Here is a 55,541-nt window from a genome sequence, read left to right as displayed (position 1 = left end):
GAGAGTTCAAACTCTCAAGCTTCGACGAATACTTCATTCACAGGTTCGTGTGGAACCGAAATATTCATCGGGTTTCGCTTCGATGAAGCGAATTGCACCTTGAAAACTGGATACCGAAACGAAATTGCGTTTTAGAATATTCCTTTAAGCTGATCTTGTGTAAACAAGTGAAATAAAGGTAGCTGCCTTGAATTTCATTCACACGTAAGTGTTGAACCGAAATTCAAAGCAAATCGTATTTACGATGTAAATACTAGGTTAAGCTACAAAGAGCACACGGAGGATGCCTAGGCGCCAGGAGCCGACGAAGGACGTGGCGAACAACGATAAGGCCTCGGGGAGCTGTAAGCAAGCTTTGATCCGGGGATGTCCGAATGGGGAAACCCGGCTGTCTTCATCGACAGTCACTTTCTGCTGAATACATAGGCAGAATAGAGGCAGACCAGGGGAACTGAAACATCTAAGTACCCTGAGGAAGAGAAAACAATAGTGATTCCGTCAGTAGCGGCGAGCGAACGCGGATTAGCCCAAACCAAGGAGCTTGCTCCTTGGGGTTGTGGGACGTCTCACATGGAGTTACAAAGGAACCGGTTAGATGAAGAGGTCTGGAAAGGCCCGCCAGAGAAGGTAAAAGCCCTGTAGTTCAAAACTTGTTCTCTCCGAGACGGATCCCGAGTAGTGCGGGGCACGTGAAACCCCGTATGAATCCGGCAGGACCATCTGCCAAGGCTAAATACTCCCTGGCGACCGATAGTGAAGCAGTACCGTGAGGGAAAGGTGAAAAGCACCCCGGAAGGGGAGTGAAATAGATCCTGAAACCGTGTGCTTACAAGAAGTCAGAGCCCGATCTATGGGTGATGGCGTGCCTTTTGTAGAATGAACCGGCGAGTTACGTTCCCGTGCAAGGTTAAGGTGAAGAGCTGAAGCCGCAGCGAAAGCGAGTCTGAATAGGGCGAATGAGTACGTGGACGTAGACCCGAAACCGGGTGATCTACCCCTGTCCAGGGTGAAGGTGCGGTAACACGCACTGGAGGCCCGAACCCACGCATGTTGAAAAATGCGGGGATGAGGTGGGGGTAGCGGAGAAATTCCAATCGAACCCGGAGATAGCTGGTTCTCCCCGAAATAGCTTTAGGGCTAGCCTCGGAAAAAAGAATCGTGGAGGTAGAGCACTGATTGGGTGCGGGGCCCGCAAGGGTTACCAAGCTCAGTCAAACTCCGAATGCCATAGATTTAGTTCCGGGAGTCAGACAGTGAGTGCTAAGATCCATTGTCGAAAGGGAAACAGCCCAGACCATCAGCTAAGGTCCCCAAGTGTGTGTTAAGTGGGAAAGGATGTGGAGTTGCACAGACAACCAGGATGTTGGCTTAGAAGCAGCCACCATTGAAAGAGTGCGTAATAGCTCACTGGTCGAGTGACTCTGCGCCGAAAATGTAACGGGGCTAAACACACCACCGAAGCTATGGCTTGATGCTTGCATCAGGGGTAGGGGAGCGTTGAATGCGGGTTGAAGGTGTACCGTAAGGAGCGCTGGACTGCATTCAAGTGAGAATGCCGGTATGAGTAACGAAAAGATCTGTGAGAATCAGATCCGCCGAAAGCCTAAGGGTTCCTGAGGAAGGTTCGTCCGCTCAGGGTAAGTCGGGACCTAAGGCGAGGCCGATAGGCGTAGTCGAAGGACAACAGGTCGAAATTCCTGTACCACCGTAATCCGTTATGAGCGATGGGGTGACGCAGTAGGGTAGTGACGCGGACGGATGGATGTCCGTCTAAGCAGTGAGGCTGATGTGTAGGCAAATCCGCACATCGTTAAGGCTGGGCTGTGATGGGGAGCGAAAATTGTAGTAGCGAAGGTCATGATCTCAGACTGCCAAGAAAAGCCTCTAGCCAGGAGAAGGTGCCCGTACCGCAAACCGACACAGGTAGGCGAGAAGAGAATTCTAAGGCGCGCGGAAGAACTCTCGTTAAGGAACTCGGCAAAATGACCCCGTAACTTCGGGAGAAGGGGTGCCTCGGTAGGGTGAATAGCCCGAGGGGGCCGCAGTGAAAAGGCCCAAGCGACTGTTTAGCAAAAACACAGGTCTGTGCGAAGCCGCAAGGCGAAGTATACGGGCTGACGCCTGCCCGGTGCTGGAAGGTTAAGGGGAGTGGTAAGCCCTTCGGGGCGAAGCTATGAACCGAAGCCCCAGTAAACGGCGGCCGTAACTATAACGGTCCTAAGGTAGCGAAATTCCTTGTCAGGTAAATTCTGACCCGCACGAATGGCGTAACGACTTGGGCGCTGTCTCAACGAGAGATCCGGTGAAATTTTAATACCTGTGAAGATGCAGGTTACCCGCGACAAGACGGAAAGACCCCATGGAGCTTTACTGCAGCTTGATATTGAATTTGGGTACGATCTGTACAGGATAGGTGGGAGCCGTTGAGCCTTGAGCGCCAGCTTGAGGGGAGGCATCCTTGGGATACCACCCTGATCGTATCTAGGTTCTAACTTGGTACCGTAATCCGGTGCGAGGACAGTGTCAGGTGGGCAGTTTGACTGGGGCGGTCGCCTCCTAAAGAGTAACGGAGGCGCCCCAAGGTTCCCTCAGAATGGTTGGAAATCATTCGAAGAGTGCAAAGGCAGAAGGGAGCTTGACTGCGAGACCTACAAGTCGAGCAGGGACGAAAGTCGGGCTTAGTGATCCGGTGGTACCGCATGGAAGGGCCATCGCTCAACGGATAAAAGCTACCCTGGGGATAACAGGCTTATCTCCCCCAAGAGTCCACATCGACGGGGAGGTTTGGCACCTCGATGTCGGCTCATCGCATCCTGGGGCTGAAGTAGGTCCCAAGGGTTGGGCTGTTCGCCCATTAAAGCGGTACGCGAGCTGGGTTCAGAACGTCGTGAGACAGTTCGGTCCCTATCTGTCGTGGGCGTAGGAAATTTGAGAGGAGCTGTCCTTAGTACGAGAGGACCGGGATGGACGTACCGCTGGTGTACCAGTTGTTCCGCCAGGAGCACCGCTGGGTAGCTATGTACGGAAGGGATAAGCGCTGAAAGCATCTAAGCGTGAAGCCCCCCTCAAGATGAGATTTCCCAATTAGTAAGACCCCTTGAAGACGACGAGGTAGATAGGTTGGGGGTGGAAGTGCAGTAATGCATGGAGCTGACCAATACTAATCGGTCGAGGGCTTATCCTAAGATAAAGCGTAATGAGTTTCGGATCCAGTTTTCAGGGTGTAACCTTGAACGTATGTACAAGTGACATACAACAAGCGCATAGCTATTCATTCATACGATAAGTGATGAAGCGAATAACCTTACGGAAGAATTTGCATAGCAAATTCATGTTTGGTGGCGATAGCGGAGGGGTTCCACACGTACCCATCCCGAACACGACCGTTAAGCCCTCCAGCGCCGATGGTACTTGGACCGCAGGGTCCTGGGAGAGTAGGACGTCGCCAAGCAGAGCTTTATGATTATTATTCCCTGATAGCTCAGTTGGTAGAGCACTCGACTGTTAATCGAGTTGTCACAGGTTCGAGTCCTGTTCGGGGAGCCATATGGAGAGGTGTCCGAGTTGGCCGAAGGAGCACGATTGGAAATCGTGTAGGCGCCAAAAGCGTCTCGAGGGTTCGAATCCCTCTCTCTCCGCCATAATTATTTTATTGTATGGCCCGTTGGTCAAGGGGTTAAGACACCTCCCTTTCACGGAGGTAACAGGGGTTCGAATCCCCTACGGGTCATAAGTAATATGGAGGCTTAGCTCAGCTGGGAGAGCATCTGCCTTACAAGCAGAGGGTCGGGGGTTCGAACCCCTCAGCCTCCACCATTTATTTAAATAGAAGTCCCTTATATTATCGCGGGGTGGAGCAGTTCGGTAGCTCGTCGGGCTCATAACCCGAAGGTCGCAGGTTCAAATCCTGCCCCCGCAACCAATTAACTTTGAATGTAAACTGCTATGGAACTGTGGTGTAGAGGCCTAACATGCCTGCCTGTCACGCAGGAGATCGCGGGTTCGAATCCCGTCAGTTCCGCCATTTTTACAAAGTTATGTTACCCTGTTGGGAGCCATTAGCTCAGTTGGTAGAGCACCTGACTTTTAATCAGGGTGTCGAAGGTTCGAGTCCTTCATGGCTCACCATTCATGCACTTATATGTCATGGATATAATGATATTGCGGACGTGGCTCAGCGGTAGAGCATCGCCTTGCCAAGGCGAGGGTCGCGGGTTCGATTCCCGTCGTCCGCTCCATATTTGCGCCCTTAGCTCAGCTGGATAGAGCGTTTGACTACGAATCAAAAGGCCGGGAGTTCGAATCTCTCAGGGCGCGCCATTAACTTCATAAGCCGGTGTGGCGGAATTGGCAGACGCGCGCGACTCAAAATCGTGAGGGAAACCGTGGAGGTTCGAGTCCTCTCACCGGCATGTATTTCGGGATGTAGCTCAGCTTGGTAGAGCACCTGGTTTGGGACCAGGGGGTCGCATGTTCAAATCGTGTCATCCCGATTCAAAAGGAAAGTCGCTGGAAGCAGCGGCTTTTTTGTTATATTAATTATCTTTTTGTATAAATCAGTAATCACCAGGTCACACTAACACAAAAAGTGGGACGGAAGGGATTACTGTGAAGCGATTAAGTTGGAAAAAGCAGATGAAACGGCGCTGGAAACAGTGGAGAAGAACAGTGTGGGCTTGTAGCATTTTGGGTGCGGCTTGTTTGCTGGCAGGGTTGGGTATTCTGTTATCGAATTATATGCAGGCTATGTTGTCACAGCCACTCGCTACTACCGTCATGGCAGAGGAGGGCATGGAGGAGGCTTCACATCTGGGTCCAACTGAAGATCACTCCTCACATATGCAACTATTACAAAGTATTCGTGCTTCCGGTATAAGCAGGAAGACCCGTCTGTTAACCACCTACGTATGTGGTACGGAAACACTTTCCTTGGGAACGCTAAGTTCACAGCAGCTAGAGACCTTACTGAAGCAACATCCCGATTGGAAGGGACGACTTAATACCAAAGGAGAGGTGTGGCTGGAACGCAGGGTGGAAGACTTGTCAGAGTCATGCAAAGAGCGTGGATACATGGGTTTGAGCACTGACGGCCAGCTTACATTGTATGAAGGACTGCCTAAAAGAGAAAAAGTTATCCGCACTTTTTTTCAATTGGATGTGGGTTCCATGGAGACGGCCTTGCCAGAAGGGGTGTATAAACAACTTCAGCAGGGAATCCGTGTACAGGATATAAATGAGTATAACAGTGTAATTTCCACTTTTAGTGACTTTGCCGTGGAGCGAACACAAAGGGTATTAAAACAGCACTATTGATTACAACTGCGAGACGTTAGGCTTTGCCCATGAGGTGAGGCTTGAAGCGTCTCTTTTTATGTTTTTACTCATGTTTAAATTTTTTCCTCTATTAGATACAAAGTTTTGTTATAATGAAAAGAACGACACATATGTTCGCTTTATATGGTATTTGGCTTTTGAGTATATTCAGGATAACGTTGACTATTGGTTAGTTACGCCATGATTGAGCGATAGAGGAGAGATTTTTTTGCGTTTTCTAGGAATTGATCCGGGTATTGCTATTGTGGGCTTCGGGTTTGTAGACAAGATTGGCAGTAAAGTGGTGCCTGTACAGTATGGCTGCATCCAGACGGAGGCTCATACACCGGAAGAAGAAAGGCTGCTTCATGTGTATGAAGGCATGTTGCAATTAATAGATAAATATAAGCCTGATGCAGTAGCACTGGAGAAGCTCTTTTTTAATCGCAACGTTACAACCGCTATGTCTGTAAGTCAGGCACGTGGGGTGCTGGTGCTGGCTGCAAAACAACGTAATTTGCCTATAGGTGAATACACGCCGATGCAGGTAAAGCAGGCTATTGTAGGGTATGGTAAGGCTGAGAAGAAACAGGTACAAGAAATGGTTAGAATGTTTCTAAAGCTTCAAACTGTGCCGAAACCGGACGATGTAGCGGATGCTTTGGCGGTGGCTATTTGTCATGCGCACTCCTATGGACTAAATTCAAAATTAAATGAGGTATTGCGAAAATGATAGATTTCTTGCGTGGTTCTGTGGCCCATTTGGAAAATGAATATGTCGTTTTAGATGTACAGGGTGTAGGGTACCGGGTATTTTGTCCGAATCCTTACGCGTTCGCCAAAACTGAAGGTCCAGTGGTTGTTTATATTCACCATCATGTAAGGGAAGATGCTATTTTACTGTTCGGTTTTGCGACCCGTGAGGAGCAGCAGCTATTCCGTAAACTGATTGATGTATCTGGTATTGGACCGCGTGTTGCGCTTGGTATTTTAGGAGGCGGTACGCCTGCTCATGTGGTAACGGCGATTTATCAGGAGAATATCACATTTCTCACCAAGTTACCGGGGATCGGTAAAAAGACGGCACAACGTATGATTCTGGATTTGAAAGACAAGCTGGACGGTATTGGCTCGTTGGGGATGGCAACCGGATTGTTTGCTGAGCCTGTCGTAGAAGAAGGCGAAGGTTCATATTGGGGCGAGGCCCGTGAGGCGCTCAAGGCCCTCGGTTATACTGATACTGAGTTGGATAAGGTATGGAGCAGAATGAAGAAAGATGCAAAACCTGATGAATCTGCCGATATTTTGATGAAGCGGGCTTTGCAACTGTTGTTTGCCGGATAGGACGCGGATGTCCGTTAACAAGTGTCTGGTGAAAAGAGGAGCGATGGAATATGGATGACCGGATTATTTCCGCCAATTTGATGATGGAAGACCAGACGGCGGAGCTAAGCCTTCGCCCCCGTTATCTAAATGAATATATCGGGCAAAATCAGGTTAAGGAAAATCTGAAAGTATATATTGAAGCGGCCAAAATGCGTAAAGAAGCGTTGGACCATGTACTGTTGTACGGACCGCCTGGGTTGGGTAAAACAACTCTTGCTAACATTATTGCCAATGAGTTGGGGGTTAATCTGCGTACGACTTCAGGTCCTGCAATTGAAAGACCGGGAGATTTGGCAGCATTGCTGACCAATCTTCAAGAGGGTGATGTTTTGTTCATTGATGAGATTCATCGCCTTCATCGTACGGTGGAAGAAGTCATGTATCCGGCGATGGAGGATTTTGCGCTGGATATTATGATTGGTAAAGGCCCGAGTGCACGCTCAGTCCGTCTGGATTTGCCACCCTTTACACTTATAGGGGCCACTACGCGCGCTGGGCTGCTCTCTGCGCCATTGCGTGACCGGTTTGGTGTTATTAGTCGATTAGAGTTTTATACGACAGACGAGCTGGCTTACATTGTGTCTAGGAACGCGGATATTATGGAGATTGAAATTGTCGGGGATGCGGCGGAGGAAATCGCATTGCGTTCACGGGGGACACCGCGTATTGCCAACCGACTATTAAAAAGGGTGCGTGATTTTGCCCAGGTTGCCGGAGACGGAATTATCCATTCTGAGTTGGCTGCAGAGGCACTAAAGAGACTTCAAATAGATCCTCTCGGGCTGGATGAAATTGATCATAAAATGCTTAAGGCCATGATTCATTCATTCCGGGGCGGACCTGTAGGATTGGACACAATTGCTGCAACCATTGGTGAAGAGAGTCAGACTATTGAGGACGTGTATGAACCCTATTTGTTACAAATTGGTCTTTTACAAAGAACACCTCGGGGACGAACAGTGACTCCGGCGGCATATGCCCACCTTGGAATCCCCATGCCAACGGATCCACGGTGATTAGGAAACATGATGCACTTTTAAAAAAAATCATTGCATGGTTACATGCAAGTATGGTGAATACGATATCGGCTGACGGATGACTGAGGAAATGAGAGTATAAGTAAGATTTTGGCGGGTTTACATTTTGGCTTATTCCGCCGATGTATTTAAAGGGACAGACAAGGATCGAGAGCCCGATAAATTACGCAAATATAAGTGCTAGGCAGCTAGATTGGGGGAGCCAGAAATGAGTGGAAAAGCATTTAACCGAGAAAGTATTTTCGGTGCATGGATGGGCCGGGCCAAACGAGCAGCAGCGATTATGGTATTAGCTACAGTGTGCATACCTTGGTCTTCGGGCGTTCACGCTGCCGCCGCCCAAGAGGATATTCGTGTAGTGATTTTTGCGGATCTAGGTAGCAAATATAAAGCGACAGTCCCCGCTGTAACCTTGAAATCATCAGGAGGTCTGAGTGTTGGACAGAACAGTGGAGGCAGCTTTCAAACTTGGATGGGACTGCCAGACAGTACAGCTCGTTTTAGTGTAGACAGCTATCGGGTGAAGGTACTTGAAGGAAATGAAGCAGCGGCGATAAAAGCGGCGCAAGCCCTGCAAAAGACTAATGATAAACCTACGGTTTTTATCGGTTCAAAAAATGGTAGCTCTGTGTATCAAGTGTACGCGGGAATATATGCTAGTGAACAGTCTGCGCAGGCTGCTGTACAGCGGATTTCCTCGGCAACCGGAGCGCAGGCCGAGGTGAAGGGAAACAAGCATTGGTCCACTGGAAGCTACGGAAGCGAGCAGGAAGCTAATCTCGTTCGAACGACAATTGCTGCGGCGGGCTTTGATGCTTTTACTGTGATTCAATCAAGAGGTCAGTATGCTGTGTGGGTTGGAGAAGAAAGTAATGACAGCAAGCTGTTGGCTTTGAAAACTGAGTTGGAGAGCAAGCAACCGAGACTCACGCTGTCTAAAGTTAATGCTACTCAAACCGGCCTCATTATAAGACAGGAAGCAGGAGTCACGACTGGCTCGCAGGTGATGTCTCATTACAAACTAAGTGGTTCTGATAATAGCAAGGTAATTGTCAGCGGTGGTAATGATGGAATACAAGTGATGGAAAGATCACAGCGTATATATCGCGGCGAGATGGAGATTGGCATGACGTCAGGTCAGCTGGCGCTTGTGAACGAAGTTCCTTTGGAGCAGTATTTGTATTCCGTGGTAGGAGCAGAGGTCTATTCCTCATGGCCAGATGAAGCGCTCAAGGCTCAAGCGGTAGCGGCTCGTAGCTACGCGCTTGCCCAAGGCAATCGGTTTCAGATCGGCAATGTGGTAGACGGCACGTTAAGCCAGGCTTACAACGGTAAGAGCTCGGAACATGCCAATGTCAATGAGGCTGTAGATGCAACAGCTGGTGAAGTCATTAAAAGTGGCGGCAAAGTGGTCGAAGCTGTATTTTCATCTAATGCGGGCGGTGTGACAGCAGATGCTTCTGAGGTGTGGAACAGTGGTGGCGAAGCCTTTGCCAGCGTAGACAGCTCAGGGGATACTTCGGCGCAAAAAGGAGCACAGGAATGGTATCATGTACTTCTCTCCAGTGGCAAGACAGGGTATATTCGTGAGGATAATGCTAAGGAACTGGAGGGTGTCACAGAAGCGGGGTTAGACAAAATCACCGTCACTGCGGAAAATACAAATGTGCGTCCTATTCCCCAAATTCAATCGACGGTTACACCAATAGCCAAGGCGCAGCCGGGTGAAGAGATCATTGTATTAGAAAAGGTGCCTCAGTCCGGAGACTATGCATGGGTGAGGGGGCCCTTTACGTCAGCTCAGCTTGCTAAATCCCTGCAAGGGAAAGTAACGGGTACAGTGCCTTCCTCTATTAATCACCTCGATGTCACCAAACGTGGTCCATCAGGGCGAGTGTTGGAGGTTGAAGCGAACGGATCCCCTTTGAAAGTGAAGTATCCGGATATGTTTCGCTCAGCAATGGGCGGACTCCCGAGCACACTGTTTGATATTGCGAGTACCGGAAGTTATACTGTATTAGGCGCTGATGGGGCTACTTCTCATGTAAGTGGTACACAAGGCACTCAAATCCTGTCCGCATCTGGCAGCAGTACTTCAAGTGGTAACGGGGTGATCGTCATGAATGAAGATCGTCATGCACGAGTCATTGACAAAACACAAAGCTTTATTTTTACAGGTAAAGGAAATGGTCATGGTTTGGGCTTATCCCAATGGGGTGCCAATGGTTTGGCCGAGCAGGGGTATGATTACAAGAAAATTTTGCAACACTATTATAAAAATGTGGATATAGTTAAGGACTGACCAATATATGAACGTAAACGACTACGATTTTGAACTGCCTGAAACATTAATTGCACAGACGCCTTTGCTTGATCGGAGCGCTTCCAGATTACTGACATTAAACAAAAATAACGGTGAAGTGGGCCATCATACGTTTTCGGATATTGTGCAGTATCTCCAACCAGGGGATACGTTGGTATTAAACGATACGAGAGTGATTCCTGCACGCTTGTTTGGCATCAAGGAAGACACGGGAGCTAAGGCTGAGGTTTTGTTGCTTAAGCAACTGCAAGGGGACCGATGGGAAGCATTGGTGAAACCTGGTAAAAAGCTGAAAAAGGGTGCTGTTATCGTTTTCGGTGATGAGCTGAAAGCAGTAATTGAGGAAGAAGGAGATATGGGCGGCAGGGTACTGTCATTTTCATATGACGGTATTTTCCAGGAGATATTGGACCGCTTGGGCCAAATGCCGCTTCCGCCGTATATCAAGGAACAACTGGATGACCGCGAGCGTTATCAGACCGTTTATGCTCGGCATGAAGGTTCGGCTGCGGCTCCAACGGCAGGGCTGCACTTTACAGAAGAATTGCTGGACCAGATTAAAAAGAAGGGCGTTACCGTTGCCTTTATCACACTTCATGTTGGCTTAGGGACGTTCAGACCGATGTCTGTGGATACGATTGAAGAGCATGTAATGCATGAAGAATACTATTCATTGTCACAGGAAACAGCCGATGTGCTCAATGAAACCAAGGCGCGCGGTGGAAGAGTCGTGGCGGTGGGGACGACCAGTTGCCGGACGCTGGAGACGGTGGGTAATAAATTTGGTGATGGAGTATTAGAGGCCAGTAGTGGCTGGACACAGATTTTTATTTATCCAGGCTATGAATTCCGTGTGGTGGATGCGATGATTACGAATTTTCATTTGCCCAAATCCACCTTGGTTATGCTGGTCAGCGCACTGGCGGGCAGGGAGAATATTATGCATGCTTACCAGGAGGCGATTGACCGACAATATCGGTTTTTCAGCTTCGGGGATGCAATGTTCATTTATTAATTAAGGATGGTAGAGAAAATATGGCACCAGCAATAAGATACGAACATATCAAAACCTGCAAGCAATCGGGAGCCCGTCTCGGGCGTGTACACACTCCTCACGGAGTTATTGAGACACCAACCTTTATGCCTGTGGGAACTCAAGCGACTGTTAAAACGATGAGTCCTGAGGAACTGAAAGCGATGGATGCTCAAATTATTTTGAGTAACACGTACCATTTGTTTCTTCGTCCTGGCCACGATATTATTCGTGAAGCGGGTGGACTGCACAAGTTTATGAATTGGGATCGCCCTATTTTAACGGACAGCGGCGGATTCCAGGTGTTTTCTTTAAGTGAAATGCGCAAGATTTCAGAGGAGGGTGTTCATTTTCGCTCTCATTTAAATGGAGATAAAAAGTTTCTTTCGCCTGAAGTGGCGATGGAAATTCAAAACTCACTTGGCTCAGATATTATGATGGCCTTCGATGAATGTCCGCCGTTTCCGGCTGAATATGAGTATGTGAAAAAGTCACTGGAACGCACCAGCCGTTGGGCTGAGCGTTGTCTAGAGGCACACGCGCGTCCTCATGATCAAGGTCTGTTTGCCATTGTTCAGGGAGGCATGCATGAAGATCTGCGCAAGCAAAGCGCTGCGGATTTGACTTCCATGGATTTCCCGGGGTATGCTATTGGTGGACTGAGCGTAGGTGAACCGAAACATTTGATGTATGAAGTGCTCGATTATACGGTTCCTCTGCTTCCCACCAACAAGCCACGTTATTTGATGGGCGTGGGTTCGCCTGATGCTTTGATTGAAGGCTCTATCCGTGGTGTGGATATGTTCGATTGTGTACTTCCAACCCGAATTGCTCGCAACGGGACAACGATGACCAGCCAAGGTCGTCTTGTCGTTCGCAATGCCCAATATGCAAGTGATTTTGGCCCGCTCGATCCTGCTTGTGATTGTTATACCTGTCGCAATTATTCACGTGCTTACTTGCGACATTTGATTAAAGCGGATGAAACCTTCGGGCTCCGACTGACAACGTATCATAACTTGCATTTCTTAATACAATTGATGCGTAATGTCAGACAAGCGATTATGGATGACAGGCTGCTTGATTTCCGAGATGAATTTTTTGAGCAGTACGGTCTTCATGATAATGATAAAGGATTTTAAGTTTTAGGGAGAGTATACGAAAGGGGGATTTAACATGTTTCATTTTGCTACAGCCGCTGCTACACCCGGTGGAACTGGCGGACTTTTTCAAATGATCTGGCCACTGGCTCTGATGTTTGTAATCTTCTATTTCTTGCTGATTCGCCCGAATCAGAAAAAACAAAAGCAACGTCAAACGATGCTTCAAGCTTTGAAAAAGGGAGATAAAGTCATTACAATCGGAGGTCTTCACGGTACAATTATGGAGATTACGGATGATGTAGTAGTTTTGCGTGTGAATGATGTCACGAAGCTGACCTTTGACCGCAGTGCAATCAGCAACGCGATTGCAAAAGACACGGCATCTGAGGAAGTTGTTTCCAAATCGTAAAATGCTGGTGACCGTTATACAAAAACCGAGCCTTTGAGGAGGCTCGGTTTTTTGTGTTGTTTTATTACATGGGTACAAACATTTTGATTACTTGCTGAGATTAATGCCAAACATCCCACCACCTGCGCCTATGACAAACGCGAAACCTAAGTGTAACAGGTCCTTGCCGACCATGCCCGCATCCAATGCCAGAAAACCGACCAGCAGAACGATTAGTCCATACAGGATACCTGTAATACCGCCTTGATACCAGCCTTTGTTTGTGGATCTTTTACCGGCGACGAAGCCACCAGATAGCATGGCGAATGCATGGACGATGTACGTATACAATGATAAGTCCTGTTCCTGCATCTGTGTCAGCCACAAGAGTAGTGAAAGAATCAATGCGCCAAGCAGCATCCATGCAAAAGCATAGAATAAGCCGGATAAAATAGGATGGGCCAGACGAAACGAACACCAGCGGCGAATGAGCTCCATTGATAATTCCTCCTGTACCAAGGTTTGAACTATTATCATTCTATGGCCAAGCCTCCCGGCTTAGTACCAAGTCGCAAGCAGTCTTTCTCTTTATTTCAATAATTTAGCCTTTTGTTTTTTGTATGAGCCAAGTGAGGAACGGTCAGAATACGTGTACAATGAACGACTCATGTCTTATTGCAAGTACAGGGGAGGAGGCGAACATATTGAGTCACGATATTTTTGCTCATATTTTTCGGACGCTGCTCATGTATTTTATTGTATATTTAGTGATGCGCTTGATGGGTAAAAGGGAGATCGGTAAATTGTCTGTTTTCGATCTCGTCATATCCATTATGATTGCAGAAATTGCTGTATTCAGTCTGGAGGACATAAAACGTCCACTTTACGAAGGATTGATTCCTTTAGGAGTGCTGTTAATTTTGCAAATTGGGATTTCCTATTTCAGTCTGAAAAGTCGGCGACTGCGCTTACTATTTGATGGTAGGCCCAGTGTATTGTACTCTAATGGACAATTAAACAAGGACGAAATGGTGAAACAACGTTACAATTTGGATGACTTGCTGTTACAACTTCGTGAACAAAATATAGAAAGTCTGGACGAAGTTGAATATGTTATTTTGGAAACGACAGGTAAGCTAACGGTTATAGGTAAGGATGATAACGATGGAGTGGAACACGAAAAAATGAAGCAGGAATTAAACGGAACAGATTTGGCAAACAAAGAGCTACAGGTGGATAAAGTTCATCCTTCTCCACAAATCGGTGGAAAGTTTAGATATGAGGGACTGCCTATTCCATTAATCATGGATGGTAAGGTGCTGGATCGAAATTTGGAACGGATGGATATGAACCGGTTTTGGCTTAAAAATCAAATTCAAGCGAAGGGACACAAAGATTTTAAGGATGTTTTTTTATGCTCGGTTAACCATAGAGGTGATGTGTACATTACACCACCGACCTATGGAAAATCTTCGGATTAGATTTCTTATGCTTTAAACCATCTTCTCAGGATTGGAATGCGTGTAAGGTTGTCCCAATCAATCATTTTGATCAAGGTCATCAGGAAAAGGTACAGAATAATTCCCAAGCCTGCGGCAAAAATAAATTGGAGCCACATTTGGTCGAACATCGTTAAATGTCTGTAGGTATATAACACTGCTGCTGCCATGATGATCATGCCTATCCCGGTCTTCCAGAAATCGAGCAAACGTACGCGGAAGCGAAGTAGCCTGCTGACACTGAAGCCATGAAGGAGAGTAACAATGGCACTGTTAATACAAATGGCGATGACAGCTCCGTAGATACCGTACTGAGGTTGGGATGCAAGCCAGACGATCAGCACAATTTTGATAACGGCTCCGATAAAGGTATTTAATAAGGCACTTCCAGGACGGTCTAACGCCTGAAGTGCTGCCTGAAGCGGGGCCTGAATGTACATAAAAAGAGCAAAAGGTGCCATGAGCTTAAGCATTCCTGCAATATCGCCATTATTGTAGAGTAGCAGACACAGAGGTTCCGCCAATACATACATGATCACGGCAAATGGGGCTCCTGCAACCAAAGCGAGCCGAAGCGATTGATGTAGACGTTTGTGAATGGCTATAATATGCCCCTTAGCCGCTGCTTCGGATAACGAAGGAACGAGTGAAACAGCTAATGAACTGGTCAGAACCCCAGGGAGTAATAACACAGGAATGACCATGCCCTGCATGGCTCCATATTGTGCGGTTGCCACGCCAGTTGCAATGCCTGCTACGGCGAGGCTGCGCATGCACAAGATAGATTCGAGCAAATAGGATAAGGAACCGACAAGCCTTCCAGCAGTCACGGGAACGGATATAGACATAAGACGTGACAAAACAGATGATTGCTCGGGATGAACCTCAGAGGAGGGGCCAGGCGAATTCGGCTGAAGGATGCGATCTTTTCGCTGGTTACACACGTATTGCCATAGAAGCACAATCATGCCAATGAATTCGCCCGCCAGAGCACCGAGCATGGCACCTGCAGCAGCGTAGGCTACCCCATGGGGAAGTAACAAGTAAGCAAACCAAATGACACAAAAAATGCGCATAACGGTCTCGGCAATCGAGGAACTAGCGGAAGGAATCATATTTTGCTTTCCCTGAAAATAGCCCCTATAAACTGAAGAAACAGCTACAATGACAATCATTGGGCTCATGCTCACGAATGTATAATACACGCGGCTGTCGGTCAGAAGATGGCTTGTGATCCAAGGCGCGAACACAAGACAGAGCACCATGGCGATCAGACTGAGTGTAATGGTTAAGCGCAGGCTGGTGTGCAAAATACGCCGCGACATTTCGGGCTGTCCCGCCGTTTCGGCTTCGGCTACTAGCTTGGCTACCGCAAGAGGGATTCCCCCTGTAATAAGCGTCACCAGAACGATAAAAAAGGGATACCCCTGTTGGTACAAGCCAACTCCTTCGGGGCCGATGATACGCGGGAGTGCGATTCGGGGAATAAAACCTAGTATCCGGTTGATAATTCCTGCTGCCAATAAAATAATTGCTCCATGGATGAATGTCTGCTTTTTCAATCGCAACTCCCTCTTCCCCAAAATGTAATTCTGCGTCTATACATTACTTTAGAAGATATGCTGGACCTGTCCATCTTCATGACAAGCTTTTCCGTTCAGAAACAAAGTGATTTAGACAACAAGAGGGAGAGTGGTGAATTCTGCTATTGACGAGCGAAATGATTGCATATATTGTTGATTTAAGGCTATTTTCAACGAGAAGAAGGGTTTTCCAGGATCAGGACAGAAATGTTCTACAAAGCAGTCAATAACCCCGCTAATTGCTGATCTGCGGAACCGGTAGTCGCTGGGAGGAGGAACGGCCATCGTGGGTATGGAAGAGCTGGATGAGCAGGATTGGGATGACGCAATTGAGATGCTTTGTCAAAGTAAGGCGGACGAGTTGATTCTCGTAGGCTATGAGCATGTCACAAGTAAGGACGTGTGGAATTGCGTCAGCCATAAATATGAAAAGGAGGGTATTCCTCCGCTGCACAAGCTCGTTAACGATATACTTTCCCTTAAAGCGACGAGCTTTATGAACTATTTGACTATGTCCGCATTACGGGGCTCCACTTTCGAATAGAAGGGGGTCTTTTTTTGCGTTCAAATTGACTGCTTTTTGAGGGGTAGCTATAATAGGAATATTGAGAATGAAAGGGGAACATGGGACGGAATGAAGAGAATTCTAAGTTTCATCGTGGTCGTGCTCATAACTACTGGTGTTATGATCGGGACAAGCCCGGGCCTACTGAACAGTTTAAAATTAGGCCTCGATTTAAAGGGAGGCTTTGAAATTTTATATGAAGCCCAGCCTTTGGAAGCCGGGCAGAGTGTAACCAGACAGTCTCTTATACAAACAGCTCAAAGTCTGGAGAGACGGATTAATGCGCTCGGTACGACTGAGCCGGAAGTAACAACAGAGGGAAGCAACCGTATTCGCGTGCGGCTTGCTGGTGTCACTAATGAGGCAGAAGTTCGCTCCATGCTGAAAAAGCCTGCAGAATTAACGTTTCGCAGTGCAACGGCAGCAGATGCTAAAAAGCCAGGTCAATACAGCAAAATTGAGCTCCGCGGTAATGATTTTGTGGAGAATGGCGCTGTTGTAGGCTATGATCAGCTGAATCAACCTGAGATTAGTATCAAAGTCAAGGACAAAGCTAAATTTGCAGAAATCACAAAGCGACTTCTGAATAAAGAATTAGCTATTTTCCTGGATCAGGAATTGCTGTCTGCACCCACAGTGCGTGGGGAATTAACGGACGGTAGCGCGTCAATCACAGGTAGCTACACTCGTGATGAAGCGAATAAACTGGCGGATACGATTAATCTGGGTGCCCTTCCGCTCAAACTGACGGAAAAATATTCTCAGAGTGTAGGTGCTACGCTGGGTCAATTGTCACTGGATCAGACGATTCGTGCTGGGTTGATTGGCTCGATCATTATTCTGGTATTTATGATTGCAATGTTCCGTGTACCGGGATTAGTGGCCAGTTTCTGTCTCATCGTTCATACCTGGGTAGTGCTTGCGATTTTCTACTTGGGTGGATTCGTACTCACACTCCCAGGTATCGCCGCCTTTGTGCTCGGGATCGGGATGGCGGTCGATGCCAACATCATTACGTATGAACGGATTAAAGAAGAAATCAAGTCAGGCAAAACGATTCGTTCTTCTGTCATTGCAGGTAGTAAGGCTTCGTTCCGTACCGTTATGGATGCCAATGTTACGACAATTATAGCGGCAGCGGTTATGTTTGGTCTGGGAACAGGCTCCGTTCGAGGATTCGCTTTGGTGCTCATCGTTGATATTGTCACCAGTATTTTGACGAATATCTTCTTCTCCCGCTTCTTACTCAATCTGCTGGTTAAAGCGGATGCTGTGAAGAAGGCCAAGTATTTTGGTGTGAAGGAGAGTGATATCAGTGCGCTTTAATTGGAACTTGAAATATATTAAGATGAGCAAGTGGTTTTACACGTTCTCGATTATTATCACACTGCTTGGTATTCTAAGCTTGTCAATATTCGGCTTGAATTACGGGGTAGACTTTCGTTCCGGTTCCAATGTGGATGTCAATTTGACTAAGGTTGTTACACAGGAACAGATCCAAACTTTGCTGGACAAGCAGAAAATCGGTAAAGAGGTAGATTATACACCGGGGAAAGAGCGTTTCGGCATTCGCTTCTCACAGGTTTTGACGGATCAGCAAGTGAATGATTTTAAGATTTCTTTTAATAAACAGCTGGATCCGAAGGCTTCCTTTGAGGTCAATACAGTGGATACGGAAATGGCGCAAGAACTAGAACGAAATGCGTTATGGGCGATTTTATTGGCTTCTGTGGCTATCGCTATTTATATCTCAATCCGTTTTGAATGGCGGTTTGCCGTTGCAGCAATTGTTTCGTTGTTGCATGATGCCTTCCTGGTCATCAGTATTTTCTCGATTTTCCGGCTTGAGGTGGATTTGACCTTTATTACGGCAATTCTGACGATTGTTGGTTTCTCTATTAATGACACCGTCGTTATTTTTGACCGTATTCGGGAAAATCTACGATTTGCGAAGAAGAAGTCCAGGGACGACTTAGAGCAGGTAGTTGATCACAGTATTGCGCAGACAATGACTCGTTCACTTGCAACCGTGTTTACGGTGTTTATTGCCTCCGTATGTTTGTTCATATTTGGCGGCGAATCGATCCGTATGTTCTCACTTGCAATGGTCATTGGTTTGTTGTTTGGTGCTTATTCCTCCATTTTCATTGCCAGCCCGCTGTGGGTGGCATTGAAAGGAAAACAAAAATCTCCGACAGCTGGCGGGGGCGCGGCCAAAACTGCAAAGTCTTAAGTTACGCAAATACCAGTAGTATAAATTAAAGAGAAAGCCGCGTCTGCTTGGGCGCGGTTTTCTAAGGTTTTAAGATTTACCTTAAGTATGGCTCAGTAGTGGCACTTAAATGTGAATGGTTTTTGATTTTGAGAAATTTGGTTATTTTAGAATGGAGCTTTAATGGGAAAGGGTTAGTTCAGGATTGAGGGGGAAACGTTGTGAATAGCGAACGCAGCCGATCAATGGAAACTGCGGCGTTGAGCGGGATTGTAGGTAATCTCGCGCTGGCTGTTCTAAAGGGAACCGTCGGTTATGCAGCAAACAGCAAGGCGTTGTTGGGGGATGCACTGCACACGGCCGCGGATAGTGCTTCCCGTTTGCAGGAGCTTCTGTTTTCCAAGGGTGCTACAGGGCACGGAATGCTGGCACGGTTGCGAAACGGTGAAAAGGTTCGAATGGTCATATCTGTGGTACTGGCTATTTTAGTGCTGATGAGCGGTCTACAGCTAGCTATCTCGGCGGTTCGTTCATTAAGCAGTTCGGAACCGCAGGCTCCCGGTCTGTATGCATTAATTACCGTATTTATTGCGTTGGTGTTGAGAGAAGCGCTATTTCAGTTTCAATATCGCTACTCGATTAAACATGGTCATAAAGAGGAAGCAGATCGGTACGCTAACCATGAACGTTACTCGCTGTATGCATCGTTGATTGCATTGATCGGCATGATCGGTGCAATGACTGGCGAAGCAATGGAATGGCCTGCATTATTATATCTTGATCCAACCGCAGCTTTGCTCGTAGCCTGTCTGGTGCTGCGTAAAGGATATTTGATGGTGATGAATACCGCTTACCAGGTTCCTGCGCAGCCTTTGCAGGAGGAAGACTCCCGACGCTTTATGGAGACGATTCAACGGGTGTATGGTATTGTAACGGTTGAACACCTACAAGCCCAGGAAACAGGGCATTTCATAACAGTGGATGTAACGATAAGTGTGAACCCGCGGATTACGGTACAGGAAGCGCAGGAAATCGCCGATCGAGCCAAAAATTTACTGTTAGCCCGTTTTCCACAGGTGACCCATGTACAAATGCAGTTCATTTCTTATCAAGCCGGATATCCTTACAAATCCAATCATGAACTGCCAGATAATGATGTGTCGTCGTTGCTTCAATAGGGCAGGACGACTATGAAAGAAAGGTGAATAGGATTGCTTCATTCGCAGTACAGATGGAAGACCCCAGAGGCTAACCTGGAAGCGGCTCAGCTGTTGACAGAAGAACTGGGGATTTCACCATTGTTGTCCCGGCTTTTAGTGAACCGGGGCGTCACTACCGCCGGGGAAGCAAACCGCTTTTTGTACGGAAGTGTGGACGATGTACACGACCCCTTTTTGCTTCTTGGTATGAAAGAGGCCGTGCCGAGAATTCGCCAGGCTCTGGAACGTGGCGAGCATATATTAATCTATGGCGATTATGATGCGGACGGCGTATCCAGTACATCATTGATGATTCAGCTCATGCGTTTTCTAAAGGCTTCCTATGATATTTATATTCCCCATCGTTCTAATGAGGGATATGGTCTGCATAACCATGCCCTTGATTGGGCACATCAGCAGGGAGTTACACTGGTCATTACGGTAGATACGGGAATTAGTGCAGTAGAGCAAATTGCTTATGCAACTTCCTTGGGGATAGACGTTATTGTGACGGACCATCATGAGCCGCCTGCAGTACTTCCCGAGGCATATACTTTGATTAATCCGAAGCTCCCCGGTTGCCCATACCCATTTAAAGGTCTTGCAGGTGTTGGTGTTGCCCTGAAGCTCGCTCAGGCGCTGTTGGGCGAAGTGCCGGAGGAATGGTTTGAAATCGCCGCTATCGGCACGGTAGCCGATCTGATGCCACTACATGGTGAAAATCGGACGATGGTACGTAGAGGGATTCAATCCATGAGAAACTCTGCATTTCCGGGGATTCGTGCGTTGCTCCATGTAGCGGGCGTAGATATATCTACAGTGACTTCAGTCAACATTGCATTTGCCTTGGCTCCACGGATTAATGCCAGCGGGCGCCTGGATCATGCGGGACGAGCCGTTTCTCTGCTGACGACAGAAAAAGAGGAAGAAGCAGACCAACTTGCGCATGCGCTGGACCTGCTCAATCGTGAGCGTCAACAGGTGGTCGAACGTATTGTGGAGCAAGCCGAGCAACAATTGGCATCCAAACTGAACGGAGGCAAGCTACCGTCAGTTATTGTATTGGCTGGTGAAGGCTGGAATGTCGGCGTTGTCGGAATTGTGGCATCCAAGCTGTTGGATCGCTATTATCGACCGACCATTATTCTGGGTATAGATGCTGAGACAGGTATGTGCAAAGGTTCCGCCCGTTCTATTCCTGCATTGGATATTTACAGTGCTCTTACGGACAGCCATGAGCTTATGGAGCATTTTGGTGGTCATCCTTCGGCAGCGGGTATGACGCTGTCCTGTGATAATCTGGAATTGTTTGAAGAGCAGCTGAACCGCTATGCGGGTTCCATTTTGACACCAGACGATCTCATTCCTGTAGCTGAGGCTGATATGGTCTGTCGTTTGGACGAGGTATCTTTGCAAGTGGTTGAAGAACTGGAGTTGCTTCAGCCTTTTGGTATGGGGAATCCATCTCCACGATTCGTATTACAGGGTCTGCAATTGCGTGAGGCTCGTAAAATGGGACGTGAGAAAAATCATGTGAAGCTCCTGCTGGAGCAGAACGGTTTATCGCTGGACGCGATTGCCTTCCGTCGTGGCGATTTGGCTGATTTTTTACAGCAAGAAACGGAGATAGATCTGCTGGGTGAATTGTCAATTAACGAATGGAACGGTAAAAGGTCTCTCCAGCTCATGATGCAGGACATTCGAGTGCAGGCGCCGCAAATTTTTGATTATCGTGGAGTGTCGGACCCTTTTGCCGAATTAGAGCGGGGACTGAAGATCTTTCATCCACGCATAGAGGAAAGAAAGAAAGACGTTGCGGTGTTGATCCACCCTTCTTCTAGGCTTCGTCCATCGAGCTCCGTGGACACTGAATCCTTATGGCTATACGATAAAGACGGCAGTGTTATTCCCAGTGATGGTCAAAGAGATGCACAGCACTCTGTGAAGTCGTTATTCGTACTGGAGCCACCGGATACACCGGATCAGTTTCAGGCATTATGGTCTACCTTTGAAAATGTAGAAAACGTATTTCTCCTTCATTCGGTCAGTGAGCGTGGCGGTCGTCTCGTAAGCCCAGACAGAGAGCTGTTCAAGCGCATTTACGTTGTGCTTTCCCGATTGGGAACACAGCCTATTGATGAAAAGGCAATGCTGCCTGCTCTTAGCCGTCAGTGTTCCTGTTCAGTACGCATGTTATCCAAAGTATTGGACATCTTCGAAGAGCTTGAGTTTATGACGCGTACAGATGGTCAATTCCGTTTTGTATCCAATCCGCCCAAGCGGGATTTAACTGCTTCTCCGCGCTATCAGGAATTATATAATATGGCTGAAATGGAGCGGTATTTGCTGGATGCGGACACCACCCAGATGACGAGCTGGATTATGTCGCTTATGAAGGGTGCGTCTTGAGATACTATTTCGTAATTTATGTTGTAAAATGTATATACTAATTTGAAGTTTACAGTAGGAGGAACTAAGTTGGACTACAAAGAATATATTCGGGTGATTTCCGATTTTCCACAACCAGGGATTAGTTTTAAAGACATTACAACCCTAATGAAAAATGGTGAACTGTACCGCAAGGCTATCAACGATATGAAGGAATTGGTATCGGATTTAAAAATTGATTTGATTGCAGGTCCAGAAGCACGTGGATTCGTTATCGGTGCGCCTCTGGCTTATGCGCTTGGCGTTGGTTTTATTCCGATCCGTAAAAGTGGCAAGCTCCCTGGAGAAACCATTGAGGAAGCATACGGTTTGGAGTATGGTAAAGATACGCTGGCGATGCATAAGGATGCTATAGAGCCAGGCCAAAATGTTTTGATTGCTGATGACCTGCTTGCTACAGGTGGAACTATTGCTACATCCGTGAACTTGGTACGCCAGCTTGGTGGCAATGTGGCAGGGGCTGCTTTTCTTATCGAGCTGTCTGATCTAAACGGTCGGGCGAAGCTGCCTGACGTAGATGTATTCACCCTGATTACGTATTAAGTATTTCGAAACCCGGGTTTCCCGGGAAATAATTATGTATGGATTGCCTAAATAGTCCGATGGAACATCTCTTTATCTAAAGAGTTGCTCCATCGGGCTATTTTGTTTAGAAGCGTTTTAGGTGTGACTTTGTTTGATTGGTGCAAATTACCACTGTTTTTATTGGGAATAGTTATAAAAAATTTAAAGTAAATGTCGATAAATAATTAAAAAGGAGCAGAGGTGGTCATATTGGGTTTATTTCGATTTAAGAGTTTACAGGCACGGACATTTTCTACCTTGATTCCGCTTGTACTTATAACGCTGATTTTAATCAGCTTTTTGTCTTATTTTTTTGCCAAGCAGAAGCTAGATACGGAAATAAGCCAAAATGCTGCTCATTCCTTGTCGAGGGTTAAAACGGATATTGCAGCTAACGTAGATCGTCATGCTTTACTTGTTTCGATGCTGACTAAGAGTGCGGAACAACTGGGAGCAGGAATGAACATTGAGGGTTATGGACGTTTTTTTGAACAAGAGTTGGCTTTAAATGATATGTCATACGGGTTGGGCATTTATTTTGCTAAAGGTGCGTATGATCCGGGAGTGACTTACCGTTCCATATATGTGCATAGAGATGGCCAGCTAGTGAAGCAAACGATTGAATATGATGATCCACAATATGACTACTTAACACAGCCATGGTATACAGAAGCCGTGGAACGTGGTAAGGAAATAAATTTTACGGAGCCTTTTTACGATAGCAGACTGAAAGTCAATATGATTACTGCAGGGAAAGCATTTTATGACAGGGAAGGGAAGCTGTTAGGTGTCATTACTGGCGACCTGAATATGACAAACATTCAAACGTTTATTGAAAAAATGAAGTTTGGTGCTAACGGTAGTGCGATCTTGATGGATAAGAATGGAGCCATTTTGTCATCCGGTCTTCCGTCCTTAAAAGCAGGCGAGCCGTTAACAAAAACGATGAATGCGGAAGCAGCACAATCTATTCAAAGTGGTACGTCCGGACAACTATCCGTACCCATTGATAGTGAGGACTACCGGATAATGTACGAAACACTCCCACAAACCGGATGGAAAATCGGCGTATTACTGCCAGAATCCGATTTGAACCGCTCTGCGAACGAAATGCTTAAACTTCTTCTTATTGTTAGTGTTATAGGCATCTTGCTAATTATGGGAGCGTTATTAATTAACAATTCAGGTATGATCAAAGAGATTAAAAAAATTATGCAGATAACCAATCGTATGGCTCATGGGGATTACAGCGTTGAACTAACACAACAACGTAAGGATGAATTTGGCCAAATGGCTGACGGGATCAATAAGGTGATTGCGGCAACCAGAGGAATGGCATCACGTTTGAGCGAAGAGTCAGATGTTATCTCAGGCGTATCTATAAAAATTTCCCAAGAGATTTCTGGGGCTACTAAAGATGCGCAGCATAATGCAGGAGAACTGGCACAGGTGAAGGAAGGAGCCGAGCTTCAATTGGTCGCAGCAGCAGAGAGTGCGACTGCGATGGAAGAAATGGCTGTTGGCATACAGCGTATTGCTGAATCTATCCAGCATGTATCCGAGGCTACCACTGAGATTGAACATAAGGCACAACAAGGAAATGAACGGTTGACCGTGGTCAACCAAGGAATGCATAAAGCGAAAATATCTATGGATGAGGCAGGCAGGGTAGTAAGCTCATTGAATGAGCGGTCCGCCCAAATTGGCAGCATAATTGGAATGATTCAGGAAATTAGTGGGCAGACCAAGTTGCTATCACTGAATGCTTCCATTGAAGCCGCACGTGCAGGGGAGCATGGCCGAGGGTTCGCTGTGGTGGCTTCAGAAATCGGCAAGCTGGCTGTAAACGTGAGCGAGTCTGCGGAACAAATTACGAGTCGAATCCGATCCATGCAGGAAGAAACCAAATTAGCTTTGGAAGGAATGCAGCAGGGTGCTCTGGAGATGGATGAAGGAGTATCTATTTTACTTGAGGTGGAAGAACGTTTTATTGCGATGAATCAAGATATTCAGCAGGTGGCGATAGAAGTGCAGGAGGTTTCATCTGCCTCAGAAGAAATGTCGGCAGGTTCAGAGGAAGTTGCAGCCTCTATTGGATATCTTGCAGACATTGCGAAAGCTTCAGCTAAACGTACAGAGCAAGCCTCGGAACGATCCGAACGGCAGCTTAAGGATCTGGAAGGTATGGACAGCTCTGTCAAGACACTTACAGGTGTCTCTGATACGCTTAATCAGGTCGTATCTCGCTTTCGTGTGTGATATCTTTAGAAAAAAGGCCGTGCATAAAAAAACGCCGCTCCATTGAGATATGGATCTTTACACGCTTGTCTATACAGCCTGAGCGTGTTGATCCATAACTAACATGGAGCGGCCTTTTAAAGTTGAAAAAAAGATATCAATCTGGTGTTTTCTCGGTTAAAGGTTCCTGTGATTTATCGTTGGACCAGCCGAGCACGTCAATCAGCTTGAAGAACAAGCTGAGGATGATGCCGATGATTGTAGCCAATGCCATACCTTTCAAGGTTACAGCGCCCCAAGTGAGCGTAGTACCACTGATTCCGACAACAAGCACGATGGTCGCAAGCAGCATGTTAGTTGGCTTGGCGAAATCAACCTTTTGCTCAACGAAGATTCTTAGACCGGAGGCAGCAATGACACCGAATAATAGTAAGGATACGCCACCCATAACTGGAGCTGGAATATTAGAAACAATCGCTGAGAACGTGCCTGAAAAGGACAGCAGGATGGCAATGATAGCCGCTCCGCCAATAACCCATACAGAGTACACTTTAGTTAATGCCATGACACCAATATTTTCACCATAAGTCGTATTAGGCGTAGAACCGACAAAACCCGAAATGACGGTGGAAATACCGTTACCCAGCAGAGAGCGGTGGAGACCAGGATCTTTGGACAACTCACGCCCGACAATGTTGCTAGTCACAAGTAAGTGACCAATATGCTCTACGATGACGACCAGAGCAACAGGAAGAATCGTCAGCATAGCAGAGGTATTAAAAACTGGAGTGGTAATTGCAGGATGTCCGAAAAAAGGAGCGTCTGCGATGGCCTGTGTATTGACCATGCCCATAAAATAAGCAAGCACATAGCCCACTACGATACCGATCAGAATATGGATGATTTTGGCAAACCCGCGAAACAACACCGCACCCAGAACAGTAACCCCGAGTGTAACGAGCGAAAGAGTAATCGTTTTGGGATCTGGAGTCCATGCTTTAGTAGGATCGGCATTGATAATGCCTGCCATGCCTGCTGCAACCGGAACCAGCTCCAGACCGATTAAGGCTACGATGGAGCCCATAACAGCTGGAGGAAAAACGACGTCCAGCCAACGGGTTCCGGCATATTTGATCACCAGTGCGACGAGGCAGAAAATAATACCTGTAAAGATGAAAGCACCGAGGGCCATAGCATAGCCGTTGCCGCCGGGATTGTTTTTAAGCACAAGACTGACGGGAGCGATAAAAGCGAAGCTGGAGCCGAGATAGGCGGGGATTTTGCCACGGCAGATCCAGATGTACAACAATGTGCCAATACCGTTCATTAGCAAAATCATGCCGGGATCGACGCCGAAAATATTCGGCACCAGCACGGTACTGCCAAACATGGCAAACAAATGCTGTACGCTGAGCAGGAACCCAGGTCCTGCCGGTAGCTTTTCATTAACTTGAATTTCGCGTTGCAACGCAGTTCACTCCTTAGTTCTTTCAATTATTCTTATATACATTAATTACTTTTCGTAATTTTTTCAATATAATTCGTTTCAATTCGTCAACATTCCTCATTTTACTTATCCATGTGTGACAGAATAATGCTACAATGCCAAACCTGTAATAGTTGACGTGTGACGTGCTAACCGTCATAATTGTAGGAAATCACTTTTAAAAGGGAACCTTTGCGCGACATTGATCGGCGGGTTCCATTTTGCATAGAAAGGACACGGAATAGAGCAGAATGGGGATAGAGCAATTACTTAAAAAGGCCGGGGCCTATACCAGAGAAGCAGATCTTATCCGCATCAGGGACGCCTATGATTTTGCCGAACAGGCCCATTCCGGCCAGACTCGTAAGTCCGGTGAACCTTATATTCTGCATCCGCTTGCGGTTGCTGATATCGTCGTTAATATGCAGATGGATACCATCTCCATTATCGCCGCTCTTTTACATGACGTTGTGGAGGATACGACGGTGTCTTTGGCGCAGATTCGCGAGCATTTTGGCGATACATGTGCGATGCTTGTCGATGGTCTGACGAAACTGGAGCGTATCCAGTTCCGTTCCAAGGAAGAACAACAGAACGAAAATTATCGAAAAATGTTTATTGCTATGGCGCAGGACATTCGTGTCATTGTCATTAAGTTAGCAGATCGTCTGCACAACATGCGTACCTTGAAATATCAGTCAGAGGAAAGCCAGCGTCGGATTGCTTATGAAACGTTAGAGATTTTCTGTCCGGTTGCAAACCGACTGGGTATTTCAGCCATTAAGTGGGAAATGGAAGATATTGCTCTGCGCTATCTGAATCCTCAGCAGTATTATCGCATTGCTAATTTGATGCATAAGAAGCGGGCAGAGCGGGAGCAGTTTATTGATAATGTCATACAGCGTATCAGAGAAAAGCTGGAAGAGATGGGCATTCAGGCTGATCTGTCCGGACGCCCTAAACATATTTACAGTGTGTTTAAAAAAATGACGACGAAGAACAAGCAGTTCAATGAAATATATGATTTGCTGGCGATTCGAATTATTGTGGATAACATTAAAGACTGTTACGCCACACTGGGGATTATCCATACGTTGTGGAAGCCGATGCCGGGGCGGTTTAAGGATTATATCGCTATGCCTAAGGCCAATATGTATCAGTCCCTTCATACGACAGTAGTAGGTCCTAACGGGGAGCCTACCGAGGTCCAAATTCGCACAGTGGATATGCATCGTACCGCTGAATTCGGGATTGCGGCCCATTGGGCCTATAAAGAAGGCAACGGAGCAAACAACACTAACTTTGAGGATAAAATCACCTTTTTTCGAGAAATCCTGGAGCTGCAAAATGAAGCGAAGGATGCGTCGGAATTTGTGGAATCGCTCAAAATGGACTTTTTCTCAGACCTTGTGTTTGTGTTTACTCCTAAGGGAGAGGTCATTGAGTTGCCAGCCGGATCCGTTCCGCTGGACTTTGCTTTCCGTATTCATACCGAAGTTGGCAATCGAACGATTGGCTCTAAGGTAAATGGAAGAATCGTACCTTTGGATTATCGGCTTAAAACTGGGGATATTGTCGAAATTATGACGTCCAAACATTCTTATGGACCTAGTCAGGACTGGCTCAAAATTGCTCAGTCCTCTCACGCGCGCAGTAAAATCAAACAATGGTTCAAGAAAGAAAAGCGTGAGGAGAATGTTGAAAAAGGCCGTGAAAATCTGGAACGTGAGCTAAGAAAACGCGATATCGAGCCATCGGTGTGGATGAGCGACGACAAGCTTCAGGAAGTGGCACAGAAGTTCTCTTTTAACGATTCCGAAGATATGCTGTCTGCGATTGGTTTTGGTGGTATAACCGCAGCGCAGGTCTGTACACGTTTGACAGAGAAGCTGCGTAAGGAACAAGAAGAGGCACGGTTGATCGAATTGACGACCGAGGTCAAGGAGTACAAGCCGCAGGGCGAACGGAAAAAAACACCTACCAACGGTGTCAGCGTCAGAGGCGTCGATAATTTACTCGTTCGTTTTGCACGATGTTGTAATCCCGTACCGGGAGATGACATCATTGGCTATGTAACACGTGGACGCGGCGTATCCGTTCACCGGACGGATTGCCCGAATATTCCTTCGGGTACGGGCGAAGACCAGGCGCGTGTGATTGAAGTAGAGTGGGAAGAAGCAGCGGAAGTCAATTACAGTGTCGATATTGAGATTACGGGCCATGATCGCAACGGTTTGCTGAATGAAGTGCTTCAGGCCATTTCTGAGAACAAAACCAGCTTCTCGGCCGTTACAGGTCGTACAGATAAAAATAAAATGGCGATGATTCACATCACGATTCTCATTCGCAACACGGATCATTTGCATTCTGTTGTCGAACGGATTAAACGGGTGAAGGATGTATACACCGTGCATCGGATTATGCAATAACCTTATGAAGCGTACAGATAGGTTTATAGCCTTTGTAACATATCTTGGGTAGAAAGACCCATAGGCTGCTAAAAGAGCCGTAGTACGGCTGTGAGCACCTTTTAAAAGGGAAGGTTAAAGGAGATATCGGATAGTCGATGAAGATCATTATTCAGCGCTGTAAAGACGCTCAGGTAACGGTGAATCAAAAGGTGGTTGGCAAGATTGGAACCGGATTAATGCTGCTGGTTGGTATTGGTCAGGGAGATACAGCAGCCGATGCCGTTTATTTGGCGGATAAAACGGCGGGATTACGTATATTTGATGATGCTGAAGGCAAAATGAATGACAGCGTTCTGGATGTCGGTGGAGCCATTTTGTCTGTCTCTCAATTTACGTTGTATGGTGACTGCCGTAAAGGAAGAAGGCCTAACTTTATGGGGGCGGCCAAACCTGAGGAAGCGGAGAAGCTGTATGATTTCTTCAACAGTCAGCTTCGAGCCAAGGGCCTGAAGGTAGAAACGGGAATTTTTGGGGCTATGATGGATGTTTCATTGACGAACTGGGGCCCAGTCACACTGATTTTGGATACCGAACGTTCGTAACTATACATTCACGGCGAGGTCTGAGTAGAATAAAATAGCTGTTCAGAGGGACCATAATGTCATCCCAATTGGTGATTAGCCAGGCGGATAGCCTAAGGGTGACAGGAGAGACGAAGCTATGCGTCAAACCCCAAAAATGGACGGGCATCGAAGCACTATGCTGCTTTTTCCCGGTAGTATGCAGGAGGCAATCAGCCTTACTCGTAATGCTGATACGTTATTACAGCATGTTGCAACAGCCATAGACAAGCCAGGACGCGGCGCTTTGCCGCGCAGGTAACATTGGGTTAAATGGAGCGTTAATAAGGTGCCACCCGAAAGTAGCATAAAGTGGCCAAAAATAAAATATGTAGCATTGAATTAGTGGAGGAGCCGAAAGGCTCCTTTTTCTTTTCCGCCGCTGCGAATTGTTATAAAAACAGATCAAGCGGGTAATAACAAATCGTGGTAGAAAAATAAACTTAATTTTAAACTTGTATCAGGGATAACCGGAAAGGAGATCTGAACATTCATGAGTAAAATTGCATTTTTATTGGCTGACCAATTTGAAGATTCCGAAATGAAGGTACCTTATGATGAATTAAAAAAGGCTGGACATGAGGCGGATATTGTTGGGCTGAAGCAAGGTGAGAAAGTGAGCGGTAAGCAAGGTAAAGCAAGCTATACTATTGAAAAAGCCATTGCAGATGTGAAATCAAGTGATTATGATGCAGTTGTTATTCCTGGTGGATCATCTCCGGAAAATCTCCGTTTGGATGCAAATGTTCTGAAATTTGTAACTGAAATTAATGAGTCCAAAAAAACGATTGGCGCTATCTGTCACGGGCCACAAATTTTGGCGAGTGCCGATTTGTTACAAGGCCGGACAATTACAGCCTATCCTCCATTGAAAGATGACTTGATTAATGCGGGTGCTCATTTTGAGGATCGAGAGGCGGTTGTGGACGGTAACTTTATTACGTCTCGAACCCCTAAGGATGAGCCCGCTTTTGTGCATGAGTTGTTAAAGGCATTGTAATTTCCGTGAATGCTTCCTAGATTTATGCCAGTACAATTCCCTAACGAGGAGGATTTGATATGGCTAAACAGATTCAGGCTTATTTTCGCACAGAAGATGAAGCTGAGGGCGCTAGAGCTTCGCTTCAGGCTTATAGAACTGAACATTTGGAAGTAGGTGCTCTGGATGAGACGCTCGGTCGGGAGACGAGGGTTTTAATTCCGTTGGTCCCTTATAACAATACTGGCTCTGTGAGCACAGGAGGCTCAGCGGGTGCGGCAATCCCTGCGGCGGGTGCTTATGGCGAGAATATTTTACCAGATGTGAAGGATGGCCAGATTAACTCTGGCTCAGCCCAAAGGGATCTGGATGAAGATCGGAGCGGAACAACGAATCATGACGGAGGGTTGCTCCGTGCAACAGATGTGTATATTAACGGTGATCAAGATGAATTACGGTATGTATTATCTGCAAAGGTGAATGATGCCGATTATGATGAGGTCATTTATAAGCTGCGTTCCAATCGTGGATATGTATCGCAGTTGGATTAAAGTTGAGAGCACGGCACAAGATTGTCGATACTTGAGAATTTAGCTACAAAAGAGTGACTGTAATACAATTGTAATATTCGAAACATCATTCCTTAATATTAGCAGTTTATAATAACAGCATGACCCCCTTTTGATATATCTTTTTGAGCCTGCGGACCGTTTCCGCAGGCTATTTTCTTTTTTAGGACTTATTTGTACAGTAAGTTGCTATGAGGCTAACGATACAGGATACAAAAAAAGTGAAAGATTATTTAATTTGACACTGACTGTCTTTTTGTATAAAGTGTAAAAAGATACTAAGTCCCGAAATAATAAAAATATAAACAATAAATATACCCATTTCCAATTACGGGACCGAAATATTACAACTGAAAAAGTTAGGAAGTGTCAAAATGGGTAATGAAATAGAATGGTTTGCAGAGATAACTCCTGAGCTGCGAAAATGGACCGGAGGCAAAGGAGGGATGCTTGCTAGGATGCTTCAAGCTGGTTATCCGATTCCTAATGGTTTTATTGTTTTTCCACAGGCCTTTCAAGGGGAAAAACTTAAGGAAAAGACATGGAAAGAAATGATCAGGTATTTGGAAAAGCTTCGTAAGGATTACCCTAATGTCTCATTTGCAGTAAGGTCTTCAGCCTTGAGCGAGGATTCAGCCTTAGCTTCTTTTGCAGGAGAGTTTGAAAGTGTCTTAGAAGTACAAACAAACGAGGACGTTCTGAAAGCCTTGTATGTGGTTCACCATTCTCAATACAGTGAGAGGGTGCGGGCATACAGTGCAGTTAAGGGTTTTGAAGAAGCACACCAAATGGCGATTGTAGTCCAAATCATGGTTCCTTCTGAAATCTCGGGTGTTCTTTTTACAGCAGACCCTATTACGGGCAATCGTTCAGTAATGTCTGGAAATTTTGTGTTCGGGTTAGGGGAGCAACTGGTATCTGGTAAAGGAAATGCTCGTGTTTTCTCCTTATTTAAACCCTCAGGTCGATATAAAGGGCCAAAAGAATTACTTCCTTATATCAAAAAGCTATATTGGTATGCTTCCCGTCTGGAAAAAGCGATGGGAGAACCACAGGATATTGAATGGGCCATTGCCAATGGCCAACTCTTTTTTTTACAAGCACGACCTGTTACTACTTTAAGCCCTGGAAATATGGATACATTTGAATGGAATGATTCTTTATCAGGTGATTTTCTTTGGACGAATACTAATGTAGGTGAATCCATTTCAGATGTTGTTACTCCCTTAAGCTGGTCTATTATTCGTGCTTTGGACGAAGAACATAATGTGATTCCTGGTCATTATTTAATGTCTGGTAATATCTGTGGAAGAGTATACTCCAATGTGAGTGTACCATTGTCCGTTTTTTTTGCATTTGGGTGGAATAAAAAGTCAATATTAAAAAAAATGAGCAATGTTTTTGGGGAAATTCCAGATGAAATCCAAATTCCTATATATCCGTTTTCTAGGAAAGAGCTCATTAAAATAATGCTCCCCAAGATGCTGTATGCTTTTAAACAGACCCGAAAAGCGATGAAATTATTACCACAGCACATAAAAGAAACAGCGGCCTGGTGCACTCAAACGGAAGAGTTAATTGGCAATGTCCAGTCCAAGGAAGAATTGATTACATTATGGCGTGAGCAGCTTTGGCCTAAAAATATTGAAGCGATGTGGATTGCACTGGAAGGACCTAGTAGCAAGATGCAAAATTTTGTTCGATTGAAGGAAAAGTTGGAGAAATGGCTTGGACGTGATGATGCTAGTGTACTTCTATCTAATCTGAGCGGAAGTACAGGTTTGGCCAGCTTGGGACCTGTTGTTGGTATATCTTCAGTCGTGAAAGGTGAAATGAGTCAGGAGGATTATCTATTGGAATATGGGCATCGAGGCCCACATGAGTTTGAGCTATCGATACCTGATCCAAGAGAAGAACCGAGTTGGCTGGAAAAGCAAATCCAAGAAACAAAGAAATCTGGAATAAATGTTGACGATTTATTGTATAAACAACGTGAACAAAATGAAGTGGTTTGGAGAAGATTGGAGCAGCGTTTTCCATACAAGATAAATAAGTTGAAACGTGTCATAGCAAAAATTTCTGAAGGACCGCATTTAAGGGAAGCTGTTCGTTCGGAATGGACGCGTGTCTTCAGATTAAATCGCTCTTTCGCGCTGAAAGCAGGCGAGTTGATTGGCATAGGAGAAGATGTATTTTTTTTATATGTAGATGAGATATTGGGCTGGCTTGCAGGAGGAAGTGTTATTGAGGAGAGAATCTCGACCAGAAAAGTGAACTATTTAAAATATAAGCAACTGCCTGCGTTCCCCTCGATTATACGTGGGCGATTTGAACCTTTACAATGGATGGAGGATCCCAATCGCAGAGTAGATTATTATGATCCATATATACCATTAGATAGCTCTATCCATTCTGAAATCATTGAAGGAGTTGCTGGAGCGGCAGGTAGAATTGAGGGGACTGTACGTGTACTGAGGAATCCTGAGGATGGACACCAGCTCCTTCCTGGTGAAATACTGGTGACCTCGACAACGAATGTAGGCTGGACTCCACTTTTTCCAAAAGCAGCTGCGATTGTAACAGATATAGGAGCACCACTCTCTCATGCTGCAATTGTAGCCAGAGAGCTAGGCATTCCAGCTGTTGTAGGATGTGGAAATGCTACTACAAGAATGAAAACCGGCGACAGGGTTATTGTTGATGGTGGGCAGGGAATTGTACTAACGAGGTGAGGAGATAAATTTTTTGAATTTCTCAATAGAACCAACCTGATTCAACCTATCAGCTTCTGTACGCCGCATATTCGCCTATAAAAGCTGAAATTGGAGTGGTTTCAAGTTTTGATGTATTGCTTTACAGTCAGGAATAATACAATCCTGGGTATCGTGAAGTACAAAGGATCATGATAAACTGAGTGTAAACGCAAAATCGGGCAATAGTGTGCATGTGGTCAAAAATATATGCTGAAGCAAATTGCTCGATGAGGAGTGAAACTTGAATGAGCAATCTATTGAGGAGTGAAACAAATGTCACTTGAACACCAGCAAAATCTTGGGCTGAGGGAGCGAAAAAAAGCAAAAACCATTGCATCGATTCAAATGCATGCGTTACGCCTATTCAGCGAACTGGGATATAACGAAACTACTGTGGAACAGATTGCAGAAGCAGCGGAGATTTCACCAAGCACCTTTTTTCGCTATTTTTCGAGCAAGGAGGATGTGATTGTTACAGATAACTATGATCCCCTGCTTATATCTGCATTTGAAGAACAGCCAGCTCATTTAACTCCACTTCAAGCTGTGCGTAATGCTATGTTAGCAACCATGTCTGACATGTCCGGCGACGAAATGTCTACTACACGTGAGCGTAACCAACTCGTGATGTCAGTACCGGAACTCCGGGCTGCAACCTTGAATAATTTGACTGATACAATGCATATGATTGCTGAGATGGTTTCCAAACGGGTGGGACGAGATCCTGGAGACTTGCAGATTCGAACTTTTGCAGGCGCCGTCATAGGTGTTAACATATCTGTTATGTTGCATTATGCGGAAAATCCAACTGAAAATTTTTCTGAATTATTATCTGAAGCATTAAATCTCTTGGAGACTGGCCTTCCACTATAAACAATCGCTGAAATCCAATTTCATTATATTAAAGAAACGAGTTGTAATCTGAATTAAATAAATGGAAAACATAAAATTGAAATATGAAGATACGTAAATTCTCCCATCCTTCGTCAAAGCATGCGATAGTTCCCAAACACAGACTGTTAGGAAAAACCAGGGATACATTACATCACTAAAAGCAGTTTAGGCTTTTTAAGTCAGGCTGTTTTTTTGTATTTTGTGAGGTGTCTGCCTACCTGGCGAACATCGGAAACTCTTCGTGTCCATGTGTGACAATGATACAAAGTTGCAGAGAAGCTATAGAATGTCTTGACTTTGTCGAAGCGGTTCATTAAAATCATAAAATAATGAAAAATGATTTGATGACGGGACCAAGTACTCCGAACCCACAAGCGCAGAGAGGAATTTCCAGGCTGTAAAAATTCCCTTGATGAACGGATGAATGACCTCCCCGAGAACAGGCGGCGAACAATTGAGGAAACCCTACTGAAAGTACATTGTAATTGTGCCGACAGTGGATGGTCCTGCATAATAGCCGTACTGCGCGTTACGGGCGTTATACGTATGAGCGGAGTCAGTATATTGCTGACGGGCAATGAGTGATTTTATGCTGGTTGTCTGGACAAACTCCGGAATGTGGGTGGTACCACGGGTGATTTGTAAACGACAATCCCTCGTCCCTGTTAATGTTAACAGGACGAGGGATTTTTTGTTTTATATTGAAAGTGGAGCAAGAAGAAAGAGCACAATATGAAATACAACGATGGGGGGATACGTTAATGGCCTTTCAAAAACCGACGGGAACACAGGATTTGCTGCCGGGCAGTGTAGAAAAATGGCAAGTGGTCGAGGAAAAAGCCCGTGAGATTAGCCGCCGCTTTAATTATCGAGAGATTCGTACACCAATGTTCGAACAAACGAATTTGTTCGTTCGAGGTGTGGGTGAAACGACGGATGTAGTGGAAAAGGAAATGTATACTTTTGAGGATAAAGGGAAGCGCAGCATGACTTTGCGTCCGGAAGGAACAGCAGGGGTTGTCCGCTCCTATGTGGAGAACAAACTATACGGGGAGCCGGATGTAACTAAGCTGTATTATATCGGTCCGATGTTCCGTTATGAGCGTCCACAGGCTGGGCGTCAGCGCCAGTTTCACCAATTTGGAATTGAAGCATTTGGGGCGGTCGATCCGGCACTGGATGCAGAAGTTATTGCTTTCGGGTATCAATTCTGCCGTGAACTGGGTCTGAAAGGAGTACAGGTGGAGATTAACTCCGTCGGTAATGCAGCCAGCCGCGCAGCTTATCGTCAGCATCTGGTGGACTTCTTAATGCCAATTAAGGATACGTTGACCAAGGAGAGCCAAGCACGCATTGAGCGTAATCCATTACGAGTGCTGGATAGCAAAGATGACCAGGACAAATTTGGAGGTGCACCTTCGATTTTGGATAGCTTGGACGATGAATCTCGCACACATTTTGAGAAAGTGAAGCAAAATTTGGATGCCATGGGTGTGGAATATACAGTTAACCCGCGTTTGGTACGGGGGTTGGATTATTATACGTTGACAGCGTTCGAATTCAAAGCTGAAGGAATTGGTGCCATAGACACGATCGGTGGAGGCGGCCGCTACAACGGATTGGTTGGAGATCTGGGCGGACCGGATCAGCCAGGGATTGGTTTTGGTATTGGACTGGAGCGAATCCAGCTGATTTTGGAGCATCAAGGTGTCAAACTGAACGAATCCAAGCCGTTAGATATCTATATGGTGGCGTTGGGTGAGGCGGCAGAAACGGAAGTAACCAAACAACTATTCAAATTGCGTCAAGCTGGATTTTCCGCAGAACGAGATTATCTGGGTCGTAAAATGAAGGCGCAGATGAAATCAGCCGATCGCTTTAAAGCAAGGTATACTGCGATTCTGGGTGAAGATGAGCTGGTTCAAGGTGAAATTGCACTGAAAAACATGGAAACGGGCGAGCAGCGCACTGTTAAGCTGGATCAGCTGGTGGAAGAACTAGGATAAAGAAGATGTGTAACATCAGTCAGGGGGAGTCTCCCTCTGGCTGTCATATAGCATTAACTACTAAACATAAACAGGAGTGTGTATTATGAAAAGGAGTCATCAATGCGGCGCATTGACTCATGCGCATATCGGAGAAACAGTTACATTGAACGGTTGGGTACAAACCCGTCGTGATTTGGGGGGCGTACTTTTTATAGACCTGCGTGACCGTAGCGGAATTGTACAAATCGTATTTAATCCGGCATATTCCGGTGACGCACTGCAAATTGCGGACCGTGTTCGTAGTGAGTATGTGCTTGAGATTACTGGTACCATTGTCAAACGGGATGCAGAAACGATTAACCCGAACCTGCCTACAGGTGAAATTGAAGTGCGTGTCACTGAAATCGAAGTATTGAATGCATCCAAAACACCTCCGTTCTTCATTGAAGATGGCGTGGAAGTAGACGAGTCACTGCGTTTGAAATACCGTTATCTGGACTTGCGTCGTCCGGAAATGCATCAGACCTTGAAGCTGCGTTCCAAAGCAGCAAAAGTATTCCGTGATTTCCTGGACGGTGAGGATTTCATTGAGGTGGAAACACCGATTTTGACAAAAAGTTCCCCAGAAGGCGCCCGTGATTATCTGGTGCCTAGCCGGGTACATGAAGGTGAGTTTTTCGCCTTGCCGCAATCTCCACAACTGTACAAGCAATTGCTGATGGTTGGTGGCGTGGAGCGCTACTACCAAATTGCACGTTGTTTCCGTGATGAAGATTTGCGTGCTGACCGTCAGCCTGAATTTACGCAGGTCGACATTGAGACCTCCTTCATGCAACAGGATGATTTGCTGCCTATGATGGAGCGTCTTATGGTGAAATTGTTCAAAGAAACCGTTGGAGTAGAACTAGAAACACCGTTCCAACGAATTACACATGCAGAAGCGATGGATAAATACGGTTCAGACAAGCCTGACCTACGTTTTGGTCTGGAGTTGATTAATGTCAATGATATCGTGGCAACCAGTGGTGTGAAAGTATTTGCTTCCGTAATTGAAAAGGGCGGGGAAGTTAAAGTTCTCAATGCCAAAGGATGTGGCACGTGGAGCCGTAAGGACATTGATGACCTGGGTCCTTTTGCAGCACGTTATGGAGCAAAGGGCTTGGCTTGGATCCAAGTGAAAGAAGGCGAATTCAAGGGGCCTATCGTTAAATTCTTCACACCGGAAGAAATCGAAGCCTTGAAAGAGCGTACGGGAGCTGAAGAAGGCGATCTGTTACTCTTCTCTGCGGATAATAAAAAAGTAGTTGCTGATGTATTGGGCGCACTTCGTCTGAAAATTGGCCGTCATTTGGGCCTCATCGACGATAACAAATTCAAATTTGCCTGGGTCGTAGACTTCCCGCTTCTGGGCTATGATGAAGAACAAAAACGTTATGTAGCGGAGCACCATCCGTTCACTCGTCCGAAGGAAGAAGACCTGGCCCTCTTGGACACAGATCCAGGTCAAGTTCGTGCTCAGGCCTACGATATCGTGCTGAACGGCTACGAAGTGGGTGGTGGCTCGATGCGTATTTTCAAGCGTGAAGTTCAGGAGAAAATGTTCAAAGCGCTCAACCTGCCGCCTGAGGAAGTGAAGGATAAATTCGGTTACCTGCTGGATGCATTTGAATATGGTACGCCTCCACATGGTGGTATTGCCTTCGGTTTTGACCGTCTTGTGATGCTGCTTGCAGGTCGTACAAACCTGCGTGAAACCATTGCATTCCCGAAAACAGCTAGCGCGACAGACCTGCTTATGGATGCACCAAGCGAAGTGGATCAAGCTCAATTGGAACAGCTTCACATCCGTCTTGCCCCGAAACCTGTTACTCCTAAAGCTTAAGATGAACGTTTGTCTTTGCAAGTGCACCGAGTGGCTTGTGGATAGATTATAGAATGCCGTGAACCCGTTACCCTTTTATGGATAATGGGTTCGTGGTTTGTATGCTGGAGTTCAAGTATAGAGTTTAAATCAGTGAGGGAGGATATACCATATTGTTGCATCAATTTTCACGAACGGAACTGGCTATCGGAACTGAAGGTCTTGAGGTTATGAAAAATAGCACGGTGGCCGTGCTGGGTATCGGCGGTGTCGGTTCGATTGCAGTGGAAGCACTGGCGCGCACAGGTGTTGGACGTATCATTTTGATTGATAAAGATGTTGTAGATATCACCAATATTAATCGCCAAATACATGCGTTGACAACGACGGTAGGTCAAAAAAAGGCGGATCTGATGGTAGAGCGTGTGAAGCTGATTAATCCTGAATGTGAAGCGATTGCACTGAACATGTTTTATACGGAAGAAACGTATGAGGAGTTATTTAAGTACGAACTGGATTATGTGCTGGATGCTTCAGATACGATTATTTACAAAATTCATTTGATTAAGGAATGCCTGAAACGGGGGATTCCGCTGATCTCCAGTATGGGCGCTGCGAATAAAATGGATCCAAGTCGTTTTCAAGTAGCGGATATTTCCCAAACCAGAATGGACCCGATTGCCCGTGTCATCCGCACCAAGTTGCGTAAGGAAGGCATTACCAAAGGCGTCAAGGTTGTATTCTCCGATGAGGAACCAAAGAAGCCACGTGAAGAAATTACAAAAAAAATTGTACCTGCCAACGCACCTGAAATCCGGAAAGCGAAGCAGCCGCCTGCAAGCAATGCATTTGTACCTCCGGTAGCAGGACTGATCATGGTTAGTGTAGCCGTGAAGGATTTATTAGAACACGCTGGTGTGTAAGTTGTAAAAATAGCATGGCAGTGCATTCGTAGATTTACAGCAGTATGTATTCACTTTAAGACCTGTAGTTCTGTGCATCACATCCTTTGTGTCACAGTTGCTACAGCTCTTTTTTGTTTTGAAAAAGTGCAGCTTACTGTAAACAGATTGAACAACTTGCTGGAGGGTTTTGGTATGAAGGATGGACTATGGTCCAGAAGTCTCGGTTACAAGCCCGAGCATCATTGGAAAAAGGAATTAGCCGCTGGGGCCATTTCTTATTTTTCCGTGGTATACATTGTTATGGTTAATGCGACTATTTTGTCAGATGCCGGGATTCCCCTCCAAGGGGCGATGCTCGGGACACTGCTGACATCGATGATCGGCTGTCTACTGATGGCTTTTGGTGGGAAATCTCCAATGGTCGTTGTACCAGGGATGGGGATTAATGCCTTTTTCACTTATACGCTGGTACATTCCATGAAGCTGAGCTGGCAGGAAGCGTTGATGGTAGTTGCCGTCACAGGGGTGATATTCGCCATTGTGGCCTTTACATCATTGTACAAGCTGATTAGCCAAGCGATTCCCCATAATTTGCAGCACGGAATTACGGTAGGCATTGGTTTGTTTTTAACCTTTATCGGATTGCAAAAAAGCGGCATCGTGATTGCTCATCAGACGACTTTTGTGGCTATTGGCCATTTTAATGATCCCAAGGTAATTACGGCTTGTGTAACGTTGCTGCTCGCTATTGTATTGTTTGTGCGTAACGTTCAGGGAGGTTTACTAATTAGTATTTTGGCGGGAACTGGGCTTGCTTATATACTGGGAGCTGTAGAGCCTACAAGCACGGTACGAACCTCTGAAACGGTGCGACAGTATGGGCAATTGTTTGGAGAGCTTTCCTTTTCAGGCATTGTCTCGGTAGCTTTCTGGATCGCTGTCTTTTTGCTCCTACTCATTGTGCTATTCGAGAATATTGGTATGATTACTGCACAAACCAACATGATTGGTAGACCGGATTTATTTAAAAACAGCTTGCGTGTGTTGGCTGTAACCAATATCTTTGCCGGTATTTTGGGCAGCAGTCCGGCGGTAGCCGCTGCGGAATCGACGGCTGGTATTGCAGCAGGGGGACGCTCGGGAATGACACCGCTGGTAACTGCTATTTTATTCGGGGCGACGTTTTTCTTTATTCCACTGTTGGCTTATATTCCTGATAGTGCCATTGCACCCGTGTTGATCATCATTGGGGGGCTAATGGTGCAAAATGTGCGAGAGATGGATTTCAGTGATTTTACTGAAGCGTTTCCTGCATTTCTGATCATGGTGATGATGCCCTTTACTTATAGTATCGTAGACGGAATGGCATTTGGTTTTATTGCATACCCCGTAGCCAAGCTGGCAGCAGGACGGGGCAAGGAAGTACCTATCGCATTATATATCATATCTGTACTGTTTGTGGCAAATTTTGTGCTTCATTCTCTGGTGTAGTAAACTCGAAGATAGATTGTACTGTTCATACCCGCGCAGAGCGCGGGTGTTGTTGTTTGAACAAGAATGGTCAGACAGGAAGCGAGGTTGATGGTATATGGAAAAAGAACATCATATACACCAAGAAGAGCAGGAGGACCGGATGAAGGAAAAGCCGGGTAAAAGACCGGATAAGGCTGGCATGGGGCGGTTTATCAAATTGATTGCGAGTGCGCATCCGCCCAAAGCCATTCTGATCATCGCCCTGATTCTGACCCTGATTCAGACCATGGCTGGTTTAATCGTACCCATGATGACTAAAGGGTTGATTGATGGCTTGACCTTTTCTTCACTAAACCGTATGGTCATTGTTGGTCTGCTTGGCGCTTTTGTGATTCAAGCGGTGGCTTCGGCAGTTTCTATCTATATGTTGAACTATGCTGGGCATAAGATTGTGGCTAATTTGCGCAAACGCTTATGGCATAAAATCTTATCTCTACCTATACCTTACTTTGATAGAAATCGGTCAGGAGATACGATGAGTCGCGTCACTAATGATACAAGCCTGATTATGAACTTAATTACGGAGTATCTAGTCAATTTGATTTCTAATGTGATTGCAATTATTGGTGGTATTGCATTGTTATTTTATCTGGATTGGGTGATGACGCTCATTATTATGGCTATTGTTCCGCTAACAGCTCTAATTTTATTTCCGGTAGGCAGAAAAATGTACCGCATCTCCAAAAAACAGCAGGATGAGATGGCAGATCTGACCTCAGTGTTAAGTCAGGTTATCGGCGAAATCAGACTGGTGAAGGCCTACGGAACCGAAAGCAGAGAGGCTCAGGCTGGTGAGGATCGTATTTACCGGATGTTCCGCTTCGGTTTGCAAGAGTCACGTATCCTGGCCCTTGTAGGTCCAATTTCTACCTTCTTGTTGACTGCAGTACTGGTCATTATATTGGGGGTTGGTGGTGTTCGCGTTGCATCGGGTGTGCTGACCGCGGGGGATTTGGTGGCATTTATTTTGCTGCTATTTCAGGTGATCACACCGATGGCACAATTCACGACTCTGTATTCACGTCTGCAAAAGGTGGTTGGGGCTACTGAACGGATTCAGACGATTTTAGATCATGAAGAGGAACCGCTCGAGTTGAAGCAGGAAGCGGCAAAAGAGAGCAGAGATATTATACTTCGTGATGTTGTCTTTTCCTATACCGAAGGTGAAGAGGTTCTTCATAATGCAAACTTGGTCATTCCGGCTAACCGGACGACAGCATTCGTGGGTCCGAGCGGGAGTGGGAAATCCACCTTATTTTCATTGCTAGAGCGCTTTTATGTGCCAGATACAGGGGAAATTCGTTATGGAGACGAACCGATATCGTCATATACACTTTCCTCTTGGCGCTCCAAAATTGGTTATGTATCGCAGGAAAGCTCAATGATGACCGGAACGGTCAGAGATAACATTACATATGGCTTGGGGCGCGAAGCTGACTTGGAAGAAGTGAGACGAGCAGCTACGATGGCGTATGCGGATACATTTATTATGGATCTACCTCAAGGCTACAACACTGAGGTGGGAGAACGGGGAATGAAGCTGTCCGGAGGCCAGCGTCAACGGATCGCTATTGCGCGTGCGCTTCTTCGTAGCCCTGACATCCTCATGCTGGATGAGGCTACATCTAGTCTGGATAGCTCATCTGAGCATGAGGTACAGAAGGCCCTAGCGAACTTGATGGAAGGACGCACGACGATTGTCATTGCTCATCGTTTGTCTACGGTGGTTCACTCCGACCAGATTATCGTGTTGGACAAGGGCAAGGTGACCGGTGCAGGAACTCATACAGAGTTATTAGAGTCCCATCAGGTGTACCGTGAGCTGGCTCAAAAGCAGTTTGTGGAGATGGGGGAGAGAAGTATGGAGTATTAGAGGCCGCTTCGCGTGTGACTTGATCCTCCGATCGCTCCGCTTCTTCGGATTCAAATCACCCGCTTCGCTGGTGCCGAAAAGCTCCATACTTTTGTGAAAGAGTAGGGAATAGGGGGATTAGAAATAAGGTTGGATTTTTATGGTTAAATGTGTTACGCTTACTTTCCTTTTTTTGTGTCGGAGCAAGTGGATGATGCAGAAATCGAGACTTGATATTCTTAGGAGGTAACTGAAATGGAGAATGAGTTTCAAAGTGCCTATCAAGAAGAACAGCACAGGCTGTCGCTTGCTATGGAGGAAATTGATCGGAGATTGGAACGGCTTCGCAATACGCCAGTATACACTGGGCATGATTTTACAGAGCAAGTGCTGGAATCTGCACGGGAGGAAAAACGTCAGGCTTTGGCTAAAAGCTCGCAGGAGCCTTATTTTGGGCGTATGGATTTTGACGAGCGTGGCAGAGGGCAGCGGAAGCCGCTTTATATCGGTAAAATTGGAGTAGAGCGTGAAGAAACGTCAGCGTATCCGCTGGTGATTGATTGGCGTGCACCGATTGCCAGCTTATTTTATTCGTTTACAGGTGGTGAAGAAACCGCGTCCTATGAAGCTCCTGAGGGAACTATTGAGGGTTTGGTCTATCTGAAGCGCAACGTTGTCATTCGGAAAAGAATTCTGGAACGGGTAGCCGATACGTATAATCGTGAAAGCGACGAGCCGGCCGTTTCCGATGAGTTTCTCGTTTATCGTTTGGGTGAAAACAAGGATAACCGTTTACGGGATATCGTATCTACCATTCAGGCGGAGCAGGATCAGATCATCCGCGCGGCTAAAAATACTGCCCTCGTTATTCAGGGGGTAGCGGGTAGTGGCAAGACGACGGTAGCGCTGCATCGTCTCGCATTTTTACTGTATCAATACAAGGATCAGGTATCAGCGGACAAAATGGTCATTTTCGCACCAAACCATATGTTTCTCGACTATATTTCAGATGTACTTCCTGAGCTGGGGGTCGGAGATATTCAGCAAAGTACATTTGCAGACTGGGCGCTGGACTTGTTGGGTTTGGATTTACCTTTGGCTGATCCTGCCGAAACATTATCTTATTGGTTTGAGAGTGGCAGTCTGAGAGAGGAATCCATGGATGAGGCGCCGGGAAGATTCAAGGGTTCAGTTCACTTTATGGAGTTACTTCAAGCTTTTGTTGAACGACTGGAGCCCATTTCCGTTCCCGAGGGGGATTTTTCACCATGGGATGGAGCGGTTCTGCCGCGAACTGAGATTTTGAATTGGTTTAATGAGGAGTATAAGCCTTATCCGCTCGCGAAGCGGAAGGAGCGTGTACTGGCAAGAGTGCACCGCTGGATTGAAATGGAGCTGAAAAAGTCGCCTTCGGCGGCAGCACTCAAGGAACGCAAAAAAAAGGCAGGGGCACGGGAAAAGGCATATGCTAAAAAATGGCCACAATACGACGCACTGACGCTCTACAAGCAGCTTTTTCAAGCAGCTAAAGGGTTACCCGCAGATACGGCTGCGGAGATGAAGGCTTCTCTGCCGACTGCTATTTTTAAGGCTACACAGTCGGATCTGCGAAAACAGATTATCCGTGAAGAAGATCTGACTGCGTTAGTGTATCTCCACGTGCTGATTCATGAGGTAGAATCATCTCAACGTTTTGACCATGTGGTCATTGATGAAGCGCAGGATTTTTCACCTTTTCATATCGCATTGCTGGATTTGTTCGTCAAAGGACATTCCTTTACTATACTGGGCGATTTATCGCAGGGCATTCATGAATACCGTGGCGTACATGCGTGGGAGGAAATGAGTTCTCTTTTTGCACCGGAACATACCGGGTATTTTGCGCTTACGCGAAGCTATAGATCAACCTTGGAAATTATAGAATTTGCAAACACGATTTTGGAGCAGGGAGTTCGCGGCGGTATTACGGCAGTTCCAGTATTTCGTAGTGGCGATCCGGTGCGCACTATATCTTACGACTCATCGGTGCGTGAGCAGAGTTTGCTCACCGCTCTAAAAGAGCTGTCCTCCAGGGAGTATCGTACTGTATCTGTGCTGACACGTACCTTAAAAGAGGCTGTGGAACTGCATGAGGTTTTCACAAGTGCGGGGATGGATGTGAATTTGATTGACGGTGGTAAAAAGCAATATGAAGGCGGTTTGTCAGTACTGCCTGTATACCTATCCAAAGGTCTGGAGTTCGATGCAGTTATTGTGGCGGATGCCGACCATGAGCATTATGGAGAACGGGCATGGGATGCCAAGCTGCTGTATGTAGGATGTACCCGTGCGCTGCATGAGTTGTGGCTATTGCATGATGGCTCACTTCCTAGTTACGTACAGGCACAGACGAAGTAAACAGAAAAAGCGTTGTAAAGTACCGCCTGAGTTGTTGTATTCCTTTTTGTTTACTGTTTATCTTAGTGATGAAATTATGAAATCATGCCAGTCGAAGAACAGCCACGAAATCATCTTTCGTCTAAGGCTGTTCTTTCTTTTTTATGGGCGACTGACTTGAAGACCTACAGCTGTGCCATGACCATGCTATCTGCAACTTGTTAACGGATATGGTAGAATAAGAGTCGGTTTACACCGTATCAGAATTATAGATGACTTGAATTTTCATGTTTTTCAACCGTATGAGCGAACCTAAATATAGTATGTTTTCAAAGATAAAAGAAAGTGTTCGTTCATAAATCATAAGGAAGTGAAAGAAATGGACTTATTTTCATATTCCCAAGAGTCAACGCCAAGCAATCGGTTGCTTGCGGATCGCTTGCGTCCGACTTCACTGGATGAATATATTGGACAGGAGCATGTTGTGGGTCCAGGTAAGCTGCTGCGAAGAGCCATAGAGGCAGATCAGGTTTCTTCAATTTTGTTGTACGGACCACCGGGATGCGGCAAAACAACGCTGGCACATATCATCTCGCAACACACGCAAGGCGATTTTGTACGTCTGAATGCTGTAGAAGCATCTGTGAAAGACGTAAGAGAAGTCATTGATCTTGCACAGACGAATAAATCGATGTATGGCAAAAAAACCATTCTGTTTCTCGATGAGGTACATCGTTTTAACAGTTCACGTCAGGATGCACTGCTGCCTGCGGTGGAAAAGGGCACGATCGTGTTTATTGGCGCCACGACTGAAAATCCCTTTCACTACGTCAACGGCGCTTTAATGAGCCGTTCTACGTTGTTCCAGCTTGAAGCGCTAACGCAGGAACATTCGCTGGCTGCTATGCGCCGCGCCTTAAGCGATGCGGACAAAGGGCTTGGCTACATGCAGCTCCAGGTCGATGAAGCTGCACTGGCTCACATCGCTTCCATGGCGAACGGCGATATCCGCCGCGCTTTAAACGCGCTGGAACTGGCGGCGCTCACAACGCCTCCGCTGGCAGACGGCACGATTCACGTGACACTGGAAGTCGCTGAGGAATCCATTCGCCGCCCGATTGTCAAAGCAGATGAATCCACGCAGTATGATGTGTTGTCGGCCTTCCACAAAAGCATTCGCGGCTCCAGCGATGCCGCGCTGTTCTGGTTCCTGTACGCCGTAGAAAAACTCGGTATGGACCCGATGACCTTTATCCGCCGCCTCATCGCGGCAAGCAGCGAGGACATTGGTCTGGCGAACCCGCAGGCAATGGTGCAAGCGGTGAGTGCGCTTGAAGCCTATCGCAATAACGGCTGGCCCGAGGCCAAGCTGAACATTGCACAGGCTATTTTGTTCGCTGTGGAAAGCCCCAAATCGAATGCTGTATATACGGCGATTTCACGGGCCATGTTGGCTATGGACGATATCAAATCGGCTGAGGTGCCACTCCATTTGCGTGACGCACACTACAAAGGCTCGGAAAAGCTCGGTCATGTAGGCTACCAATATCCACATAATTATCCGAATCATTATGTGAAGCAGCAATATTTGCCCGATGCGATAGCAGACCAAACCTTCTATCAGGCTACTGAGCAGGGGAATGAGTCAAAAATCAGGCAAAACCAGCGCTGGCGGGATTCACAGTCTTAATATATGTGCGACTTAATATACAGAGTGTGTACGATATCGTCACGTTACGCCATGATCGTGCAAGTGCGAAGAAGGGGATAAAAAAATGAAAGACATGTTATTCGTTGCCGCAGGCGGAGCGCTTGGAACCTCTACCCGTTATGGCCTGCAATCGCTGCTGCCTGCGGCGGGTGCGGATTTTCCACTTGGTGTGCTGCTAATTAATTGGATCGGCTGCCTGTTTCTTGGTTGGTTCTTTACGGTAACCTTGCGATCATGGCGGATCAAGCCGCGATTGCGACTTGCCATCGGAACAGGCTTTACAGGGGGCTTTACCACCTTTTCCACTTTTGCAGTGGATGCTGTACGCCTCACAGTTCACGATCGTATGCTGACGGCTGTGTTGTACCTCCTGCTAAGCGTAGGCGGAGGGCTATTTTTGACATGGACAGGTATCCGTCTAGGTACAAAAATGACGCAGGCTGCTCCGAAGGAGGAACGCTTATGATCTGGTGGGCGGCGGCAGGCGGGATTATGGGTACACTGGCGAGATACGGGCTTGGTATGTGGGCCGGCAAGAGGTTGGGTACCGTATTCCCGTGGGGGACGTGGATCATTAACGTCAGCGGTTCATTGCTGCTAGGCTGGCTCTATGGTGAGTTTACGCAACACCAGTTGTCTCCTGCACTCTGGATGCTGTTAGGAACAGGTTTTTGTGGCAGCTACACCACCTTTTCCACATTCGGCTATGAATCTCTTCAACTGATGGAGCGCAAAGAATACCGACGCATGGCTACGTATGTACTTTCCTCTGTCGTGGTAGGAGTTGTAGCTGCGGCTATCGGGTACAGAGTCAGTTAAGCTTTATACATTTTCGAAATAACACGTAAAAATGCAATAAAAAGCTTCCAATCCCGACTCAAGGCATTCTCAGCCGTGATACGGTTTTGGAAGCTTAGTGCTGTACCTATACAGCTATTTTTTATCTCGTTCTTTGTACAATTCAGGTAAAAGGGATTCGAGTTCAGGTCTTGGATCAGGATCAGACAACTTCATTTCCTCCAGCGTTTGGACGGCAATCCGCAGCACAGTATAATCCCTATACCAACGGTTGTCTGAAGGAACGACATACCAAGGAGCTTGTTTGGTTGCGCTTAGCTCTAATACATCCTCATAATACTGGGTATATTGCTTCCAAAATTTCCGTTCTTGCAAATCACTTGGATCGAGTTTCCAGTTTTTGTGAGGCTTTTCAATTCGGTCGATCAGCTTTTCTAACTGAAATTGCTTTGAAATATGTAAAAAGATTTTAACCACCTTTACACCATTATCCAGCAACAACTGTTCAAAATGCTTGATATGCTTAATATTCCGTTTGGCCTGCTTATCGGATATCTGTCCGTGAACACGTGTAATTAGCACATCCTCATAATAAGAACGGTTAAATGCTGCAATATATCCACGTCCTGGGGTAACGCTATGAGCACGCCACAAGAAATCATGACTTAATTCCTCAGCCGTAGGCGATTTGAAGCTGTGGACCGTCACCCCCGCCGGATTCAGATTAGAAAATACCTGTTTGATGACGCCATCTTTGCCGCTGCAATCCATGCCCTGAAATATAAACAAAACGGATTGTTTTTTCTCTGTAAATAATTTGCTTTGTAATTCCGTGAAGCGTTCCTTCAATTGATCTGTTTCCTGTCGGATTTCTTCTTTATTTTTGATATTATTTGTATCCTTAGGGTCCCATTCTTTCAAAGAAACTTTTTTACCTGGTGTCAGCATTCCTAATGAATCAGACATAAAGGCACGCTCCTTTTCAATTGAAGTATGATCTTGTTTACATCATATACCCAAATGAGGATGTTATCAAAAGTTACTTACCTTAAAGGAGGAATTCAATTGGCGACGATAGCTGAGATTTCTGAAGATTTAGAAAAATGAGCTACTTCGTAAACCCATAGTGGGTACATGGTCAATACAAGATATGATCAGTCATATTATGGGATGGGACAAAAGCTTCACTAAGACACTCATACAGATTATCAATGAGGAACAAATTACGCTCCAAGAACATCCTGATGTACAAGCGTTTAACGATTCGTCCGTTGCATTCGGCAGAAATATGAAACCACATGATTTGTTAAATGAAGCTATTGCAGAGCGTAGGCGAATGATTGTGAAGCTCAAGATGGTTTCAGAATCAATGTTTATCCGTCAATTTCCTAATAGCTCATACACCATGGGAAATTTTTTGCAAGAAATGTTTGTCCAGCATGACAGACATCATAAAGAGCAGATTATGAATTCTTTACAAGCCATGAACTAAAATAAACTTTCATAAAAAAAAGTCGCCCCTTCCAAATCTGGAGAGACGACTTTTTTAATTCCTGCTATATCAATGCAAAATGGGTTTCATTTAAACCGTTTCAGGCTGAAGTTTTTCAACCTTATCAATGGTTCCTCCACCCAGACAGCGTTCCCCGTCGTAAAATACAACAGCTTGTCCAGGCGTAATGGCCTTTTGATGTACATCGAATATGACATGCACGGTCCCATCCGCAAGCCATTGTAAAGTTACTTGCTGATCAGGTTGGCGATAACGGAATTTGGCTGTGCAACGGAATTCGCCGGTCGGACGAGTATCTGCGCCTTCAATCCAGTTCACATCTGTTGCAATCAGGCTGGTAGAATACAGGCTGTGGTGACGATCACCCTGTACCACATACAGAATATTCTTCTCCAGATCCTTATCCGCTACGAACCACGGTTCGCCTGAACCTGAGCCGCCAATGCCCAAGCCTTGACGTTGACCCAGTGTATAGTACATCAGACCATCGTGGCGTCCTTTGACTTCACCAGTAGCGATATCCACCATGTCTCCACCTTTTGCAGGTAGATATCCACTCAGAAACTCCTTGAAATTACGCTCGCCGATAAAACATACGCCTGTGCTGTCTTTCTTCTTGGCCGTATACAGTCCCGCAGCTTCCGCAATTTTACGCACTTCTGGTTTCGGCAGATGACCGATAGGGAACATGGTTCGGGATAGCTGCTTTTGGCTTAACGCATTCAGGAAATAAGTTTGATCCTTGTTGCTGTCCACGCCTCGCAGCAAAGTAAAGTGGCCGTCTTCTTCCACAACCCGTGCATAATGTCCAGTAGCAACATAATCTGCTCCCAAATCCAGCGCTTTATTTAGAAACTCGCCGAATTTAATTTCACGGTTACACATGACATCCGGGTTGGGTGTGCGTCCAGCTTTATATTCATCAAGAAAATAAGAGAATACTTTATCGAAGTATTCTTTTTCAAAATTGACGGTATAGTAAGGAATGTCGATCTGTTCGCAGACACGGCGCACATCCTCCGCATCCTCCTCAGCCGTACAACGGCCAAATTCATCCGTGTCATCCCAGTTTTTCATGAAGATGCCGATTACGTCATAGCCCTGCTCCTTCAGCAGCAGCGCAGTAACGGATGAGTCGACGCCACCGGACATCCCGACGACGACACGGGTTTCATGATTGGCTTTAGCCATGGTCATCACCCAATTCTTTCAATATAGTTGTAGAACCCACCTATTGTAACATAAACGATAATAAGATACGATGTTTGGACGATCAAACGACACGGCGAACGATGGAAGAAAGCTACATAAAGCGGGCTAAAGCTGTTCCAAATCGCCCGAAAGCAACTTTTTTTAAGATAGTTACCGTAATGTTTCCCTTTACCTGCCCTAATATGTTAACATAAGCTGAGGGTTAGGATCGGAATAGAGAGGTTTACAACACCAGTTATTCCGCGTGTTTAACGGAATTGTTACTATAAGTGAGGTGGCACAATTGAAAATATCAACGAAAGGCCGTTACGGCCTGACCATTATGATGGAACTTGCAGCCAGGTTTGGCGAAGGTCCAACTTCTTTGAAAAGTATTGCCGAAAAAAATCAGCTGTCAGAGCATTATCTGGAACAGCTCATTGCGCCTTTGCGTAATGCAGGTTTGGTAAAAAGTATCCGTGGTGCTTACGGCGGTTATATTTTGGCAAATGAACCGGCAGGAGTAACAGCGGGAGACATCATTCGTGTACTGGAAGGTCCGATTTCTCCGGTCGATTTCACGGAAGAAGACGATCCGGCAAAACGTCAGCTGTGGCTGCGAATTCGTGACAGCATCGCTGAAGTGTTGGATTCTACTACACTTAAGGACTTGATCACATACCAAGAACATGATGAATTGGATAATTACATGTTCTACATTTGAGGTGGATAACATGAACAGAATTTATCTGGATCATGCCGCATCGACTCCTATGCATCCTGAGGTTGCGCAGACTATGATGGACATCATGACTGGCCAATTCGGCAACGCTTCGAGCGTTCATGCCTTTGGCCGCGATGCCAAGCGCACCGTCAGCGCTGCTCGGGATGCCGTTGCGGCCTCTTTGGGCTGCAAGCCTGAAGAAATTATTTTTACGAGCGGAGGAACAGAAAGTGATAATCTGGCCCTGTTTGGGACGGCTACGGCAGACGGCCGTACTTCAGGGCATATGATTACAACTGCGGTTGAACATCATGCAGTGCTTCATGCTTGTGATGAGCTGGAAAAAGCGGGGTATGAGGTAACTTATGTCCCGGTCAACGGGTTTGGACGCGTGAACCCTGCGGATATCGAGGCTGCCATTCGACCAGATACTTTTTTGATCAGCATGATGTATGCCAACAATGAGGTGGGCGTCATTCAGCCGATCTCAGAAGTAGGGCAGATTGCGAGAGAACATGGAGTTGTATTCCATGTAGATGCGGTTCAAGCTTTCGGTCATATATCCATCGACTGCCGGAACCTCCCGATTGACTTACTGAGTGTGTCTGGTCATAAGATTAACGGACCGCAAGGGGTTGGGGCATTGTATATCCGCCAAGGTACACGCCTTCAGCCGCTAATGCATGGGGGACTTCAGGAAAAGAAACGCCGTGCCGGAACAGAAAATATCGCCGGTATTACGGGGCTGGCTAAAGCCGCAACTCTTGCTAATGCTTCCATTGAGGAGCGTGGGGCGCACGATACGGTTCTTCGCCAGACGTTGCTTAAAGGGTTGGAAGACACTCTGGGTAGCCAAAATTTTGTGATTAACGGTGACCCTGATCATTCTTTACCTAATGTTCTCAATGTTAGCTTTCCGGCCATTGGTACAGAGACCATGCTGATGAACCTTGATATGGAAGGAATCGCAGCAGCAAGCGGATCAGCCTGCACTTCCGGATCTTTAGAGCTATCGCATGTATTGCAGGCGATGGATCTTCCTGAAGATGTTTTACATTCAGCGATTCGGTTTAGCTTCGGTTTGGGTAATACTACGGAAGAAATGGAATACACGGCCAAGAAAATTGAAACCATATGGAAGCGGCTGCGTACTAGGTACTAGGGATTTCTCCGCATTTTAATAAGAAGGGAGGGGCGGTTTTTCCATTTCATTGCATGAACGGAAGCAAGGTCTGACAGGCATGTAGGAAAAGGACCGCACCTTCGTTCAGATTGCAGAATGAGGAGGTACCCTATATATGAAGCTTCAAGATATGATCGGACTTGCCGTTTTCGATGTGGAGGACGGGAAGCAGATTGGTAAAATACATGACTTTATGGTGACAGCGGATTGGCGAATCTCAGGGATCGAGTTGGAAGGAAAGGGACTTTTTTCTTCTCACGTGAAAATGGTTGCTTGGGATGACATCGTTGCTTACGGTGAGGATGCGATCATGATTCGCAATCAGCAGGCTGTGCGTAAAATGGAGGCCCATGATATACAACATACGTACTTGCTTGGGCCTTGTAAACTGAAGGATCTATCCGTGCTAACAGAGGAAGGGCTTATGCTCGGGCACATCTCGGATGTTTATTTTGACCAGGAAATGGGCAATAACATAATAGGCTTGGAAATCAGCGATGGTTTTGTATCGGATATTATAGAGGGGCGGAAATGGCTGCCCTGCACCGAAGAGATGTCCATCGGGGAAAATGCTGTTATGGTTCCCCCATTAAGCGAGCAGCGTCTGGAAAAAGCCATATATTCTGTTAATGGATAGGGTGAGTTTATTGAGATGTCCGAATTGTAATTCCAAAGATATCGGAAAAATTGGCTCCCATCAATTTTATTGCTGGGGATGCTTTATCGAACTTCAGGTGAATGGTGAAAAAATGTCTGTCTACCAAGTGGAAGAGGATGGAACGCTCAGTTCGCTGGACGACCTATTCTTTGGAGATGAGATGGCACAACAGGACTTGCCGCAAATTCACGCTTCTTCCTAAGCTGGACACCAAAAGTGGACAGGCTGCTTACTAAGAGGTGTGATCTACATACGGCTTAGTAGGTTGTATAACGCTTGATAAAAAACAACGAAGAGGGTGCCCCGTACGGCCATAATGGCTGAGGGCACCCTCTTTTGTATACCGTTATTGTGAAGATTGTAAGTTCTACAATTTAAAGCGTTTGACCTCTTCCAATAGAAGATCTGCATGAGAATCGAGTTTGGCAGAAAGGTCAGCAATATTATTCATGGCATGACCTTGTTCTTGCACAGAGGAGGCCACTTCCTCTGTAGATGCTGCACTTTGCTCAGAAACAGCGACAACGCTGGAAATGACGTCGGAAATATGCCCGGCATTCACACGGAGATCATCTGCGGCGGCTGTAACGTCCTCAATTTGGGCAAGCATATGCTGAGAAGCGCCACGAATGGACTCAAACGCCTGTCTCGTTGCAATGGCAGCGTGCTCCTGTTCTACAGTTACAGCAAGAGCCCTCTTCATTTCCTCCGCGCTTTGTACTCCTGCAATCTTAATTTCTTCCAGCTTACTCATGATACTGTCACTGGAACTGCCCGCTTGCTCAGCCAGCTTTCTCACTTCTCCCGCGACGACGGCAAAACCTCGTCCGTGTTCCCCGGCCCGTGCTGCTTCGATAGATGCATTGAGGGCCAGCAGGTTTGTTTGTGCGGCGATATCATGGATGGCTCCGGCCAGCCGCTCAATATCCTGAGTTTTTAGCGTGAGTGAATCTACGGCTTCCCCTGCCGCAGTCGTCGTTTGTCTGGACTCGGCGGCCAGTTTCGCTTGACGTTCAGCTGTTTCATACCCTGCAAGCACGGCAGAATCTGTTTCGAATACGGCAGTTTGGGTCCGTTTGACACTTTCGCCAATCTGGTCGATGGAGCCTGTCATGTGAGTCAGCTTCTCAGAGCCGGAATATACAGCCTCAGCTTGGTCGCTCGCTCCTTGGGCAAGTTCCTGAACTGCGCTGGAGATTTGTGACGCGATGGTTCCAGTATCCTTAGCGTGCTGATGCATATCATGGGAAGCTGAGCTGACATCGCCTGCAGTATCTGATACCTTGCGCAACAGGTGAGATAGATTATCAGACATGATATTAAAATCTGTACCCAGGCTGGCAATTTCATCTTTACCCTTAATGTCCACACGAGCTGTCATATCGCCTTCAGCTATACGTTTGACGTTCACTTGAAGCTTCCGAATTGGCTTGATAAAGTTGTTTGCCGCCCAGATTGCCAGCAGCATAGCAACGACCAAGATGATAGCAACGGTAATAATCAACTGATTACGAGTGGAGTAATACTCCTGAAAAGCAATATCTTTTGAAATGGACAATCCTACAATCCAGCCAGTGCTAGGCATCTTTTTAAAATAAAGCTGACGGTCACTGCCATTATAGGTATAGTCTGTTTTTCCCGAAGCTGTGCTCAGCAGGGCCGCAGTTGATGAACCCAACTCGGGCGTATCCTTAAGGTTTTTACCGGCCAGCTTGCTGTCTGGGTGTGCGACCACAACTCCATTCTGGTCAATCAGAAATGCGTAGCCTAATCCGTTCAGGTTTATGTCTTTAATGATTTTTGTCATATCATTTAACATAATATCCTCGCTGACTACCCCCGTGATAGAGCCGTTGGAATCTTTGAGAGGTTTAGCAATAGAAATGGTGAAGTCATTGCTGCCTGCATCGGTGTAAGGTGAGGAATAATACATTTCTCCCTTGGTTTTGGCATCCTTGTACCACGGACGAGCGCGAGGATCATAACCAGCTTCAAACCAGCCAGATCCATCCCAGTAGGATCCATCTTCAAAGCCTGCGTAGATGTTGGAAATATTTTGATCTTTATAGTTTTCAAAAGCTGCTTTCAGAGATACGGTTTTGGCATCTGATGAAATATCACTCGATTCCAGACCTGCAGCCAGTGTCTCGATAATTTTGGCATTGCCGCTGGTCCATCCGTCGAGCTGATTGACGGTTTCGGTGGCTTTACTAGTCATAAGCTCTTGTATGTCACGGTTAGCCTGATTTTTGATACTTGTCATGCTAATAACGGATAAAGGCCCGGCTGCAACGATAACAATGCAAGTGAAAAGGAGAATAAGCTTGATTTTTAAGTTCATGTAATGACCCCCGATGTTTCAGAAATATGAAATCCTAAAATAGTGCTTTGTACTTATATCGTCAGATGGAATGACTTTGTTAATTATTTTCATCCGTTTTCATCATTTTTTTACAATGGTAATCGATGGAGCATTCCAGACTCGCGGGAAGGATTAAAGTAGAGGTACAGGCATATACTTAAAGAAGGCTAGTCCGGTAAGGGGGCACGAAATGGAGCAATTAACGAAAAGTAGACTGTTCCGGTACGGAATATGGACGCTGCTGGGACTTGTCATTCTATATTTTATCTGGCTGCTGCGACCT

General features: G+C 46.2%; 44 protein-coding genes, 11 tRNA genes and 2 rRNA genes (1 of these 57 only partly in view). 51 read left to right on the top strand and 6 right to left on the bottom strand.

Annotated elements, in window-relative coordinates:
* The first annotated feature begins 256 nt into the window (after positions 1-256).
* From NSS94_RS18600 to yajC, 21 genes are all read left to right on the top strand, one after another.
* Positions 257-3,184, top strand: a 23S ribosomal RNA gene (locus NSS94_RS18600).
* A 150-nt stretch (positions 3,185-3,334) separates the two neighbouring features.
* Positions 3,335-3,451, top strand: a 5S ribosomal RNA gene (gene rrf / locus NSS94_RS18595).
* A gap of 19 nt (positions 3,452-3,470) precedes the next feature.
* Positions 3,471-3,546: transfer RNA gene (locus NSS94_RS18590), tRNA-Asn, on the top strand.
* Between the two features lie 3 nt (positions 3,547-3,549).
* Positions 3,550-3,641: transfer RNA gene (locus NSS94_RS18585), tRNA-Ser, on the top strand.
* 17 nt (positions 3,642-3,658) lie between these two features.
* Positions 3,659-3,730: transfer RNA gene (locus tag NSS94_RS18580), tRNA-Glu, on the top strand.
* 10 nt (positions 3,731-3,740) lie between these two features.
* A tRNA-Val gene (locus NSS94_RS18575) sits at positions 3,741-3,816 on the top strand.
* A 29-nt stretch (positions 3,817-3,845) separates the two neighbouring features.
* Positions 3,846-3,922: transfer RNA gene (locus tag NSS94_RS18570), tRNA-Met, on the top strand.
* 25 nt (positions 3,923-3,947) lie between these two features.
* Positions 3,948-4,024 (top strand) — tRNA-Asp (locus NSS94_RS18565).
* A 28-nt stretch (positions 4,025-4,052) separates the two neighbouring features.
* Positions 4,053-4,128 (top strand) — tRNA-Lys (locus tag NSS94_RS18560).
* Between the two features lie 35 nt (positions 4,129-4,163).
* Positions 4,164-4,238: transfer RNA gene (locus tag NSS94_RS18555), tRNA-Gly, on the top strand.
* A gap of 5 nt (positions 4,239-4,243) precedes the next feature.
* A tRNA-Arg gene (locus tag NSS94_RS18550) sits at positions 4,244-4,320 on the top strand.
* 12 nt (positions 4,321-4,332) lie between these two features.
* Positions 4,333-4,412, top strand: a tRNA-Leu gene (locus NSS94_RS18545).
* A 7-nt stretch (positions 4,413-4,419) separates the two neighbouring features.
* A tRNA-Pro gene (locus tag NSS94_RS18540) sits at positions 4,420-4,493 on the top strand.
* A gap of 115 nt (positions 4,494-4,608) precedes the next feature.
* Complete coding sequence (locus NSS94_RS18535; protein WP_029514796.1) at positions 4,609-5,313, top strand: BofC C-terminal domain-containing protein; 705 nt, start codon at positions 4,609-4,611, stop codon at positions 5,311-5,313.
* A 229-nt stretch (positions 5,314-5,542) separates the two neighbouring features.
* Positions 5,543-6,046, top strand: a complete 504-nt coding sequence (ruvC, locus tag NSS94_RS18530; protein WP_029514797.1) for a crossover junction endodeoxyribonuclease RuvC — start codon at positions 5,543-5,545, stop codon at positions 6,044-6,046.
* Positions 6,043-6,657 (top strand): Holliday junction branch migration protein RuvA, encoded by a 615-nt coding sequence (gene ruvA / locus NSS94_RS18525; RefSeq protein ID WP_340886233.1) that lies wholly within the window; start codon positions 6,043-6,045, stop codon positions 6,655-6,657. Before ruvC ends, ruvA begins: the two co-directional genes overlap by 4 nt.
* A 50-nt stretch (positions 6,658-6,707) precedes the next feature.
* Positions 6,708-7,715, top strand: coding sequence for a Holliday junction branch migration DNA helicase RuvB (gene ruvB, locus NSS94_RS18520; protein WP_013372650.1), 1,008 nt, complete (start codon positions 6,708-6,710; stop codon positions 7,713-7,715).
* Between the two features lie 229 nt (positions 7,716-7,944).
* The gene (locus NSS94_RS18515; RefSeq protein WP_341039877.1) at positions 7,945-10,038 is read left to right on the top strand and encodes a SpoIID/LytB domain-containing protein; all 2,094 of its coding nucleotides are present in this window, start codon (positions 7,945-7,947) and stop codon (positions 10,036-10,038) included.
* A gap of 7 nt (positions 10,039-10,045) precedes the next feature.
* Positions 10,046-11,074, top strand: a complete 1,029-nt coding sequence (gene queA, locus NSS94_RS18510; RefSeq protein WP_029514801.1) for a tRNA preQ1(34) S-adenosylmethionine ribosyltransferase-isomerase QueA — start codon at positions 10,046-10,048, stop codon at positions 11,072-11,074.
* A 20-nt stretch (positions 11,075-11,094) separates the two neighbouring features.
* Entirely contained in the window at positions 11,095-12,234 is a 1,140-nt protein-coding gene (gene tgt / locus NSS94_RS18505; protein WP_039275028.1) for a tRNA guanosine(34) transglycosylase Tgt, read from the top strand.
* A 34-nt stretch (positions 12,235-12,268) separates the two neighbouring features.
* Positions 12,269-12,604, top strand: coding sequence for a preprotein translocase subunit YajC (yajC, locus tag NSS94_RS18500; protein WP_029514804.1), 336 nt, complete (start codon positions 12,269-12,271; stop codon positions 12,602-12,604).
* An 87-nt stretch (positions 12,605-12,691) separates the two neighbouring features.
* Here the strand turns inward: yajC and NSS94_RS18495 are convergent, their stop codons facing one another.
* A complete protein-coding gene (locus NSS94_RS18495; RefSeq protein ID WP_307347874.1) occupies positions 12,692-13,081 on the bottom strand; it encodes a TIGR04086 family membrane protein in 390 nt (129 codons plus the stop codon).
* 206 nt (positions 13,082-13,287) lie between these two features.
* Between NSS94_RS18495 and NSS94_RS18490 the strand changes: the two genes are divergently transcribed.
* The gene (locus tag NSS94_RS18490; protein ID WP_341039876.1) at positions 13,288-14,064 is read left to right on the top strand and encodes a DUF421 domain-containing protein; all 777 of its coding nucleotides are present in this window, start codon (positions 13,288-13,290) and stop codon (positions 14,062-14,064) included.
* A 5-nt stretch (positions 14,065-14,069) separates the two neighbouring features.
* Here the strand turns inward: NSS94_RS18490 and spoVB are convergent, their stop codons facing one another.
* Entirely contained in the window at positions 14,070-15,644 is a 1,575-nt protein-coding gene (gene spoVB, locus NSS94_RS18485; RefSeq protein WP_341039875.1) for a stage V sporulation protein B, read from the bottom strand.
* A gap of 307 nt (positions 15,645-15,951) precedes the next feature.
* Between spoVB and NSS94_RS18480 the strand changes: the two genes are divergently transcribed.
* The 7 genes from NSS94_RS18480 (at position 15,952) to NSS94_RS18450 (ending at position 24,912) form a co-directional block, all read left to right on the top strand.
* Positions 15,952-16,209, top strand: coding sequence for a post-transcriptional regulator (locus NSS94_RS18480; protein WP_013311570.1), 258 nt, complete (start codon positions 15,952-15,954; stop codon positions 16,207-16,209).
* Between the two features lie 90 nt (positions 16,210-16,299).
* Complete coding sequence (gene secD / locus NSS94_RS18475) at positions 16,300-17,556, top strand: protein translocase subunit SecD (protein ID WP_039275022.1); 1,257 nt, start codon at positions 16,300-16,302, stop codon at positions 17,554-17,556.
* Positions 17,546-18,463, top strand: a complete 918-nt coding sequence (secF, locus tag NSS94_RS18470; protein ID WP_051718082.1) for a protein translocase subunit SecF — start codon at positions 17,546-17,548, stop codon at positions 18,461-18,463. The genes secD and secF overlap by 11 nt, the downstream gene beginning before the upstream one ends.
* 200 nt (positions 18,464-18,663) lie before the next feature.
* Positions 18,664-19,620: a cation diffusion facilitator family transporter gene (locus NSS94_RS18465; protein WP_341039874.1), complete on the top strand. Its 957-nt coding sequence runs from the start codon at positions 18,664-18,666 to the stop codon at positions 19,618-19,620.
* A 33-nt stretch (positions 19,621-19,653) separates the two neighbouring features.
* Positions 19,654-22,050, top strand: a complete 2,397-nt coding sequence (gene recJ / locus NSS94_RS18460) for a single-stranded-DNA-specific exonuclease RecJ (RefSeq protein ID WP_341039873.1) — start codon at positions 19,654-19,656, stop codon at positions 22,048-22,050.
* A gap of 69 nt (positions 22,051-22,119) precedes the next feature.
* A complete protein-coding gene (locus NSS94_RS18455; protein WP_029514814.1) occupies positions 22,120-22,632 on the top strand; it encodes an adenine phosphoribosyltransferase in 513 nt (170 codons plus the stop codon).
* Between the two features lie 222 nt (positions 22,633-22,854).
* A complete protein-coding gene (locus tag NSS94_RS18450; RefSeq protein WP_341039872.1) occupies positions 22,855-24,912 on the top strand; it encodes a methyl-accepting chemotaxis protein in 2,058 nt (685 codons plus the stop codon).
* Positions 24,913-25,048: 136 nt separating this feature from the next.
* Here the strand turns inward: NSS94_RS18450 and uraA are convergent, their stop codons facing one another.
* Positions 25,049-26,359: a uracil permease gene (gene uraA, locus NSS94_RS18445; RefSeq protein ID WP_341039871.1), complete on the bottom strand. Its 1,311-nt coding sequence runs from the start codon at positions 26,357-26,359 to the stop codon at positions 25,049-25,051.
* Between the two features lie 269 nt (positions 26,360-26,628).
* Here uraA and NSS94_RS18440 point away from each other — a divergent pair, with 269 nt between their 5' ends.
* The 16 genes from NSS94_RS18440 (at position 26,629) to crcB (NSS94_RS18365) (ending at position 47,648) form a co-directional block, all read left to right on the top strand.
* A complete protein-coding gene (locus tag NSS94_RS18440) occupies positions 26,629-28,806 on the top strand; it encodes a RelA/SpoT family protein (protein WP_025720225.1) in 2,178 nt (725 codons plus the stop codon).
* 137 nt (positions 28,807-28,943) lie between these two features.
* Entirely contained in the window at positions 28,944-29,390 is a 447-nt protein-coding gene (dtd, locus tag NSS94_RS18435; RefSeq protein ID WP_069012461.1) for a D-aminoacyl-tRNA deacylase, read from the top strand.
* A 118-nt stretch (positions 29,391-29,508) separates the two neighbouring features.
* Positions 29,509-29,670, top strand: a complete 162-nt coding sequence (locus NSS94_RS18430) for a hypothetical protein (RefSeq protein ID WP_165150826.1) — start codon at positions 29,509-29,511, stop codon at positions 29,668-29,670.
* A 231-nt stretch (positions 29,671-29,901) separates the two neighbouring features.
* Positions 29,902-30,408 carry a type 1 glutamine amidotransferase domain-containing protein gene (locus NSS94_RS18425; RefSeq protein ID WP_341039870.1) on the top strand — a complete coding sequence of 169 codons (507 nt, stop codon included), beginning with the start codon at positions 29,902-29,904 and terminating at the stop codon, positions 30,406-30,408.
* Between the two features lie 59 nt (positions 30,409-30,467).
* Positions 30,468-30,938, top strand: a complete 471-nt coding sequence (locus tag NSS94_RS18420) for a hypothetical protein (RefSeq protein ID WP_069012463.1) — start codon at positions 30,468-30,470, stop codon at positions 30,936-30,938.
* Positions 30,939-31,330: 392 nt separating this feature from the next.
* The gene (locus NSS94_RS18415) at positions 31,331-33,688 is read left to right on the top strand and encodes a PEP/pyruvate-binding domain-containing protein (protein ID WP_029514825.1); all 2,358 of its coding nucleotides are present in this window, start codon (positions 31,331-31,333) and stop codon (positions 33,686-33,688) included.
* Between the two features lie 294 nt (positions 33,689-33,982).
* Positions 33,983-34,582: an acyl-CoA-like ligand-binding transcription factor gene (locus tag NSS94_RS18410; RefSeq protein ID WP_029514826.1), complete on the top strand. Its 600-nt coding sequence runs from the start codon at positions 33,983-33,985 to the stop codon at positions 34,580-34,582.
* A gap of 782 nt (positions 34,583-35,364) precedes the next feature.
* On the top strand, positions 35,365-36,609 hold the full coding sequence (gene hisS / locus NSS94_RS18405) for a histidine--tRNA ligase (protein WP_307347832.1): 1,245 nt from the start codon (positions 35,365-35,367) through the stop codon (positions 36,607-36,609).
* Positions 36,610-36,694: 85 nt separating this feature from the next.
* Entirely contained in the window at positions 36,695-38,473 is a 1,779-nt protein-coding gene (gene aspS, locus NSS94_RS18400) for an aspartate--tRNA ligase (protein WP_341039869.1), read from the top strand.
* A gap of 152 nt (positions 38,474-38,625) precedes the next feature.
* Positions 38,626-39,375: a tRNA threonylcarbamoyladenosine dehydratase gene (locus NSS94_RS18395; protein ID WP_029515738.1), complete on the top strand. Its 750-nt coding sequence runs from the start codon at positions 38,626-38,628 to the stop codon at positions 39,373-39,375.
* A 174-nt stretch (positions 39,376-39,549) separates the two neighbouring features.
* Entirely contained in the window at positions 39,550-40,848 is a 1,299-nt protein-coding gene (locus NSS94_RS18390; RefSeq protein WP_029515737.1) for an NCS2 family permease, read from the top strand.
* Positions 40,849-40,945: 97 nt separating this feature from the next.
* On the top strand, positions 40,946-42,763 hold the full coding sequence (locus NSS94_RS18385) for an ABC transporter ATP-binding protein (protein WP_029515736.1): 1,818 nt from the start codon (positions 40,946-40,948) through the stop codon (positions 42,761-42,763).
* A gap of 234 nt (positions 42,764-42,997) precedes the next feature.
* Complete coding sequence (locus NSS94_RS18380) at positions 42,998-45,139, top strand: HelD family protein (RefSeq protein WP_029515735.1); 2,142 nt, start codon at positions 42,998-43,000, stop codon at positions 45,137-45,139.
* A 358-nt stretch (positions 45,140-45,497) separates the two neighbouring features.
* Entirely contained in the window at positions 45,498-46,808 is a 1,311-nt protein-coding gene (locus NSS94_RS18375) for a replication-associated recombination protein A (RefSeq protein WP_029515734.1), read from the top strand.
* An 85-nt stretch (positions 46,809-46,893) separates the two neighbouring features.
* Entirely contained in the window at positions 46,894-47,295 is a 402-nt protein-coding gene (crcB, locus tag NSS94_RS18370; protein ID WP_029515733.1) for a fluoride efflux transporter CrcB, read from the top strand.
* Complete coding sequence (gene crcB / locus NSS94_RS18365) at positions 47,292-47,648, top strand: fluoride efflux transporter CrcB (RefSeq protein ID WP_029515732.1); 357 nt, start codon at positions 47,292-47,294, stop codon at positions 47,646-47,648. Before crcB (NSS94_RS18370) ends, crcB (NSS94_RS18365) begins: the two co-directional genes overlap by 4 nt.
* Before the next feature lie 114 nt (positions 47,649-47,762).
* Here crcB (NSS94_RS18365) and NSS94_RS18360 read toward each other — a convergent pair whose 3' ends face one another.
* The gene (locus tag NSS94_RS18360) at positions 47,763-48,593 is read right to left on the bottom strand and encodes a PPK2 family polyphosphate kinase (RefSeq protein ID WP_165149671.1); all 831 of its coding nucleotides are present in this window, start codon (positions 48,591-48,593) and stop codon (positions 47,763-47,765) included.
* Between the two features lie 184 nt (positions 48,594-48,777).
* On the opposite strand from NSS94_RS18360, the gene NSS94_RS18355 reads away from it, so the two are divergent.
* Positions 48,778-49,119, top strand: a complete 342-nt coding sequence (locus NSS94_RS18355) for a ClbS/DfsB family four-helix bundle protein (RefSeq protein ID WP_340932940.1) — start codon at positions 48,778-48,780, stop codon at positions 49,117-49,119.
* Positions 49,120-49,209: 90 nt separating this feature from the next.
* Here the strand turns inward: NSS94_RS18355 and mnmA are convergent, their stop codons facing one another.
* Positions 49,210-50,331 carry a tRNA 2-thiouridine(34) synthase MnmA gene (gene mnmA, locus NSS94_RS18350; RefSeq protein ID WP_029515730.1) on the bottom strand — a complete coding sequence of 374 codons (1,122 nt, stop codon included), beginning with the start codon at positions 50,329-50,331 and terminating at the stop codon, positions 49,210-49,212.
* A gap of 304 nt (positions 50,332-50,635) precedes the next feature.
* On the opposite strand from mnmA, the gene cymR reads away from it, so the two are divergent.
* From cymR to NSS94_RS18330, 4 genes are all read left to right on the top strand, one after another.
* Positions 50,636-51,055: a cysteine metabolism transcriptional regulator CymR gene (gene cymR / locus NSS94_RS18345; RefSeq protein WP_013311532.1), complete on the top strand. Its 420-nt coding sequence runs from the start codon at positions 50,636-50,638 to the stop codon at positions 51,053-51,055.
* A 10-nt stretch (positions 51,056-51,065) separates the two neighbouring features.
* The gene (locus tag NSS94_RS18340) at positions 51,066-52,217 is read left to right on the top strand and encodes a cysteine desulfurase family protein (protein ID WP_029515729.1); all 1,152 of its coding nucleotides are present in this window, start codon (positions 51,066-51,068) and stop codon (positions 52,215-52,217) included.
* Between the two features lie 136 nt (positions 52,218-52,353).
* Complete coding sequence (locus NSS94_RS18335; RefSeq protein ID WP_029515728.1) at positions 52,354-52,875, top strand: PRC-barrel domain-containing protein; 522 nt, start codon at positions 52,354-52,356, stop codon at positions 52,873-52,875.
* Between the two features lie 10 nt (positions 52,876-52,885).
* Positions 52,886-53,098: a hypothetical protein gene (locus NSS94_RS18330; RefSeq protein WP_013311529.1), complete on the top strand. Its 213-nt coding sequence runs from the start codon at positions 52,886-52,888 to the stop codon at positions 53,096-53,098.
* A 165-nt stretch (positions 53,099-53,263) separates the two neighbouring features.
* Here the strand turns inward: NSS94_RS18330 and NSS94_RS18325 are convergent, their stop codons facing one another.
* Complete coding sequence (locus tag NSS94_RS18325; protein WP_029515727.1) at positions 53,264-55,237, bottom strand: methyl-accepting chemotaxis protein; 1,974 nt, start codon at positions 55,235-55,237, stop codon at positions 53,264-53,266.
* 211 nt (positions 55,238-55,448) lie between these two features.
* On the opposite strand from NSS94_RS18325, the gene NSS94_RS18320 reads away from it, so the two are divergent.
* Positions 55,449-55,541, top strand: the beginning of a protein-coding gene (locus NSS94_RS18320) for an AI-2E family transporter (RefSeq protein WP_029515726.1). 975 nt of this gene lie beyond the right edge of the window; the window shows 93 of its 1,068 coding nt (coding positions 1-93); the start codon lies at positions 55,449-55,451; its stop codon lies beyond the right edge, outside the window.

Origin of the sequence: Paenibacillus sp. FSL L8-0644, from assembly GCF_038008165.1 — a bacterium.
In the GTDB taxonomy this organism is placed as follows: domain Bacteria; phylum Bacillota; class Bacilli; order Paenibacillales; family Paenibacillaceae; genus Paenibacillus; species Paenibacillus polymyxa_D.
This window is presented reverse-complemented; position numbering and strand designations above follow the sequence as displayed.

Excerpts from the sequence above, each read along its gene's own strand:
- crcB (WP_029515733.1), top strand. The coding sequence starts at position 46,894 with ATGAAAGACATGTTATTCGTTGCCGCAGGCGGAGCGCTTGGAACCTCT.
- NSS94_RS18325 (WP_029515727.1), bottom strand. The coding sequence starts at position 55,237 with ATGAACTTAAAAATCAAGCTTATTCTCCTTTTCACTTGCATTGTTATC.
- NSS94_RS18430 (WP_165150826.1), top strand. The coding sequence starts at position 29,509 with ATGCGTCAAACCCCAAAAATGGACGGGCATCGAAGCACTATGCTGCTT.
- NSS94_RS18355 (WP_340932940.1), top strand. The coding sequence starts at position 48,778 with ATGATCAGTCATATTATGGGATGGGACAAAAGCTTCACTAAGACACTC.
- NSS94_RS18415 (WP_029514825.1), top strand. The coding sequence starts at position 31,331 with ATGGGTAATGAAATAGAATGGTTTGCAGAGATAACTCCTGAGCTGCGA.
- NSS94_RS18385 (WP_029515736.1), top strand. The coding sequence starts at position 40,946 with ATGGAAAAAGAACATCATATACACCAAGAAGAGCAGGAGGACCGGATG.
- NSS94_RS18495 (WP_307347874.1), bottom strand. The coding sequence starts at position 13,081 with ATGGAGCTCATTCGCCGCTGGTGTTCGTTTCGTCTGGCCCATCCTATT.
- NSS94_RS18375 (WP_029515734.1), top strand. The coding sequence starts at position 45,498 with ATGGACTTATTTTCATATTCCCAAGAGTCAACGCCAAGCAATCGGTTG.
- NSS94_RS18440 (WP_025720225.1), top strand. The coding sequence starts at position 26,629 with ATGGGGATAGAGCAATTACTTAAAAAGGCCGGGGCCTATACCAGAGAA.
- NSS94_RS18335 (WP_029515728.1), top strand. The coding sequence starts at position 52,354 with ATGAAGCTTCAAGATATGATCGGACTTGCCGTTTTCGATGTGGAGGAC.
- NSS94_RS18390 (WP_029515737.1), top strand. The coding sequence starts at position 39,550 with ATGAAGGATGGACTATGGTCCAGAAGTCTCGGTTACAAGCCCGAGCAT.
- yajC (WP_029514804.1), top strand. The coding sequence starts at position 12,269 with ATGTTTCATTTTGCTACAGCCGCTGCTACACCCGGTGGAACTGGCGGA.
- NSS94_RS18360 (WP_165149671.1), bottom strand. The coding sequence starts at position 48,593 with ATGTCTGATTCATTAGGAATGCTGACACCAGGTAAAAAAGTTTCTTTG.
- dtd (WP_069012461.1), top strand. The coding sequence starts at position 28,944 with ATGAAGATCATTATTCAGCGCTGTAAAGACGCTCAGGTAACGGTGAAT.
- tgt (WP_039275028.1), top strand. The coding sequence starts at position 11,095 with ATGGCACCAGCAATAAGATACGAACATATCAAAACCTGCAAGCAATCG.
- aspS (WP_341039869.1), top strand. The coding sequence starts at position 36,695 with ATGAAAAGGAGTCATCAATGCGGCGCATTGACTCATGCGCATATCGGA.
- queA (WP_029514801.1), top strand. The coding sequence starts at position 10,046 with ATGAACGTAAACGACTACGATTTTGAACTGCCTGAAACATTAATTGCA.
- mnmA (WP_029515730.1), bottom strand. The coding sequence starts at position 50,331 with ATGGCTAAAGCCAATCATGAAACCCGTGTCGTCGTCGGGATGTCCGGT.
- NSS94_RS18515 (WP_341039877.1), top strand. The coding sequence starts at position 7,945 with ATGAGTGGAAAAGCATTTAACCGAGAAAGTATTTTCGGTGCATGGATG.
- secD (WP_039275022.1), top strand. The coding sequence starts at position 16,300 with ATGAAGAGAATTCTAAGTTTCATCGTGGTCGTGCTCATAACTACTGGT.
- hisS (WP_307347832.1), top strand. The coding sequence starts at position 35,365 with ATGGCCTTTCAAAAACCGACGGGAACACAGGATTTGCTGCCGGGCAGT.
- NSS94_RS18380 (WP_029515735.1), top strand. The coding sequence starts at position 42,998 with ATGGAGAATGAGTTTCAAAGTGCCTATCAAGAAGAACAGCACAGGCTG.
- NSS94_RS18340 (WP_029515729.1), top strand. The coding sequence starts at position 51,066 with ATGAACAGAATTTATCTGGATCATGCCGCATCGACTCCTATGCATCCT.
- crcB (WP_029515732.1), top strand. The coding sequence starts at position 47,292 with ATGATCTGGTGGGCGGCGGCAGGCGGGATTATGGGTACACTGGCGAGA.
- NSS94_RS18410 (WP_029514826.1), top strand. The coding sequence starts at position 33,983 with ATGTCACTTGAACACCAGCAAAATCTTGGGCTGAGGGAGCGAAAAAAA.
- ruvB (WP_013372650.1), top strand. The coding sequence starts at position 6,708 with ATGGATGACCGGATTATTTCCGCCAATTTGATGATGGAAGACCAGACG.
- NSS94_RS18425 (WP_341039870.1), top strand. The coding sequence starts at position 29,902 with ATGAGTAAAATTGCATTTTTATTGGCTGACCAATTTGAAGATTCCGAA.
- ruvA (WP_340886233.1), top strand. The coding sequence starts at position 6,043 with ATGATAGATTTCTTGCGTGGTTCTGTGGCCCATTTGGAAAATGAATAT.
- NSS94_RS18420 (WP_069012463.1), top strand. The coding sequence starts at position 30,468 with ATGGCTAAACAGATTCAGGCTTATTTTCGCACAGAAGATGAAGCTGAG.